The sequence below is a fragment of the Paenibacillus sp. SEL3 genome (assembly GCF_054602585.1).
Map to the genome: position 1 here is coordinate 5,777,843 of NZ_CM137725.1, position 56,489 is coordinate 5,834,331.

The 56,489-nt window shown below is 42.8% G+C and carries 64 protein-coding genes, 1 tRNA gene and 5 pseudogenes (2 of these 70 running past the window's edge); 54 read left to right on the forward strand and 16 right to left on the reverse strand.

The window, feature by feature from the left end; all coding sequences use genetic code 11:
• The 3 genes in view from ACYCS5_RS26495 to ACYCS5_RS26505 are tightly spaced (at most 33 nt apart) and all read left to right on the forward strand, a layout consistent with a single transcriptional unit that may run on beyond the window.
• Positions 1-482: the end of an ABC transporter substrate-binding protein gene (locus tag ACYCS5_RS26495; protein WP_029515092.1), read on the forward strand. 502 nt of this gene lie to the left of the window's left edge; only the last 482 of its 984 coding nucleotides appear in the window; the start codon falls outside the window, past its left edge; the stop codon is at positions 480-482.
• Between the two features lie 33 nt (positions 483-515).
• Entirely contained in the window at positions 516-1,541 is a 1,026-nt protein-coding gene (locus ACYCS5_RS26500) for a FecCD family ABC transporter permease (protein WP_165150091.1), read from the forward strand.
• On the forward strand, positions 1,538-2,545 hold the full coding sequence (locus tag ACYCS5_RS26505; RefSeq protein ID WP_459760357.1) for a FecCD family ABC transporter permease: 1,008 nt from the start codon (positions 1,538-1,540) through the stop codon (positions 2,543-2,545). The genes ACYCS5_RS26500 and ACYCS5_RS26505 overlap by 4 nt, the downstream gene beginning before the upstream one ends.
• A gap of 162 nt (positions 2,546-2,707) precedes the next feature.
• Here the strand turns inward: ACYCS5_RS26505 and ACYCS5_RS26510 are convergent, their stop codons facing one another.
• Complete coding sequence (locus tag ACYCS5_RS26510; RefSeq protein ID WP_340932123.1) at positions 2,708-3,283, reverse strand: NAD(P)H oxidoreductase; 576 nt, start codon at positions 3,281-3,283, stop codon at positions 2,708-2,710.
• 234 nt (positions 3,284-3,517) lie between these two features.
• Between ACYCS5_RS26510 and ACYCS5_RS26515 the strand changes: the two genes are divergently transcribed.
• Positions 3,518-3,889, forward strand: a complete 372-nt coding sequence (locus tag ACYCS5_RS26515) for a winged helix-turn-helix transcriptional regulator (protein ID WP_029515086.1) — start codon at positions 3,518-3,520, stop codon at positions 3,887-3,889.
• A 91-nt stretch (positions 3,890-3,980) separates the two neighbouring features.
• On the opposite strand, the gene ACYCS5_RS26520 is transcribed toward ACYCS5_RS26515, so the two are convergent.
• Entirely contained in the window at positions 3,981-4,409 is a 429-nt protein-coding gene (locus ACYCS5_RS26520) for a VOC family protein (protein WP_318628353.1), read from the reverse strand.
• A 210-nt stretch (positions 4,410-4,619) separates the two neighbouring features.
• Here ACYCS5_RS26520 and ACYCS5_RS26525 point away from each other — a divergent pair, with 210 nt between their 5' ends.
• Together ACYCS5_RS26525 and ACYCS5_RS26530 are read left to right on the forward strand one after the other, a co-directional pair.
• Positions 4,620-4,817 carry a DUF3934 family protein gene (locus ACYCS5_RS26525; RefSeq protein WP_029515083.1) on the forward strand — a complete coding sequence of 66 codons (198 nt, stop codon included), beginning with the start codon at positions 4,620-4,622 and terminating at the stop codon, positions 4,815-4,817.
• 115 nt (positions 4,818-4,932) lie between these two features.
• Positions 4,933-5,625, forward strand: coding sequence for a pseudouridine synthase (locus ACYCS5_RS26530; RefSeq protein WP_459760358.1), 693 nt, complete (start codon positions 4,933-4,935; stop codon positions 5,623-5,625).
• 72 nt (positions 5,626-5,697) lie between these two features.
• Here the strand turns inward: ACYCS5_RS26530 and ACYCS5_RS26535 are convergent, their stop codons facing one another.
• The 4 genes from ACYCS5_RS26535 to ACYCS5_RS26550 are packed head-to-tail and all read right to left on the reverse strand — an operon-like array spanning position 5,698 to position 9,680.
• Positions 5,698-6,783 carry a GerAB/ArcD/ProY family transporter gene (locus ACYCS5_RS26535; RefSeq protein WP_340932126.1) on the reverse strand — a complete coding sequence of 362 codons (1,086 nt, stop codon included), beginning with the start codon at positions 6,781-6,783 and terminating at the stop codon, positions 5,698-5,700.
• A gap of 12 nt (positions 6,784-6,795) precedes the next feature.
• The gene (locus ACYCS5_RS26540; RefSeq protein WP_029515077.1) at positions 6,796-7,023 is read right to left on the reverse strand and encodes a hypothetical protein; all 228 of its coding nucleotides are present in this window, start codon (positions 7,021-7,023) and stop codon (positions 6,796-6,798) included.
• Between the two features lie 6 nt (positions 7,024-7,029).
• Entirely contained in the window at positions 7,030-8,238 is a 1,209-nt protein-coding gene (locus ACYCS5_RS26545; protein ID WP_318628355.1) for a Ger(x)C family spore germination protein, read from the reverse strand.
• A gap of 14 nt (positions 8,239-8,252) precedes the next feature.
• A complete protein-coding gene (locus ACYCS5_RS26550) occupies positions 8,253-9,680 on the reverse strand; it encodes a spore germination protein (protein WP_459760359.1) in 1,428 nt (475 codons plus the stop codon).
• A 270-nt stretch (positions 9,681-9,950) separates the two neighbouring features.
• On the opposite strand from ACYCS5_RS26550, the pseudogene ACYCS5_RS26555 reads away from it, so the two are divergent.
• The 3 genes and pseudogenes from ACYCS5_RS26555 to mle all read left to right on the forward strand — a co-directional run.
• A pseudogene (locus ACYCS5_RS26555) lies at positions 9,951-10,079 on the forward strand (LysE family translocator); the annotation flags it as partial.
• A 163-nt stretch (positions 10,080-10,242) separates the two neighbouring features.
• Positions 10,243-10,611, forward strand: coding sequence for a hypothetical protein (locus tag ACYCS5_RS26560; protein ID WP_165150101.1), 369 nt, complete (start codon positions 10,243-10,245; stop codon positions 10,609-10,611).
• 125 nt (positions 10,612-10,736) lie between these two features.
• Positions 10,737-11,579 (forward strand): alpha/beta fold macrolide esterase, encoded by an 843-nt coding sequence (gene mle / locus ACYCS5_RS26565; RefSeq protein ID WP_342426050.1) that lies wholly within the window; start codon positions 10,737-10,739, stop codon positions 11,577-11,579.
• A gap of 160 nt (positions 11,580-11,739) precedes the next feature.
• On the opposite strand, the gene ACYCS5_RS26570 is transcribed toward mle, so the two are convergent.
• The gene (locus ACYCS5_RS26570) at positions 11,740-12,342 is read right to left on the reverse strand and encodes a TetR/AcrR family transcriptional regulator (RefSeq protein ID WP_340957754.1); all 603 of its coding nucleotides are present in this window, start codon (positions 12,340-12,342) and stop codon (positions 11,740-11,742) included.
• 188 nt (positions 12,343-12,530) lie between these two features.
• Here ACYCS5_RS26570 and ACYCS5_RS26575 point away from each other — a divergent pair, with 188 nt between their 5' ends.
• The 5 genes from ACYCS5_RS26575 to ACYCS5_RS26595 all read left to right on the forward strand — a co-directional run bounded on the left by ACYCS5_RS26575 (position 12,531) and on the right by ACYCS5_RS26595 (position 16,496).
• A complete protein-coding gene (locus tag ACYCS5_RS26575; RefSeq protein ID WP_340885291.1) occupies positions 12,531-13,736 on the forward strand; it encodes an MFS transporter in 1,206 nt (401 codons plus the stop codon).
• A gap of 378 nt (positions 13,737-14,114) precedes the next feature.
• Positions 14,115-14,387, forward strand: a complete 273-nt coding sequence (locus ACYCS5_RS26580) for a DUF6809 family protein (RefSeq protein WP_340885293.1) — start codon at positions 14,115-14,117, stop codon at positions 14,385-14,387.
• A gap of 210 nt (positions 14,388-14,597) precedes the next feature.
• Positions 14,598-15,830 (forward strand): WXG100 family type VII secretion target, encoded by a 1,233-nt coding sequence (locus ACYCS5_RS26585; RefSeq protein WP_340885295.1) that lies wholly within the window; start codon positions 14,598-14,600, stop codon positions 15,828-15,830.
• The gene (locus ACYCS5_RS26590) at positions 15,817-16,137 is read left to right on the forward strand and encodes a hypothetical protein (RefSeq protein WP_237449070.1); all 321 of its coding nucleotides are present in this window, start codon (positions 15,817-15,819) and stop codon (positions 16,135-16,137) included. The genes ACYCS5_RS26585 and ACYCS5_RS26590 overlap by 14 nt, the downstream gene beginning before the upstream one ends.
• 122 nt (positions 16,138-16,259) lie before the next feature.
• Positions 16,260-16,496, forward strand: coding sequence for a hypothetical protein (locus ACYCS5_RS26595; protein WP_340885297.1), 237 nt, complete (start codon positions 16,260-16,262; stop codon positions 16,494-16,496).
• 578 nt (positions 16,497-17,074) lie between these two features.
• On the opposite strand, the gene ACYCS5_RS26600 is transcribed toward ACYCS5_RS26595, so the two are convergent.
• The gene (locus tag ACYCS5_RS26600; protein ID WP_459760360.1) at positions 17,075-17,308 is read right to left on the reverse strand and encodes a hypothetical protein; all 234 of its coding nucleotides are present in this window, start codon (positions 17,306-17,308) and stop codon (positions 17,075-17,077) included.
• 589 nt (positions 17,309-17,897) lie between these two features.
• Between ACYCS5_RS26600 and ACYCS5_RS26605 the strand changes: the two genes are divergently transcribed.
• Positions 17,898-19,793, forward strand: coding sequence for a carbohydrate-binding protein (locus ACYCS5_RS26605; protein WP_459760361.1), 1,896 nt, complete (start codon positions 17,898-17,900; stop codon positions 19,791-19,793).
• Positions 19,794-19,860: 67 nt separating this feature from the next.
• Positions 19,861-21,888 carry a beta-xylosidase family glycoside hydrolase gene (locus ACYCS5_RS26610; RefSeq protein WP_340885303.1) on the forward strand — a complete coding sequence of 676 codons (2,028 nt, stop codon included), beginning with the start codon at positions 19,861-19,863 and terminating at the stop codon, positions 21,886-21,888.
• Between the two features lie 335 nt (positions 21,889-22,223).
• Here the strand turns inward: ACYCS5_RS26610 and ACYCS5_RS26615 are convergent, their stop codons facing one another.
• The gene (locus tag ACYCS5_RS26615) at positions 22,224-23,336 is read right to left on the reverse strand and encodes an alpha/beta fold hydrolase (protein ID WP_459760362.1); all 1,113 of its coding nucleotides are present in this window, start codon (positions 23,334-23,336) and stop codon (positions 22,224-22,226) included.
• A gap of 238 nt (positions 23,337-23,574) precedes the next feature.
• On the opposite strand from ACYCS5_RS26615, the gene ACYCS5_RS26620 reads away from it, so the two are divergent.
• Together ACYCS5_RS26620 and ACYCS5_RS26625 are read left to right on the forward strand one after the other, a co-directional pair.
• Positions 23,575-23,745, forward strand: coding sequence for a TetR/AcrR family transcriptional regulator (locus ACYCS5_RS26620; protein ID WP_459761342.1), 171 nt, complete (start codon positions 23,575-23,577; stop codon positions 23,743-23,745).
• The gene (locus ACYCS5_RS26625; RefSeq protein WP_459760363.1) at positions 23,715-24,056 is read left to right on the forward strand and encodes a hypothetical protein; all 342 of its coding nucleotides are present in this window, start codon (positions 23,715-23,717) and stop codon (positions 24,054-24,056) included. Before ACYCS5_RS26620 ends, ACYCS5_RS26625 begins: the two co-directional genes overlap by 31 nt.
• Positions 24,057-24,225: 169 nt before the next feature.
• Here ACYCS5_RS26625 and ACYCS5_RS26630 read toward each other — a convergent pair.
• Positions 24,226-24,626, reverse strand: a pseudogene (locus ACYCS5_RS26630) (MBL fold metallo-hydrolase); the annotation flags it as partial.
• Positions 24,627-25,054: 428 nt separating this feature from the next.
• Here ACYCS5_RS26630 and ACYCS5_RS26635 point away from each other — a divergent pair.
• The 3 genes and pseudogenes from ACYCS5_RS26635 to ACYCS5_RS26645 form a co-directional block, all read left to right on the forward strand.
• Positions 25,055-26,557 (forward strand): alpha/beta hydrolase family protein, encoded by a 1,503-nt coding sequence (locus tag ACYCS5_RS26635; protein ID WP_459760364.1) that lies wholly within the window; start codon positions 25,055-25,057, stop codon positions 26,555-26,557.
• An 88-nt stretch (positions 26,558-26,645) separates the two neighbouring features.
• Complete coding sequence (locus tag ACYCS5_RS26640) at positions 26,646-26,786, forward strand: hypothetical protein (protein ID WP_013371081.1); 141 nt, start codon at positions 26,646-26,648, stop codon at positions 26,784-26,786.
• A gap of 428 nt (positions 26,787-27,214) precedes the next feature.
• A pseudogene (locus ACYCS5_RS26645) lies at positions 27,215-27,994 on the forward strand (glycoside hydrolase family 16 protein); the annotation flags it as partial.
• 53 nt (positions 27,995-28,047) lie between these two features.
• Here the strand turns inward: ACYCS5_RS26645 and ACYCS5_RS26650 are convergent.
• The 3 genes and pseudogenes from ACYCS5_RS26650 to clpP all read right to left on the reverse strand — a co-directional run.
• Positions 28,048-28,590: pseudogene (locus ACYCS5_RS26650) on the reverse strand (MBL fold metallo-hydrolase); the annotation flags it as partial.
• Positions 28,591-28,678: 88 nt separating this feature from the next.
• A complete protein-coding gene (locus ACYCS5_RS26655; RefSeq protein WP_039275041.1) occupies positions 28,679-28,885 on the reverse strand; it encodes a hypothetical protein in 207 nt (68 codons plus the stop codon).
• A gap of 57 nt (positions 28,886-28,942) precedes the next feature.
• Positions 28,943-29,527, reverse strand: coding sequence for an ATP-dependent Clp endopeptidase proteolytic subunit ClpP (gene clpP / locus ACYCS5_RS26660; RefSeq protein ID WP_013310269.1), 585 nt, complete (start codon positions 29,525-29,527; stop codon positions 28,943-28,945).
• 198 nt (positions 29,528-29,725) lie between these two features.
• On the opposite strand from clpP, the gene ACYCS5_RS26665 reads away from it, so the two are divergent.
• Together ACYCS5_RS26665 and ACYCS5_RS26670 are read left to right on the forward strand one after the other, a co-directional pair.
• Positions 29,726-30,451: an RNA polymerase sigma factor gene (locus tag ACYCS5_RS26665; protein WP_459760365.1), complete on the forward strand. Its 726-nt coding sequence runs from the start codon at positions 29,726-29,728 to the stop codon at positions 30,449-30,451.
• Between the two features lie 231 nt (positions 30,452-30,682).
• Positions 30,683-30,880 (forward strand): hypothetical protein, encoded by a 198-nt coding sequence (locus ACYCS5_RS26670; protein WP_459760366.1) that lies wholly within the window; start codon positions 30,683-30,685, stop codon positions 30,878-30,880.
• Positions 30,881-31,076: 196 nt separating this feature from the next.
• Here ACYCS5_RS26670 and ACYCS5_RS26675 read toward each other — a convergent pair whose 3' ends face one another.
• Entirely contained in the window at positions 31,077-31,607 is a 531-nt protein-coding gene (locus tag ACYCS5_RS26675; RefSeq protein ID WP_459760367.1) for a DUF4303 domain-containing protein, read from the reverse strand.
• A gap of 687 nt (positions 31,608-32,294) precedes the next feature.
• Here ACYCS5_RS26675 and ACYCS5_RS26680 point away from each other — a divergent pair.
• The 3 genes and pseudogenes from ACYCS5_RS26680 to ACYCS5_RS26690 all read left to right on the forward strand — a co-directional run.
• Positions 32,295-32,564 carry a CD3324 family protein gene (locus ACYCS5_RS26680; protein ID WP_430025779.1) on the forward strand — a complete coding sequence of 90 codons (270 nt, stop codon included), beginning with the start codon at positions 32,295-32,297 and terminating at the stop codon, positions 32,562-32,564.
• Positions 32,565-32,869: 305 nt separating this feature from the next.
• Entirely contained in the window at positions 32,870-33,868 is a 999-nt protein-coding gene (locus ACYCS5_RS26685) for an alpha/beta hydrolase fold domain-containing protein (RefSeq protein WP_459760368.1), read from the forward strand.
• Between the two features lie 97 nt (positions 33,869-33,965).
• Positions 33,966-34,145: pseudogene (locus ACYCS5_RS26690) on the forward strand (DUF255 domain-containing protein); the annotation flags it as partial.
• Between the two features lie 40 nt (positions 34,146-34,185).
• On the opposite strand, the gene ACYCS5_RS26695 reads toward ACYCS5_RS26690, so the two are convergent.
• Complete coding sequence (locus tag ACYCS5_RS26695; RefSeq protein WP_459760369.1) at positions 34,186-35,700, reverse strand: recombinase family protein; 1,515 nt, start codon at positions 35,698-35,700, stop codon at positions 34,186-34,188.
• Positions 35,701-36,629: 929 nt separating this feature from the next.
• Here ACYCS5_RS26695 and ACYCS5_RS26700 point away from each other — a divergent pair.
• The 4 genes from ACYCS5_RS26700 (at position 36,630) to ACYCS5_RS26715 (ending at position 37,867) form a co-directional block, all read left to right on the forward strand.
• Positions 36,630-37,142: a hypothetical protein gene (locus tag ACYCS5_RS26700; protein WP_459760370.1), complete on the forward strand. Its 513-nt coding sequence runs from the start codon at positions 36,630-36,632 to the stop codon at positions 37,140-37,142.
• Between the two features lie 71 nt (positions 37,143-37,213).
• Positions 37,214-37,295, forward strand: a tRNA-OTHER gene (locus ACYCS5_RS26705).
• Between the two features lie 84 nt (positions 37,296-37,379).
• Positions 37,380-37,664, forward strand: coding sequence for a hypothetical protein (locus ACYCS5_RS26710; protein ID WP_459760371.1), 285 nt, complete (start codon positions 37,380-37,382; stop codon positions 37,662-37,664).
• Positions 37,664-37,867 (forward strand): Acb2/Tad1 domain-containing protein, encoded by a 204-nt coding sequence (locus tag ACYCS5_RS26715; RefSeq protein WP_459760372.1) that lies wholly within the window; start codon positions 37,664-37,666, stop codon positions 37,865-37,867. Before ACYCS5_RS26710 ends, ACYCS5_RS26715 begins: the two co-directional genes overlap by 1 nt.
• Before the next feature lie 77 nt (positions 37,868-37,944).
• Here the strand turns inward: ACYCS5_RS26715 and ACYCS5_RS26720 are convergent, their stop codons facing one another.
• Positions 37,945-38,190, reverse strand: a complete 246-nt coding sequence (locus ACYCS5_RS26720; RefSeq protein ID WP_459760373.1) for a hypothetical protein — start codon at positions 38,188-38,190, stop codon at positions 37,945-37,947.
• Positions 38,191-38,282: 92 nt separating this feature from the next.
• Here ACYCS5_RS26720 and ACYCS5_RS26725 point away from each other — a divergent pair, with 92 nt between their 5' ends.
• The 24 genes from ACYCS5_RS26725 to ACYCS5_RS26840 form a co-directional block, all read left to right on the forward strand.
• Positions 38,283-38,483 (forward strand): sporulation protein Cse60, encoded by a 201-nt coding sequence (locus ACYCS5_RS26725; RefSeq protein ID WP_459760374.1) that lies wholly within the window; start codon positions 38,283-38,285, stop codon positions 38,481-38,483.
• Positions 38,484-38,531: 48 nt separating this feature from the next.
• Positions 38,532-38,909: a hypothetical protein gene (locus tag ACYCS5_RS26730; RefSeq protein ID WP_459760375.1), complete on the forward strand. Its 378-nt coding sequence runs from the start codon at positions 38,532-38,534 to the stop codon at positions 38,907-38,909.
• A 70-nt stretch (positions 38,910-38,979) separates the two neighbouring features.
• Positions 38,980-39,765, forward strand: a complete 786-nt coding sequence (locus ACYCS5_RS26735) for a head fiber protein (RefSeq protein ID WP_459760376.1) — start codon at positions 38,980-38,982, stop codon at positions 39,763-39,765.
• Positions 39,766-39,869: 104 nt separating this feature from the next.
• Positions 39,870-40,199, forward strand: a complete 330-nt coding sequence (locus tag ACYCS5_RS26740) for a helix-turn-helix domain-containing protein (protein WP_064963689.1) — start codon at positions 39,870-39,872, stop codon at positions 40,197-40,199.
• Between the two features lie 305 nt (positions 40,200-40,504).
• Positions 40,505-40,831: a hypothetical protein gene (locus ACYCS5_RS26745; protein ID WP_459760377.1), complete on the forward strand. Its 327-nt coding sequence runs from the start codon at positions 40,505-40,507 to the stop codon at positions 40,829-40,831.
• 364 nt (positions 40,832-41,195) lie between these two features.
• Complete coding sequence (locus ACYCS5_RS26750) at positions 41,196-41,684, forward strand: hypothetical protein (protein WP_459760378.1); 489 nt, start codon at positions 41,196-41,198, stop codon at positions 41,682-41,684.
• Positions 41,681-43,543 (forward strand): phage terminase large subunit family protein, encoded by a 1,863-nt coding sequence (locus ACYCS5_RS26755; protein ID WP_459760379.1) that lies wholly within the window; start codon positions 41,681-41,683, stop codon positions 43,541-43,543. Before ACYCS5_RS26750 ends, ACYCS5_RS26755 begins: the two co-directional genes overlap by 4 nt.
• A 27-nt stretch (positions 43,544-43,570) precedes the next feature.
• Positions 43,571-43,804 carry a DUF6148 family protein gene (locus ACYCS5_RS26760; RefSeq protein WP_322175121.1) on the forward strand — a complete coding sequence of 78 codons (234 nt, stop codon included), beginning with the start codon at positions 43,571-43,573 and terminating at the stop codon, positions 43,802-43,804.
• Positions 43,801-45,498, forward strand: a complete 1,698-nt coding sequence (locus ACYCS5_RS26765) for a phage portal protein (protein ID WP_459760380.1) — start codon at positions 43,801-43,803, stop codon at positions 45,496-45,498. The genes ACYCS5_RS26760 and ACYCS5_RS26765 overlap by 4 nt, the downstream gene beginning before the upstream one ends.
• Positions 45,476-46,705, forward strand: a complete 1,230-nt coding sequence (locus ACYCS5_RS26770; RefSeq protein ID WP_459760381.1) for a head maturation protease, ClpP-related — start codon at positions 45,476-45,478, stop codon at positions 46,703-46,705. The genes ACYCS5_RS26765 and ACYCS5_RS26770 overlap by 23 nt, the downstream gene beginning before the upstream one ends.
• Complete coding sequence (locus ACYCS5_RS26775; RefSeq protein ID WP_339200458.1) at positions 46,705-47,097, forward strand: head decoration protein; 393 nt, start codon at positions 46,705-46,707, stop codon at positions 47,095-47,097. The genes ACYCS5_RS26770 and ACYCS5_RS26775 overlap by 1 nt, the downstream gene beginning before the upstream one ends.
• Positions 47,098-47,113: 16 nt before the next feature.
• On the forward strand, positions 47,114-48,148 hold the full coding sequence (locus ACYCS5_RS26780) for a major capsid protein (protein ID WP_459760382.1): 1,035 nt from the start codon (positions 47,114-47,116) through the stop codon (positions 48,146-48,148).
• 17 nt (positions 48,149-48,165) lie between these two features.
• On the forward strand, positions 48,166-48,324 hold the full coding sequence (locus tag ACYCS5_RS26785) for a hypothetical protein (RefSeq protein ID WP_459760383.1): 159 nt from the start codon (positions 48,166-48,168) through the stop codon (positions 48,322-48,324).
• 18 nt (positions 48,325-48,342) lie between these two features.
• Entirely contained in the window at positions 48,343-48,756 is a 414-nt protein-coding gene (locus ACYCS5_RS26790; RefSeq protein WP_459760384.1) for a hypothetical protein, read from the forward strand.
• A complete protein-coding gene (locus ACYCS5_RS26795) occupies positions 48,753-49,301 on the forward strand; it encodes a phage tail protein (protein ID WP_459760385.1) in 549 nt (182 codons plus the stop codon). Before ACYCS5_RS26790 ends, ACYCS5_RS26795 begins: the two co-directional genes overlap by 4 nt.
• A complete protein-coding gene (locus tag ACYCS5_RS26800; protein WP_459760386.1) occupies positions 49,298-49,768 on the forward strand; it encodes a hypothetical protein in 471 nt (156 codons plus the stop codon). The genes ACYCS5_RS26795 and ACYCS5_RS26800 overlap by 4 nt, the downstream gene beginning before the upstream one ends.
• Entirely contained in the window at positions 49,758-50,114 is a 357-nt protein-coding gene (locus tag ACYCS5_RS26805; protein ID WP_459760387.1) for a hypothetical protein, read from the forward strand. The genes ACYCS5_RS26800 and ACYCS5_RS26805 overlap by 11 nt, the downstream gene beginning before the upstream one ends.
• Entirely contained in the window at positions 50,115-51,563 is a 1,449-nt protein-coding gene (locus ACYCS5_RS26810) for a phage tail sheath family protein (protein WP_459760388.1), read from the forward strand. It begins immediately after the preceding gene.
• A 14-nt stretch (positions 51,564-51,577) separates the two neighbouring features.
• The gene (locus tag ACYCS5_RS26815; protein ID WP_341161491.1) at positions 51,578-52,102 is read left to right on the forward strand and encodes a phage major tail tube protein; all 525 of its coding nucleotides are present in this window, start codon (positions 51,578-51,580) and stop codon (positions 52,100-52,102) included.
• 44 nt (positions 52,103-52,146) lie between these two features.
• The gene (locus ACYCS5_RS26820; RefSeq protein ID WP_459760389.1) at positions 52,147-52,488 is read left to right on the forward strand and encodes a hypothetical protein; all 342 of its coding nucleotides are present in this window, start codon (positions 52,147-52,149) and stop codon (positions 52,486-52,488) included.
• Between the two features lie 201 nt (positions 52,489-52,689).
• Entirely contained in the window at positions 52,690-54,048 is a 1,359-nt protein-coding gene (locus ACYCS5_RS26825; protein WP_459760390.1) for a phage tail tape measure protein, read from the forward strand.
• 343 nt (positions 54,049-54,391) lie between these two features.
• The gene (locus tag ACYCS5_RS26830; protein ID WP_459760391.1) at positions 54,392-56,242 is read left to right on the forward strand and encodes a phage tail protein; all 1,851 of its coding nucleotides are present in this window, start codon (positions 54,392-54,394) and stop codon (positions 56,240-56,242) included.
• Positions 56,239-56,445, forward strand: coding sequence for a tail protein X (locus ACYCS5_RS26835; RefSeq protein ID WP_064963706.1), 207 nt, complete (start codon positions 56,239-56,241; stop codon positions 56,443-56,445). Before ACYCS5_RS26830 ends, ACYCS5_RS26835 begins: the two co-directional genes overlap by 4 nt.
• Before the next feature lie 2 nt (positions 56,446-56,447).
• A protein-coding gene (locus ACYCS5_RS26840; protein ID WP_459761343.1) for a phage late control D family protein crosses the window boundary here: on the forward strand, positions 56,448-56,489 show its 5' portion. 1,089 nt of this gene lie beyond the right edge of the window; only the first 42 of its 1,131 coding nucleotides appear in the window; the start codon lies at positions 56,448-56,450; its stop codon lies beyond the right edge, outside the window.

Genomic DNA, 56,489 nt, shown 5'->3' on the forward strand with positions numbered 1-56,489 from the left:
AAGCAGAAGCGGACAAAGTGATTTCACTGTTTGAAAGCAAGCTGAGTCAGGCCAAAGAAAAACTAAATTCCGACATATTCAAGGACAAAACGTTTAGCATTTTCGAGGACTGGGGCAGTGGCTCCTACGGAATTTATTATGAAACAGGCTCACGCGGAGGAACGTTGCTTTACAATTATCTTGGACTTCACAAACCGGAAAAGCTCAACACATTGGTTAAAAACTCCGGAGAGAATCGTGGTTCTTTATCCTACGAGGTAGCTGCTGAATACTTTGGAGATTATGTCCTTTGGTTTAAGCAGGAAGGCAAGGAATCCGAATATGCGAAGACAAAAATCTGGAGCAGCATTCCAGCCGTTAAAAACGGACATATCATCGAAATTCCAGCGAAATATGCAGGACTGTTCTATTATTCGGACGTTGCTAGTATGACGGGACAGCTAGATTATATGATTAGCAAATTGCTGGAACAGACGAAGTAACGATGCATAATTGACCAACTAAGGGTGTAATCGATGTCTACTCACAAAGAACCAAATAAAAAAGGAATATTTCATTTTATAGGCTGCATGATCGTGGGCGTGTTCCTGCTTCTGGTGGTTACCGCAGCATCCATTACCTTTGGTGCTGCGGAAATGAGCTTGAAGCTGGCGTGGGGGGCTATATTTCAGTTTGATCCCAACATTACGGAACATCAGATTATTCACACCTTGCGGTTTCCACGCACCGTGGCAGATATCATTGTAGGGTGTAGCTTGGCTGTGTGTGGGGCGATTATGCAGGGAACCACTCGTAATCCACTAGCGGATTCGGGACTCATTGGCATAAGCTCAGGCTCGACATTTGCTATTGCGTTATGTATGGCCTTTTTGCCTGGTCGCACCTACGGAGAAACCATGCTGTATTCTTGCCTAGGTGCAGCAATCACTACGGGCATTACGTATTACATCGCATCTATAGGCAAGCGAGGCATGACGCCTCAGCGACTGGTACTGGCAGGAATGTCCATCTCCATGCTTTTTGGTGCATTTAGTACGTTTATCGCTATTAAGTATGAGATTGGCCAAGCCCTTGATTACTGGTCTGCTGGTGGTACAGCCAGTGCCAAGTGGGGTGAATTAGCTTTCATTGCGCCACTGTTTGTAGTGGGTTTGGTCTGTGCCATCGCGCTTTCTCCCTCAATTACGATTTTGAGCTTCGGGGAGGATGTAGCATCAGGCTTGGGTATTCGTGCCAATAGGATTAAGTTGTTTTCAACCCTAATTGTATTAATTCTGACGGGGTTATCGGTTATTGTCGTCGGTCCTGTTGGCTTCGTGGGTTTGATCGTGCCACACATTATGCGCCATCTGGTCGGAACGGATTATCGGTATATTATCCCGGCCTCAGCTTTGTATGGAGCAGTCTTTCTGTTGGGGGCGGATTTACTTGGACGACTGATCAATCGCCCTCATGAAACACCCCTTGGCATTATTTTTGCCTTGGTGGGCGTACCCTATTTTCTCTACCTTGTGCGCAAGCAAAGGAGGGAGTTTAGTTGAAGCTGTCCCGCAATAGCAGGGGTATTAGCATTATTTTACTGTTAGTAGTGCTGACGCTGTTAGTGGCTATACTCAGTATGAACGTTGGGAAAATGAACCTTTCTCCACTCGAAGTTTTCAAGGTCATCATGGGCGAAGGAACGAGCAAACAGAACCTGATCGTGTTTGACTTTCGACTGCCACGTATTGTGCTTTCTATATTGGTAGGTATTGGCATGGGGATATCAGGCTGTATCATGCAAAGCTTGCTCAAAAACGACATGGCCAGTCCGGGGACACTCGGCATCAGCTCAGGCTCGGGGCTATTTGTACTTATGTATATTACGTTGTTCGCTAGTGAAGGATTGCTATCGCCGATTCTTCTTCCAGGGTTAGCTTTTGCAGGCGGCCTCACGGCAGCTTTCTTGATTTTTATGTTTGCTTTCAGGCGGGGAAGAGACATCTCGCCTACAGGTCTAATTTTAACCGGTGTCGCTATGGGGAGTGGCTACAGCGCATTATCTCTGATGTTGACACTCCGGCTAGACAAGCAACAGTATGACTTTGCTCTGAGATGGCAGGCTGGAGACCTGTGGGGGGACGACTGGAGCTATATTATGGTGCTGCTCCCGTGGGTGTTTATCATCTGTTTTTACGTTTTTTACAGGTCTAACACACTCAATACGTTGAATTTGGGGAATCAGACAGCAGCGGGCCTCGGTGTAGCAATTAAAAGGGAGTTTATCGGCTTGACGATTGCTGCCGTTGCGCTCGCTTCTGGTAGCGTGGCACTTGGAGGGAATTTCTTTTTTGTAGGCATGGTCAGTCCCCATCTAGCGCGCAAGCTAGTAGGGCCCAATCATAAGCTATTGCTACCTACGACAGCATTAGTTGGTGCACTCGTCATTTTGATTGCTGACACACTTACTCGGACGATCAGCTTTGGTGCAGATATTCCAACCGGAATTATTATCACCATACTGGTTACCCCTTATTTCCTTTACTTGCTGTCGAAAGCTAGTTAAATGCAGAATAATGAAAAGACGCTAACCCATGTCCATGCAAAATATGGCTGGGTTAACGTCTTTTTTCGCGTTACTACTTAGGTCTCCTTGCGGAAAGATAATTCTTTCTCGCATTCTGTTAGGATTTCCGGCCTTCGTGTCGGAGGGGATTGTAAATAAAGCCTAATCCTTGCCATAATTCAAACCAAAGTGATAAGCTTGGTCCAGCAGCATTACAAAATGACCGGAATTTGAACTCAGGGTCTCATCTAAGAATTCAACCTTGGAATTGGAAACTCCGCAATAATCTGCAATTCCCACATTCAGCAAATGAGTAATCATTTCATCATAGTTACGCTTTTTCAACTGTTCTTTCGAAACGCCGGCCAAGCCAAGCCACAAGATATGCTGATGATGCAGGTGATTCGAACCGTACGCAAACCCATTGTTCCATACACGGTCAATATAACCCTTCAGCATAGCTGGCAAATTCCACCACCAAAGTGGAAAAATAAATGCCAATGCATCATGCTCCTTCATCCGCCTTATTTCCATTTCTACTTCAGGGGAAAAGGACTGTTCTTCAACTGTCAAATCCGGTTCATCTACTCCTTTTAAAATAGGATCAAAACCAATCCCATGCAAATCTAATATCTCATAATCGTGGCCTGCATCGGCAAGACCCTGTACGAAACGATCAGCAACCTTAAAGGTCAAGGAATCTTTTCTCGGGTGTGAAACAACGGTTAATACTTTCATGCTTCTTCACTACCTTTCTCAATAGCTTACTTCTAGGAATGCTCAATGCTTGATGCTATTATATACAGTAGAAAAATAATCTGGAAGTACGCACTTCTAAGTTCTATAGGATGATACAGGTGCCATAGGAACATGGAAGTGCCCTAGATAGATTCCCTAGAAACTGATCTGAGTAATGAATTGAAGTGATGGGTTGTTCTGAGCAAACGAAGCCTTCTAAAGGAGGATTAAGAAATGACTGAACAGACAAAAAATAGGGTTCAAAAGAAGTATCAAGTTGGAGTGGAAGCCGCTTTAGAGGTGATGGGAGGGAAATGGAAGCCTTTAATTATCTACCATCTGATGACAGGACGGAAACGAACGTCTGAGTTTCGTCGGTTAATACCCGGCATTACACAAAAAATGCTGACCACTCAGCTCAGAGGCCTAGAAAAGGATGAGATCGTTACACGAAAGGTTTATAATGAAATCCCTCCTAAAGTAGAGTATGAGTTAACGGACTACGGCTGGGGATTAAAACCCGCGCTAGACCATTTATGCTACTGGGGAGAGGATCACCTGGATAAGATTCATGGAGACAAATTCAAGGTTTTGGAAGAATTCTAAGGCTGCTGTATAGAGTAACTTTAAGCTGATATTAAGCCCTCACAAAGTATTAGCTTGCGAGGGCTTCACTATCGCAGGGTAATATAACAGACTAACTGTCGGTCATTCCGTTGTCATAGCTCAATTGCCACTCAATTCCATACTTATCTTTAAGGCTACCGTAACATTTGCTCCAGAATGTTTCTTGAAGTTCCATGTTTACGGTTCCTCCTTCTTTTAATTTATGAAAGTACGATCGAATTTTCTCTTCGTCCTTATTGACGATGGCGAGGCTGATGTTGTTTCCGGCTACGAATGGCATACCAGGAAAAACGTCTGAAAACATGACATTACTACCATCAATTTGAAGCCGCGTGTGCATGACCAGATTTTTGGCTTCTTCTGGTAGAGGATAATCGGGATTGGGCGGTGCTTCACCGAACGTCATAATTTGTGGTTTCTCAGTCCCAAATGCCTCTGCGTAAAACTCCGCTGCTTCACGACAGTTTCCATTAAAGTTAAGATAAACATCAACAGACATGTGTTTCACTCCTTTAAGGATCATTATTTTTCCATACTATATGGCCTTATTTCATTATTAACCTGCAAACTAACAAAAATACAGTAAGATCCGTTTTGCGAAAGTATTTGCGGCTTAACATGTTCAATTTTTAAAACAAATGGGCATTATATTCAAAGTAATGGTATGATAGCTTAGTTAAATCTGAACGACTAGTAATGGAGTGATCATATGGGTGGAAAAAGCAAGGGCGGCGGGACCGGCAGAGGCACAGGTAGTAAGGGATGGACACGCTGGAACAAAACTGCGAAGCCAGTAAGGACAAAAAGCGCTTCTACAAGCGCACCGGGAAGCAAAGCGGCAGGTGGCACAAAAGGCGGCACTGCCAAACCAACAAGGAATAAAAACGGCGGTAACAGTAGCAAATAAGCCGGGAAAGTATAAGTTGTCGTAAACGGCGAACATCTGATTAAGCAAGAACAATCAGGTGTTTTTTTAATTATTTTATTTAAACTCACATATTATAATCAGAAGCAGGTGAATCGTGAGAATTAACAAGTACATCAGTGAGACAGGATTCTGCTCACGTCGGGAAACCAACAGACTGATTGCAGCAGGACGAATTACGATTAATGGCATTGTCTGTGAAGCGGGCGCGGAAGTAGAGCCACAGGATATCGTGCTGATTGATGGGGAAGTTATTCCGTATAATTCCAGTGAACCTGTATATTTGGCTCTGAATAAGCCTATAGGCATTGTTTGTACCGCAGCAGAACAGGTTGCTGGTAATATTATTAGTTATGTTAACTACCCTTCGCGGATTTTTGCCATTGGCAGGCTGGACAAAGCGTCAGAGGGACTCATTCTATTAACCAACGATGGAAGCATTGTCAATCAAATGATGCGTTCCGAGCATGGTCATGAAAAGGAATATGTAGTAACTGTAGACAAACCTGTTACAAACGAGTCTACGCAGGCTATGTCTTGTGGCGTTGAAATATTGAACGTTATTACCAAACCGTGCAAGGTTGATCGTACAAGCGAATACGAGTTCCGCATTATTTTGACGCAGGGTCTGAACTTGCAAATTCGCAGAATGTGTAAGGCCTTGGGGTACAGGGTGCTCAAGTTGGAACGTGTTCGAATTATGAATATTAGCTTAGATCATCTGGAGCGTGGGCAATGGAGACATCTTGAGAGGGAGGAACTGGAGTTGCTTCTTGCTAAATTGCAATAATGAGTAAGTACAACAAAAGTTTATTTGAAGGACAGTATGTTCATACGGCCAACGCAACTTTAGTGATACTTTTTACGAAATTTTAGCGAGCCGCCTCTTACCCACCAGCCATAGCACAATAGGAAACACGATACCGAAAATCATGGCGTAAAAAGGCCATACTGAAAAAAACTTGATTAAAAATTGCATATTTGGCCAAATAGAGTGAACCATTGCCAATGCGATTAGGATCAGAGGAACTAAGAGAGAGTTAGCGCTTCGAAGACGAAAAGCATCTGCAAGCCCTTGCGCTGAAACATATAAAAGTAGTGCGAGTCGAAAAAATATGGTGACAAACCAGAACACTGCAACAACAATTTCAAACCGTTGAAGAAACTCGCCGTTACTGATTGTTCGGCTAATAAAATAAGTGGGAAATGTCAAATTAGATACAACACCTTCACTCATCACGGCGATTATTTGTAGAACCATGAAAAAATACATGCCGCCGCTAATCAATGCAGAGGTAATCACTGTCTTTCTCCACTTTTTTGGATCGGGGATGTACTGTGCAAAAAAAAGATACAGAATTGCTTCAAGGTAGGGAAAGGCAAACAAATTGAACGAAGCGAGAACGATAGGGTTCAAACCATACTCGAAAATAGGGAGCACATTATCTATGTTGGTATCAGGAAGGAGGGTAATCCTGACCAAAAGATACAGAGCAAGAAGGAAAAAAAATAGGATTTCCGCACAACGGCCAATTACAGCAGGGCCTGATCGAACGGCGAAATAAATGACTATTAGCATGATGAAATATATCGCTTCGGAGGGAGTTTCCGGCATAATAGCTATCGTGATAAAGTCGCCCAGATTTCGAAGTGTCATAATGAACACAAGAAAGGGAAAGAAAAAAATGAAAACGATGCTGATCGCCCCGCCCAAGGGACCGAAGAGGCAACGGAGATGCTCTACAAAAGATTTCCCCTGTATTTGCCTAGCGATGGACGCATATAAAGGTATCAATAACAGATGAAAACCTAAGGAGACTGGAATGGAGAGCCAGGCATCTTGTTTAGCGACAGCGGTAATTGCCGCTGGGAGTACCAGATATGCGCTTCCTATTTGATATAATGCAAACCACATAATAGCTTGTCGAACGGTCAGGTTGGAATTCATCCCAATGCCTCCTTAAGATAATATTTCAGTAAGTAACCGGCTTATCGGTTGAAATAGGATTTGGATGCCCGTCAGTGGAGTCGGCAGTTTAATATTGGCGATCCGTAGGATAATCAATATAACGCCTATAATCAACAATATCGAGCTGAATACAATTTCACGCACATATTGTTTCGCCTTAAATTTTTTAAACTCATACAACGATGTTAAAATGGAAGTTACGAGAATCACATAAAGCATATGCATTCACTCCTGATTGTGTATTCCCATATCAATTGGACTGGTAATGTCTCCGAACCGGACTAAACGATAGTTGAGCTGAATATCCACTTTAAGCGTTTGAAATTTTTGTGGCCAATCCTCTTTCCATCTATGCCATTCACGTGGGAACTTGCGGTGAAAAGCTTCTCCAAACCCGAATATATCGGAACCGATTTGTTGTGCGTGCGAAATGCCTTTCTTCAAAGACTGTTGCAGATGCTCTTTAGCTGATTCTTGAAGATCTCTAAATGTCTCTTCATTCTTAGGGTTGGCATTGCACGAGATCGTTCCGATATTGGATTCTGTATCCACAATAAGAGAAATGTGCGGCTCATGGTCTATTATTTCTGGACGCATCTTTACTTTGGAACGGATTACTTCAACAACAAATTTCCCTTTGGAATTCGGACAATCGATGGAAGCTACGGTGCTGGAAACACGGTTGGATATATATGTAAAGGCTTTACTTTGTGAATCATCCATCCAATTGATAAGTCGGTCGCCCTTGAAAACACCAACTCCAGTAAAAAAATATTTAACATGTTGGGGCGACTTTGTCACATTATCAATAGTTAGACCTTTTTCTACGTTTGTCAGTCGAATACCGGTGAGAACCGGTTCAATGCCATCCTCTGTAAATTTCTCTAAAATATCTTTCACATTGACCGCGGAAGTTGGAGCCCATGCTTTTTCAGAAAGCCTTAATGCCTTATACATATCCATTGCAGGCAAGATCTCGGTTGGAGCTACAAAAGTAACGGCCTCCTTTGCCGAGTTTCCTCTGACAACGGCCAAATAGAAATCAGGTCGAACTTCATGATCACGGAACAGAAAGTCCAGCGGCTCCTTGATTCCTTTTTTTGCCGTTTTCTCATCAAAAATGACAAACTTTAAGTGAGACATATACATTTTTCGGGACGATTCCGTTGTTAATTTTCGAATAGCTTCAAATATGGTATCGGCGCGCTTGGAAAAAACGATCGTTGGCGTCCGTTCCATGGGGGAATTCTGCGACATTTTCGATGGGTCAACCACTTGTAAACTGACTTCATATTGGTCATCAACGGCATCAATGCCCAGAGCCATCACGACGGAAATTGCACTCAATTCCTTACTGTTCCAGCAACCCGTAAGAAACACCATTAGCCAGATGCACATAAACAGTAATAAAATGGTGGATCGATACGAGTTCATGATGGTTTACTCCTTTAGTTTTTATGATGTTTTTTAGTTCTATATGGAAAACGCAATATGGCGTCCCTCTGCTCCGACGATTTGTAATTGGCAAAGGGGCTCAAATACGGTACACCGAATGAATGAAGCCCATTCAGATGTACAAAGAGCATGAGAATACCAACAGTCAATCCGTACACACCAAACATAGCGGCTATGCCTATGAAAGCGAAACGTAATATCCGGATTGGAATAGCAAAAGTGTACGAGGGAATGACAAAGCTCGAAATGGCAGTTATTGCAACAACAATGACCATAACAGCCGAAACGATGTTTGCTTCTACAGCTGCTTGGCCGATCACTATTGACCCGACAATAGAAACGGCTTGACCGACCGTCCGTGGCATACGAAGACCTGCCTCCCTCAGAATTTCAAAAACCACTTCCATGATCATCGCCTCAATAAATGCTGGAAACGGTACTCCTTCACGTTGCGCGGATAAGCTTAATAACAAAACGGTTGGAATCATATCCTGATGGAATGTCGTTAATGCGACATAAATGGCCGGAGCCAACATACAGATTGCCAGGCAAATGTACCTTAATATTCGAATGATACTACTGTAAACAAAGGATTGATAATAGTCTTCTGCGGATTGAAGGAAATCTGCAAACACCGCAGGTGCAAGGATGGCGAAGGGAGATCCATCCACAAATATCGCTATTTTCCCCTCCATAATTCCTGCTGCAATAGAGTCTGGGCGATCAGAATTATAAAAGAGCGGAAATATCGTGAATTGTTTATCTTCATGGAGACATTCTTCCAAATATTCGCTTTCAAGCACGCCTTCCACATGCATGTTCTTTAACTTGGATATCATGTCCTGCACCTTTTTTGGGTCAGCGATCCCATGTAAATACATGACCGATATATCGGTCTTAGTTTTTTTGCCAACTTTTAGGGTAGTTAGACGTACTCTTGTATCCTTCACCCTTCGACGAACCATAGTCGTATTCGTACGTAAAGTTTCTGTAAACGCTTCTTGCGGACCTCTGACCACTGGCTGTGTCTTCGAGTCCGAAATGCTGCGTTCTTCCCATCCAGGCAAAGAAATGATCAATCCTTCATCCATATCGTTCAGGAGTAGGAGAAGACCACCGGAGAGGATCTGTTCCAAGGCATCTTCAAAGTTTTGAGTAAAGTTTGCTTCACCAATGTCCAAAATTGCGTTTTTCAATAACGGTAAAGTGATCTCGTCAGAGGAGACACGATCATGCAACGGACGGATCACGTTATCCTGTACCTTTTGCATGTCAGTCATGCCGTCCAAATAAAAAAGAGCAGCGTGTTTATGGCCAGTCGTGATCTCACGAACAACAAAATCCGAACTGTTTCCCATGAAGTCACAAATGAGATCAATATTCTGGCATAATTGTCTTGAAAATTTGGTATGTAACTTCATTTTCACCCTCCTCAGATACGTAGTATTAACAATAATCCAAAATAATACCACAATAATCCATAATTGCGTTGTTGTCGGTAAGGTCAATGACATCTTCAACGGTGGAGGATAAAGGCTATTCTCTTTCTTTGAAGGCTTGGTATGATGAGGAAAAGCAAAAATGATGGGAGAACGTGACTACGAAGGATACAATACCTGCAATAACATACTATATGCTATTTATCTTAAGATGTAATATTTCATGAGAATACGCTAAAAGGAGTTTTCCTTATGAATATTACATCAGTTTTAATTTATTGTTTTATTGCTACCTTCACACCAGGCCCTACCAATATCGTCATATTATCCACAGTGCATCATTTTGGAGCAAAAAAGGCAATGAAATATACGTTTGGAGCATTTGAGTATATGTCACATCTAAAGTGAGGAGGAGGGAGTATGTTTAAATAGGCTACAGATGACTATCCTTTTTTGGAATAGTTTACTTGTGTAGTATAATACTTTTGAAGGATATTCTTTTCTATCAATTCATTTAAACATCCAAATAGAGAGGTATTTGATCATGCTATTCATTACAAAAAAAACGATCAATAAGCTAGCAGAACCTTATAGAGAATCTGACATGCTTATCTGCTATTCAACTCCACAAAGCTTTTCGGCATATACAAGTCGAGCCATATTACTCTTAAATAATGATAGGATTATTATCCTTTTCCTCAATCTATTTTCCACAAAAGTAGTACAAAAAGTTGAATATGAAGTTGCTGATTTACAAGAACAAAAATATCATTCTGGACACCTGTCTTCTGCAATATGGTCATTTAAAATCAAAGGCCAGCATTGTAGGTTTAGGATAATCAAAAAAATTCTTACTCTTGGCTCTATGCAAAGAGATTTTCTGAATTTCTTGCAACAAAATAATTTAAACTAGCGACCGAGTAGATCGGTAATTTCTGTCTGCCTAAGGCGGGGCACCGTAAGTACTTTATGGGGATAAGTGATGAAGGTAATATTCGGTGTTTTTTTGTTATATATCATTGAGGGGAGGAATTCTACATGAACGAACAACTCATAAAAAGCGATGGAATAGAAATCTGTAGTGAGAGTTTCGGCGAGCAAGTTAACCCGGCAATATTACTGATTATGGGGGCTCAATCCTCATTGGTCTGGTGGGAGCAAGAATTTTGTCAGCGTTTAGCTGAGACAGGTCGCTTTGTCATTCGCTATGATAACCGAGATGTTGGACGTTCTACAACCTATGGACCTGGTCAACCGGACTATACCTTCGAAGACATGGCAGATGATGCGATTCGAGTATTAGATGCTTATAAGATTGAGCAAGCGCATATCGTAGGGATGTCTATGGGCGGTATGCTGACTCAGTTGATAGCTCTACGACATCCAGACAGAGTATTAACCGTGACTCTTTTAGCAACGTCAAATTTTGCTTCCGATCTTCCACCGATGGAGAAAAAGGTTATGGACTATTTCTCGAATATGGGAGCAATAGATTGGTCGAACGAACAATCGGTGGTCGATTTTGTGGTGGGTAGATCAAGAATTTTAGTCGGTTCAAAGCATCCTTTCAATGAGAAAAAGGTTTATCAATTAGCAAAAGAAGAATGGAAAAGAAGCAACAATATGGCCAGTATGAATAATCACGCTATGCTGTCAGGCGGAGAATCCTATTTGGCTAGAACAGGGGAAATAAACGTTCCTACACTGGTTATACACGGTACTGAAGATTCGATTATCCCTTATGAACACGGAATAAATCTTGCTAACGCAATTCCGCGTGCGGTTTTACTGACATTGGAAGGTGCCGGGCATGAGCTTCACTATGACGACTGGGATTTAATAATCGATTCTATCTCAAAACACACTTCGATACTCAATTAGGTCAGCTGATGTGTAGGATAGCTGAATAAAGCCGTTTACGAGAGAAGCAATCTTCCTGAATAAAAAGGCAATCTCCTTTTTTAAGGGGATTGCCTTTTGCTATTTGTATGCCCTTATTTTCATGAAGACTGGGCAAGTCTCAAGTCTCAAGTCTCAAGTCTCAGGCACAAGTATCCCAAAGCTCCATCAATTTAGTTATGGCTGTATCAATGTTGTCTAGGGACACACCATCTCTGGCTTCCGTAGATATACCTTCCAGAAAGGTAACGAATAGTGTGGTTAACATGCTAACATTTGTGGATTCTTGAAGTTCTCCATTCTTGGTAGCTCGCTCAATACGAGCATAGAACTTGTTCCTAGTCACTGCTCTTTGCCTGATCAATAGTTCTCGAATATGAGTGTTTTCTGGGGAACATGTATTTGCAGAGAATATGACTAAACAACCCAAGGGATGGGTCTGCTCAGTCTGCATGATTGCTGAACTTCTTAAGGCTAATTCAATAGCTGTGCGCGATGAAAGTGAATAGTTTGTAAGGCTTGTCGATACTTGTCCGTATGTAGCCAAATACCGGTCCAGCGCTTCTTTGAATAATGCGTCTTTTGATTCAAAAGCTGCATAAAAGCTGGCTGAGGAGATGCCGCCCATCGCCTTTTTGAGTTGAGCCAAAGAGGTTGATTCAAATCCATGCTCCCAAAACAACATCATAGCTTGGGAGATCGCTTCGTCGCGACAGAATTTACGTGGTCTTCCGGTTCTAACCATGGAGTCGCCTCCTTATATCTTGTACTTATATACTAATCGATCCAAAAGTAATTGACAAGACAGAGAGGTATCTTTAAAATGTGGATTGATCGATCCATAAGTAAAATAAAAGGAGAGCAAATCATTGGCATATATGCTTGATTTTTCGCTTGAACTTGTTTTGAAATCGATTTTAAGGAGCTGCGCTAATGTCCAGCAATAACTCTTCTACTACTGTAAAGATTGCTTCTTCCGCCTCCTCTGAGCGCTTTCCCTGGCTTGGTCTGCTTGCTTTGGCTATGACAGGATTCATCTGTATTATGACGGAAACGATTCCGGCTGGTTTGCTTCCGCAAATAAGCAAGGGACTTTATATTTCAGAGGCAATGGCGGGTCAACTGGTCACTGTCTATGCCATCGGTTCCCTAGTGGCTGCCATCCCTGTAGCTATAGTTACCCGCCAATGGCGGAGGCGTCCGCTGTTACTTCTGGCTATTTGCGGGTTCCTGGTTTTTAACAGTGTCACCGCGATTTCTTCCAGCTACATACTGACGCTGGCTGCCCGTCTACTGGCAGGAGTTTCGGCTGGAGTTCTATGGGGGATGATCGGCGGTTACGCTCTCCGCATGGTATCTGCTACATTGAAGGGGAGGGGGATGGCCGTTGCCATGGTTGGAACGCCGATCGCCTTGGCTATTGGTGTCCCAGCGGGGACGTTTCTGGGGAACCTTATGGGTTGGCGTTCTGTTTTTGGAATTATGTCACTACTGACAGTTATACTGATTGTGTGGGTGCTTTGGAAGGTGCCGGACTATCCGGGACAGTCCTCCGATAAGCAAACTTCGATCTATGCAGTCTTCCTTACACCGGGGATTCGGCCCATACTATTAGTTGTTCTGACCTGGATGACAGCCCATAATATTCTCTATACTTATATTGCTCCATTCCTTGCCTCCAATGGGATGGGTGAGAGAGTGGGTCTGGCGCTGGCTTTCTTTGGCATTGCTGCTCTCGTAGGTATATGGATAACTGGCGTATTCATCGACCGTTGGCTGCGTAAGCTTGTTTTGATTAGTCTTATTTCCTTCGTCTTAATTTCTATTGCCATGAGCTTTAGCAACTCCAATGTCCTTATGATCTATATCATTGTTACGGTATGGGGTTTAACTTTCGGTGGCGCAGCAACGCTGTTGCAAACGGCGCTTGCTCAGGCTGCAGGGGAGAGCAAAGTGGATATGGTTATGCCGATTAACACGACCGTATGGAATCTGGCTATCGCTGGCGGTGGGATGGCTGGGGGTATTTTACTTGAAACTTTTGGTGCGGGATCATTTTCATGGGCGTTATTCATACTCTTATTCCTTGCGCTTCTCGTGGCTTGGGGTGGCAAAAAGTATTCGTTCCCTCCAAACTAACCTAGTAATTAGTGAAGATTTTTTTTAAAATTTTCTTGTTATGACTTCTAACGTTAATGAGTAGAAGATATGAAGTCCAGCTTATTTTCCAAGAAAGGCTGACTTCGTCCAGCACTTGCCCATAGGTAACCGGATCGAATCTGGCGACCATACAGTGTTATCCACTATGTGTCGTGATTCTTTTTCACCGCGTTCACAATCGCTGTAAATCCTCTGGTCACATTTCAGATACTCGGCATTAGTCCTCAATTACTTTAGTGAAATATTCGCTAAAAATCAGTATTGATTTTTTACTGAGATATTCTTGTTTTTGAGGAACAAAATGCACTCTGTGTTCGAACTCAAAACCCTATCTATATCACGAAGGAGAAGATGAATATGAGTATCTTGGAGGATTTATATTACGGAAAATGGTACCCAAGCGAACGAACCAAACCTAAAAACCCTGAGCTTGAACTAGTCCATCAGAAAATATCCGCTTCTATGAAAGCATTAAAAACAAGATTGTCGGAACAAGATTACGAATTAATTGAAGAACTATCTGATTTAAATGATGTACTGATTTCTATATTATCTTCCTCAGATTATATTTCTGGATACAAAGCAGGAGCTCTGACGATGGTTGAAATATTTGATAGAAAAATCATTTAAATTAAGATAGATACTAGTACTTTAAATTTAAAAAAAGTGTATAGTTAAAAGGCTTTTTATTGTGATTAAGAGGCACCAACGTTTAATAAATATAAGTCATAGGTCATAGGGATTAAGTCTTCTAATTCATATAACAATTAGTAATAAAGATGGTTTTCCATAAATTTGAATAATGTTATTATGTCTTAATGAACTCAACCGAGGTAAATTATGACAACAATTAAAGTGACACCTGAACAACTTATAACTGTCTCTAAGAAATTTGAGCTTGCGCAGCAAACGGCGATGCAAATGAATAGTCAGTTATCGCAGCAAATTTCGTTTATGGAACGATTTTGGGAGGGGATAACAAAGGAGCAATTCTATTATAGTTTCCAAACATCTCAGAAGAATATGGCTGACTTTGTTACACTAACAGATTCGATTGCTAGAGAACTACGGCAGCATGCAAATAAATTTAGATTAGCAGATATGATGGAGGATGGGAATCTAGACCCAGGTTGCTTGCCACCTCCACCGAATACTTGCGCAGTTCCTGTTGCAGATACACGAAATGCGCTCCAGAAATCGGCGGATAGCTTAACGGAGCTTGGTCAGGATTTTGTAGCAGCTAATTCAGAACGATATGAGAAAAAATTTGATTCAGTATGGAGCTTCCTAGATTATATGTCGTACGGCATTCCGAAGGGAATGTATCAAGGGTACATGGAACGGGCAGCTAAACAAAACGATTCATGGAATGATATGCTCAATTTCGGTACATTTGGTGTAACGGGCATGATTCAGGGAGCATTTAATCCCACAAATGCATGGTCAAAAGAACACTGGGCTAATATGATCGGTACAGCAGGATTATTTGGAGGAGTTAGTTCAGTAATCAAACCTAAGATTAGTTTGAAATCATCGGTTAAGTATGAGGGCGCAGTGGACTTACGACAAATTTCTTCGGACGGTTTGCGTAATGAATTGCCATTAACAGATGTCCAGAAAACGGAGATTATTCAGTATACTAAATCGTTGGATTTTCCCGAAGATAATATAATAATGAGTAGACCTGGTTTTTATGATGAGTGGAATACAGGTATGATGTACGATAGATTTATTATAAATACAGATGTATTACCAGCAGAGCATACAGGAGTTGGAACCTTAAGTGCTAACTCACGTGTGTCAGCCAAGGCAACGATTGCACATGAAATTGTGGGACACTATGAGGCATATAAGGCAGGGAGAGCATTTGAATTATATGATGTTGCTCCAGATGCATTTAAAAGAAATTTTGCTCTAGATGAAGCCCAAGCTAGTATAAGAGCTGCAAGGTTCGCTCCCGATTTAACATCAATAGAAAGGATGACGCTACTGAGGGATGCCATAACCCGATTAAAAAGTGCTGATTTGCGTATAGGTGATGTTAAGGGAGAACTTTATATTGAAGAACGATAAAGGGGTAACGTTTAAAATGGAAAAAATAATGGATGTTAGTTTAACTTTTGAGTCAAAAGATGAAGGTACAATTATAGTAGGAACAAACAAAGGATTAGACCATTTAACCTACCCAGAAATAAAAAAAATCATAGGTGATAAAATTCTTATTAAAAATGCAAATCAAATTGAGACGGTATTAAGCGTTAGCTCTGTTCAAATTTCAACTTCAATGGCTGAAAGGAAAAATATTGGAATATGCATTGGCAAGTTAGCATCTCCTGATCTTGTTCAAGTTGGGGCGAGTATTTACAGTTTGGAACATTAATTAATATCAGTTTAAAGGTGGAATAAAATGAATATATTTAAAAAATTGAAGAAGGAAAATGTTCAATAGATGAGTTAGAAAATTTGCTAGAAGAAAAGAACCCCATAGTTTTATATCATGCAATGACACATATCGGAAAAGAAGGTATTCGTACAGAGGAAATATTTAAAAAATTAAATGGATTATCTTTAAAAAGGGAACATCAAGATAAGCTGATAGGTCATTATAAAGTAGGAGACTTAGCAATAGCTACTATGATAAAACTTGGAGAAAAAGAAGATGAGATGACTGGGTTTAAGATATTAGACGAATTTGAAAAAAAGATGGTTTTCCGTTTATGTGAAGAAATCGAATGGTAATGCCTCCTGTTCGTCTGAATGCACTTAATTCAAAACTTATTTCACCTCGAACCATGAGGAGAAATAAGTTTTTTTCATATCTAATGGAGGTGGACCAAATGAATAGAATACTTATTCAAGCTGTAGAGCGTTTGTATTCAATTCATTTTGAAAGTTTAGGTGTGTTGTTGAGGTCCAGAAGGCAAAAAGCAAACATCGTAGGTTTAGACAGGTAAAGACAATCGTTATCGATGCTAGTGCGCTTGGACTCCGTAACAATCCGTTTAATATTAAACCCAATTTCATTGAACACCTAAATATCCTTGATCTAAAAATGTTAGTGAAAACAGTTTGGCTTGGATCGTTGAATATGGTTACTGTTACGCATATCCGCGACTAAAAGAAAAGGATCGGGCATTAATGAGAGGGGATAAATGTTATTTATAGATTGAAGTTTGAATTGTAAGATAACTCATGGTTGATGGCTATTCTGGTTAGAACTAGTCGCATAAAATGGCATGAATATAAGCTTCGCAACAGCCTGGAATTATTAGCATACTCCACAAGTTGCAAAGCTGTCGCCCAATTTGAACGGTCTGTTAAAGGACAGAAGCCGACACTTCTTGTTGTCGATCTTGGCATTTCTCCCCGGCAACGATTAGAATCGCATGCTTTGCTCTCCCCGGAAGGATAAAGCCTTGGCGAACCATGCAGGAATGATGCCCAATAGTATCGATCACTTGTTCCAAAGTGGCGTTTATGGTATTATATTCCTGGGTATCGTTTTCCCGACTGTGTAGCCTAAAATTCGCTTCAACGCTTACTAACGACATAATATTCCTTTGTAATTGTGTAAAAGCTTTCAAGTTCAACTCTAAAGTTAAAGTTTTCAATCGGTACGTGTAATGAAAAAGAAGGGAGGGGAATTTGGGAATACGATCGGTAGTTCGTTAATATACAGGGTTGCCTATGAACCAGACACTATATTTGAGCACCTTGAACTTTGGGGATTGACATTTGTGCACAAACAGCTCGAAGAGCACCATCTTGCATGAAGACGACTGTTATGGCTTGCCATCGGTGAATTAAGGCGCTGATATCCAAAAGAATGCCTGGAACCCGTGCAACGCAGTTTGCTGTATGTATCGTAACCAAGGTAATTATAAAAAGCTATTAACTGAAATTTATTGGGCGAAAATAAAAATGATGAACTGGCTAATTCGGCTTGATTCGAGTCTCCACCGTAAAATGAAAGCGATTACAAATTTAGAGGGGAGGCTATAATATCTGCTGAAAATGTTACAAGTCCAAGTTTCGGAGCACCAACCTTCAAATAGGATACAAAATTACTAATTAAATCTATGTATAGGCAATTTGTAAACTTTTAATAGACATAATATATAAAAATGGAGGAATATGTTTATGATTAAAAAATTTTCGGTGTTTTTATTAGCTTTTACATTATTGCTGAGTTGTTTACCAATGGTACCTGTATATGCTGCTAACAATGCAATTGCAAAGCTTCCAGGGAATTCGAATCCTCTTATGGACCATAAATTGGGCGCTGATCCCTATGCGTTGGTCTATGATGGAAGAGTCTATATCTATATGTCCAGTGATACGTATGTGTATAACAATGACGGCTCGATTAAAGACAATGACTTCAGCGGACTGGATCGCATCCAGGTCATCTCTTCCGCTGACATGGTGAACTGGACGGATCACGGTGCCATTCCGGTTGCCGGTGCGAACAACAAGAACAACGGCAGAGGCATTGCCAAGTGGGCCGGCAACTCCTGGGCTCCGGCCATTGCGCAAAAAAAAATCAATGGCAAAGATAAATTCTTTCTCTATTTTGCCAATGGTGGAGCCGGCATTGGCGTTCTGACCGCAGACACGCCGATCGGCCCTTGGACAGACCCCCTGGGCAGAGCTCTTGTGACACATAATACGCCGGGAATGGCTGGTGTAACCTGGCTTTTTGATCCGGCTGTGCTGGTGGATGATGATGGCACAGGGTACTTGTATAGCGGCGGCGGCATTCCGAACGAATCCGATCCGGCCTCCATTGCGAATCCGAAAACTGCCAGAGTCATCAAATTGGGCGCAGATATGACCAGCGTTATTGGGAGCGCTACCACCATTGATGCCCCGTACCTGTTTGAAGATTCGGGCCTTCATAAGTATAACGGAAAGTACTACTATTCCTACTGTATCAACTTTGCCGGGACACACCCGCCACAGTACCCTGCAGGTGAAATTGGCTACATGGTCAGCGACAGCCCGATGGGTCCCTTTACTTATAAAGGGCATTTCCTGAAAAATCCGTATACGTTCTTCGGTGTGGGCGGCAACAACCATCACGCTGTATTTAACTTTAAGAATGAATGGTATGTGGTGTACCATGCCCAGACGGTCAGCAAGGCTCAAATTGGAGCTGGGAAAGGCTATCGCTCCCCGCATATTAATAAGCTGACGCATAATGGAGATGGAAGTATCGCTGAAGTGCAGGGGAATATGACAGGAATCGCTCAGTTCTCCAATCTGAATCCGTATACCAGAGTGGAAGCAGAGTCCATGGCGTGGCAAGCGGGAGTCACAACCGAGCCTACTCAAGCCAGCGGCGGTCCCATTAGTAATCTGAATGTGACAAACGTACACAATGGAGATTGGATCGCTGTAGGAAATGCCGACTTTGGTAGCGGTGGAGCCAAGACGTTTAAAGCAAACATAGCGTCCAATGCAGGCGGTAAAATAGAAATACGTCTGGACAGTGCAACGGGTCCTCTGGTTGGAACTCTTAATGTCAGTTCTACTGGAGGAACACAGACCTGGAAGGAAGTCGAAACCACTGTAAGCAATGCAACAGGAGTCCACAAGGTTTTCTTAGTGTTTACCGGAACAGGGACTGGTAACTTATTTAATATTGATTACTGGCAGTTTACACCCAATACTACTGGAACAAGGGTTGAAGCTGAGGATATGACTCTCGGTGGTACTTACGCTGGGAAGATCAGTTCTCCTTTCAATGGGGTCGCTTTATACGCCAATGATGATTATAGTGCATACACTCAGTATTTTGCCAACTCTATTCATAGTATTTCAGTCAGGGGTGCTTCGAATAACTCCAGTACCGCCAGAGTAGACTTGCAAATAGGAGGAACCACAGTTGGCTCCTTTTATTTTACGGGAACTACGCCGACGGTCCAAACCTTGTCTAATATCACCCATGTAACCGGAAATCAAGAGGTCAGACTGATCGTAACCACCGATAACGGGACTTGGGATGCCTATGTGGATTATTTACAATTTAATTAACTAAAACTAAAAGCTTTTGAACCTATCAAAGATTAGGGGCGATTCTAATATGTATAGGAGGATAAGTGTGCTTTTATTAGTTTTACCATTATTCATGAGTATGATGTCCAATACTTCTGTATTTGCAGCTACTACTTTTACAAACCCGTTTATACATGCTGATTCTCCAGACAACGATGTTATCAGGGTAGGTAATACTTTTTATATGACTAGCACGACCATGCACATGAATCCTGGAGTTCCGATCATGAAATCTTATGATCTCGTCAATTGGGAAATCGTAAATTATGTTTACGATACGTATGCCAACAATGACGCACAAAATCTTAACAACGGGCAGAACGAATATGGAAAAGGCTCGTGGGCAAGCAGCCTTAGATATTATAACGGCATCTACTATGTGTCCTTTGGCTCCAATTCTACCGGCAAAACATACATCTATCAAACCAGCAATATAGAAACTGGTCCATGGACATCATCAGTGCTTGACAATTATTATCATGACGCATCGCTGCTGTTTGATAATGGACGTGTATTCTTGGTTTATGGCAGTGATAATATCAGCATTATTGAGCTTACTGCAGATGCAAAGGCTATCAAGCCAGGGGGACTTAATCAGGTGATTATTTCCGCTGCCAGTAATATTGCCGGTTCCAGCTTCATAGTCAAGGCTGAAGGCGCGCACATACAAAAGATCAAGGGAATGTACTATATATTTCTTATATGCTGGCCATCGGGAGGCAACCGCACACAATTAACCTATCGTGCAAGTAGCTTGACAGGACCCTATACAGGTCAGGTGTCATTGAATGATTCAGGTATTGCACAGGGGGGAATTGTTGATACTCCTTCTGGCTCCTGGTATGCTATGCTGTTTAAAGACAGCGGAGCAATTGGACGTATGCCGTATCTTGTTCCGGTTACATGGTTAAATAATTGGCCGGTATTCGGTGTTAACGGTAAGGTTCCTCTTACGATGGATGTTCCTGTTGAAGGTTATCCCGAAAAGAAGGTCTATGCGTCTGATGAGTTTTCATCTTCTCAAGCCTCCAGTCAGCTTATTGCAAACGGTGGATTTGAAAATGCCACCATAAGCCCGTGGACGAATAATAACACTGCATTTGTTGCAGCAACCACTACAGACTATTACATCGGCTCAAAAAGCTTGTTTGTCAGCGGTAGACAACAAACAGCTGCTGGTCCAAGACAAGTAATTACCGGAAAAGTAACAGCCGGCGGAATGTATAATTTTTCTGCAAAGGTTAAATACACTGAAGGTCCTGCCACTAAGCAATTTAATTTTGGTATTCAGAATGGTCCAAGTTACACAGGTATATCGATTCTTGGGTCCACCACGCTAACCAAGGGCCAATGGGGCACAATTCAAGGAACATATACACTTCCGGCAGATGCCGACCTCTCACAAACGTTTATTTTCATTGAGACACCCTACAGTTCAACCCCAGACCCAACAAGTGATTTGATGAATTTCTATGTGGACGATGTTTCGTTTACAGGAACCTCGTCTTCTGAAGCGACTCTTAAAAAGGAGTGGCAATGGAACCACAATCCTGACAATACTCATTGGTCCCTTACACAGCGTCCTGGATTTATGAGAATGACTACAGGGAAAGTGAGTAAAAGTATTCTGGATGCCAGAAATACGCTTACCCAAAGGACATTTGGACCGAAAAGTACAGGAATCATTGCAATGGAAACAAGCGGGATGAAGGACGGAGACTATTCCGGTCTTGCAGCTTTTCAGGCTAATTATGGATTTGTAGGCATAAAGATGAACGGGACCTCCAAATCCATTGTTATGGTGAATGCCAGCTCTGGAGCAATGACTGAAGTGGCAAGTGTCCCTTTCACCCAGAACAGAGTATATCTTAAGCTTATATGTGATTTTACAAATCAGATGGATAAAGCATATTTCTACTACAGTCTTAACGGCACAAATTGGACGGCTATAGGCAACACACTTCCGATGTCATATACAATCCCTCACTTTATGGGATACCGTTTTGCTTTGTTCAATTATGCTACTAAATCAACGGGTGGTTTTGTTGATTTTGATTATTTAAACTTGCAGTGACAAACAAGAGGGTTTGAAGCTGTGGACTTAACTCCCTGGATCTATCAGATGTTAAATAATGGAAATTAAGGGCCGATAGACATCTAAGTTCGTTTCTTGCGCTCCTTCAAGGTTCTTCGGTTCGAAAATCTAACCATGCTAGGCCGCATGAATTGAAAAGCTCAGAGGAAATTACGGACTTCTCCATTGAGATAACAGGGGGAAATGAATGGACTAAACCGACTCCATAATTGGAGTCGGTTTTTACTTGCCAATGGGATAACAACGATTGAAGCTATGGAACTACGATTTTTTGATGGGCATGTTGCGTATAAAAAAATATATATTTACAGTTGTTATAGGAACTTCTTCATTTCATTAAATGCTAACTCCCTGTGACCTGCTTGGCAGTGTTGCTCGCCACCTGTTTCTTTAGTAAATACTTTGGTTGTAATGGACGCAGCATTGATTAATTCTTGTTGGATTTGTGCGAGTCGGCTAATAGGTACGTATTGATCATCTTCTCCAGCTAGTAAAAGAACATCTTGATTAATGAATGCCCCAATGCCGTGCATCGTGTGCTTTTCGAAATTTTTAATGAGATCAAAAGGCGTTGCTTCACCGGTGTTTTCCATCCCTTTGGTAATCTTCCAATGCAAATCAATATTGTGAGTCATCATCTGTTCGAATAATGAATTCACTTGATCTACTTCATTACGTTCGACTAGCTGCACTATGCTTTGGTAAGTTTCTTCTGGCATTCCCATTTTTAAGGCATCTAAACCACAATAGAAAATGTTAAAAGCAACTACTTTATCGATTCTCTTTTCGAAGGCTGCCGCACGCATAGCTAAATATCCTCCCCAAGAAGCACCTACGAGACTTGCACGATCTAGTTTGAAATAATCAATCACCGTTGATATGGGCTTTTCCCAGTTGTGAATGAATTTTAGGCCGTTTTTTAATGCAGTTCCTTGGCCTGGACCATCAAATACAATAATATTGTAATTAATTCCCTTCATGAATTTCATCATTTTAAGCATCTCTTCCATGTAAGAATCATACCCACCAAAGACAAGTAATGTTTTCGTAGCTCCAGGCGTCAACAATTTTACAGCAGGAAGATAGGAATCTTCATATGGAATTTGGTAGGATTCATAATCAAAATCATGAAAGCCTTTAAAGAATGTTTCTCTATATTTTTGATACAATTTTTCTTTATTGGGGTCTGTGGTTGCAAGATAAAATTCTGCTGCTTGATAGTAGACTGAGGCTAAGTCATAGTCCTTGCTGTCTTCGCGTTTCTTTGCAAAATTGAGCCAAGCTTTATACCAGCTATGGGTGTCTTTTAATTTCGGAATCATTTTTTCCAAGTCAGCTTGTGCTCGATCATCTTCTTGATAATAATCATTGATAAAACGATTAATTTGAAGATTGAACTGTTCGTTATTGACATAGGATTTAAACATATATTTTCCTCCTTCAATTTGGGTATGTGCTTACTATAGAGTATAGTTACTACATAAAAAATAATTAGTATCGCATAATCTGTAGGATATCTTACACGGTATATATGAAGTGTTCGAAAACTTACACATAAGGAGCAAGTGGTTAAATGAATGAAGTATCAGAATTTATAAAACAAAAATAGCTATTGAGCGAGCTTTCATTGAATTACTCCAACAACATGATTTTAAAGATATTACGATCAAAAAAGTTTGTGATCAAGCTCTTATTGGACGTTCTACCTTTTATAGTCATTATTTGGATAAGTACGACTTGCTAGAAAAGATAGTTAAACAGTATGCTTCTGATTTTAAAGTTGAAATTGAAAGCGTTTTGATTCCATGGAAGATGGCAAGGTGGCAAACGCCATAGAACTTGTAACCGATCAAATGATTAAAAATAAGATGGAAATTTCAACATTGTTAACCGTTCATGAAATATCCGCCGATTTACGTAAAGAATTTGAACAAATTTTGTTTCGGACTTGTTTAGATTATTTAAAGCAACAGAATTCTTCAACTTCGATCGCATTGGAGTATTTAGCTGAACTATATGCTGCTAACTCAATGACGTCTATTCAGTGGGTTTTGAAAAATGGCAAAGATACTAACATCATTCTTCTTTTAGATAAAATGCAAGAATACATTTTTAATCAGTTAAAGTCTGATCTATATACAAGTTAGCACGCGTGGAGTGATGTTTTTATGACTGATAAATCATCAATGGGTTGCAGAAATAAACTTTAAAGAAGGGGTTGAAGGGAGGAAACAGTAGGAGAATTGAAGCACTGGTTCAATTCTTCTACGCTAACAACATCGTTTCACGAAAAGGTAGCTTGCTGGAACTTTAACTTTATAATCCTTGGGTAAGTCCTAATATCTGATCATTCACATGTACATTACTTAATCCCCCGTGATAACAAACTACGGATGTAATGTCGAGATCTAAATACTTTTTCAATGAGAGACGAGCTGCACCCACATCCGGTGTGGTCGGGACATGAATCCCCCCCCAGAATCCCGTTTACACTGTACATCGAATCCCCGGCAATAAGAGTCTTACTTTGCCTTTCGAGGGATCTCAAGGTGACTATCTTTTAAAAGGGGGATATCCCCCTGAATATACGGCTTATCTAGTTCGTGTGCATAGACTTTGATATGATTGCCACACTCCTGCAAAATCTCAGGAAGACAACCTATATGATCGACATCCTGATGCGTCAAAATCACAGCTTTTAGTTGGCCGAACGACACGTCTTAGCTGAAGCATTTTCTACTCCCTGTGAAATTTCCATAATATCGGACTTCACGAACACGAATTTTTGTCACATTGCCGTGAACTGCATCACGTACATATTCCGTATATTGTGTTTGAGTCACAGAAATTGGTTTCGAGACACCAACAAGTAAATGCAACGTTGCATCATAGGTGTACGTTGTTGGTACACCCAACACGTCAACAGCGCTTGTGATACTACCATAGTCGTTATAAGTCTGTGATGTATTAACCACATACTTATTGGTATTTCCTGATTCATCCTTGGTTTTACGAGTCTTCCAATACCGCAAGATCGAATTACAAAATTGTTAGGTTGATGTAAGGCAAATCGATAGCTTAGGCCAGCCTGGCAGGATAAGATTAGAACAAACGAAAATAGAAATTTTTTGAAAGGAGAATCGAGATGAGGCTGTTTGAACTGTTGCTTTTATTGTCAAACATCGGCTTATTTGCATTAACCGTACTATTAAAAAAAGGACGGCGTAGAATTCCAGTATTCGTTGCAAGCGGGATTGCCACACTTTTACTGGTCATTCATTGGACGGTGGAAGGATACAGAGTTCAGCTATTTTTCCCATATTTCATAACGATCATTTTTTTAGCCATTTCAGGTTATAGCTCTTTTAAAAAAACCGGCCCCAAAAAAATCCCACGATTCATGTTGGGTTCAGCTTATACCGCTATAGCAATAATGCTGGTCGCAACAGCGGGTCTCATGTATGCTTTTCCTGTATTTAAACTACCTGAACCGACAGGCGAATTTAAGGTAGGAACGCAAACTTTTCATTTCGTGGATACAAATAGGGAAGAGATTTTCGACGAAGCCAGAGAGGGTAAGAGAGAATTGATGGTTCAGGTCTGGTATCCGGCTCAAGCTAGCACCGGCAAGTACGCTCCCTTTATTCCCGATACCCAGATTTTACGTTATATGGCCGCGAACTATGGCCTTCCCGAGTTTACGTTTCAACACCTGAAGTACGTATCCAGTCATGCTTATTCGGGGGCCGAAGTCTCTTCGGCACAGACTTCATACCCGCTGATCCTTGCGAATCCCGGCAACGGCTCTTCCAGGTTTCTTCACACGTCGCAAGCCGAAAATCTTGCGAGTCATGGATATATCGTGGCAGTGATCGACCATACCTACAATACATTTGCAACCGAGTTTCCGGACGGGCGAATCACGACCAGCACAACCAACAACTTATTCTCGCCCGACCATGATTACCAGACGAGTAGAGGAAATCGCAACAAGTTGGGAAAAGTTTTAACCGGCGATGTGGCGTTTGCGTTGGACCAATTCGAGCTCATCCAATCGGGGTTGATTCCAAGTCATCTAAAAGGGAGGATTGATCTCGGTCATGTCGGGACGTTCGGTCATTCCATCGGCGGAGCGACGGCCTATGACGCTTCTTATGATCCGCGAATCACGGCTGGAATAGACCTTGATGGAGGGCTTTATCGACTGCGTGACAGAGAGGGTCTACGAAAGCCGTTTTTGTTCATCAACTCGGAAAGCTATTTCGAAAAATTGAAAATGGTGATGGATAACCGGGTCTACACGGATGCAGAGCTTAACCGTATGGGATCAACAAGAGAGTGGGAGGATCAAGTAACGGAAGATAAAAAGTTGGAGCTTGAACGGATGCGCGAAACGGTCGACGAAGGAGGACAAGTCCTCTATATCGAAAATACGGAGCATTTGAATTTTACCGACGTACAGTTCATTTCTCCGATTTTCAAAATGCTGGGCATTACAGGAAAGATTGCGCCCGAAAGAGCGAACTCCGTTATCAATGCCTATATGCTGGATTTCTTCGATAGGTATCTGAAAAATCAAGGCGGAATCTTAATGAAAGGACCGGATAACCGCTTTCCGGAGGTGAAGTTCGTAACCTCGCTATTATAAATTACGGAACAGAGTACCGATTTTGATATGCTCCCCTTCAAGTAGACAGGTTTAATAAATAAACCGCTACTTGAAGGGGAGTTTTCCTTTGTCTAAGAAGAACGAATACAATGCGATTGAGAAACTAGCCATCATACAGGAGTTAAAAGCAGGGCAGAGCAGCCGTGTGGGAGTAGCAAAAAACATAACACAGCGTTACCACCTTAGTGAAGTGGCGACATCGCTATGAGTTGTACGGAATTGAGGGCTAAGGTTTCCTCCGGATAAGAAGATTTGTGGATGCTCACCACCACGTGTCTTCTGGTAATCGTAGATGACCGACGGGGCTACACCGCGTCCGGTGCGATACGTGCTACTACGTTTGTTTTAATGGCAGTTAAATTTCTTATTGATTTATAAAGACCGGCTTTATCTATATGAGAAAGTTATTTTTAAGAAAAAACCTTAAATATAGGTTGAATATGGATTTTGTTTCCATTATACTCCTGCTTGAGCGGTATACCTTTTCAATCGTCTATCTACGATTCTAATTTATGAGCTGTCCAAGAAGAAAAATATAAAGAGAGGTGATCCCCGTTTCAATCGTCAATACCGCTTGAAGGCTTATTTTCCTGAAGTGTCTAAGAACTTGGATTATTATTATTGAGGAGGGAACTAATGCTAAGAAAAGGATTATGTGCGGTTGCGCTGCTCAGTCTCCTAACCGTTCTGCTTCCAGCAATGCATACAAGCGCAGCACCGAACTCGAATCTTGTGTGGAGCGACGAATTTAATGGAACTTCGTTAAATCGGTCCAATTGGACCCCTGAAATCGGTACCGGAAGCGGCGGATGGGGAAACAATGAACTGCAGTACTATACCAACCGTGCGCAGAATTTGCAGGTTACTGGAGGCAATCTGGTGATTACGGCACAAAAAGAAGCTTACGGCGGAATGAATTACACCTCTGCCCGGATCAAAACTCAAGACTTGAAAAAATTCACTTATGGGAAAGTGGAAGCGCGCATCAAGTTACCATCCGGTCAAGGGATATGGCCGGCTTTCTGGATGTTAGGCAGAAACATCAGCTCGGTAGGTTGGCCGAAATGCGGAGAAATCGACATTATGGAACGTGTAAACAACAATCCTTCTGTGAACGGTACTGTGCATTGGGATGCGGGAGGACACGCTGACTTCGGGCGAGTATCGGGCAATCTGGATTTTTCCCAATACCATGTGTACAGCATCGAGTGGGACTCCAAGTATATCCGCTGGTTTGTCGACGGGCAGCAGTTCAATGAATTTTATATAGAGAACGGAACCGGGAACACCGAAGAATTTCAGCAGCCGTTCTTTATTCTCCTGAACCTAGCGGTCGGCGGAAACTGGCCTGGTGCTCCCAATAACTCGACGCAGTTCCCGTCCCAAATGCTAGTCGATTACGTGCGTGTCTATCAATAAAGTGTGGGCATTAGATACAATTCATATGAACATTATAAAAGCAACCCCGGTCATTTACGGGGTTGCTTCAATTCGCTATAAATTAACTCGCCACTAAGTCCTAATATCTGATCATTCACATGTACATTACTTAGTCCCCCGTGATAACAAACTACGGATGCAATATCGAGATCTAAATACTTTTTCAATGAGAGACGAGCTGCATCCATATCCGGTGTGGTCGGAACATGAATTCCCCCGAGAACCCCGCTACACTGTACATCGAATCCCCGGCTATAAGAGTCTTACTTTGCCTTAAATAAAGACTGATATGACCAGGTGTATGCCCAGGCGTATGGATGACGCTAATCCTGCCGCAAAACGGCAGTTCCTGACCATCTATAAGGTATCGTCCACTTTGCCCTTCGGGCGATGCACAAGGTGACTATCTTTAAAAAGTGGGAGTTCTCCCTGAATATACGGCTTATCCAGTTCGTGTGCATAGACTAGACTTTAATATGATCGCCACACTCCTGCAAAATCTCAGGAAGACAACCTATATGATCGACATCATGATGCATCAAAATCACAGCTTTTAGTTTGTCGAACGATACGTCTTAGCTGAAGCATTTCTACTCCATGTAAAATTTACATAATATAGGGCCTCCGTACAATGTAATTGACACCCATACTAAAATAGGTTCAAGGGGCGAATCCAACTCTATGGCGTTGCCGTTCCTTAATGTCAATGGATACAGTGCGAATAGATGTGATAGGAATAACAAGCGTTTGATATTGCGTAAGATATTTAACGAACTTGTCGTCAATCTGATCCAATATCCCGTCGCATACATTTGCCCCATCTATAAAATGAATAGTTACTTCCTTACCTTGTAAACTTGCTAACATGATATCACCTCATATTTTCTTAAAGTTTCTTGCGGATCATTAGGGTTTGAGCATACTCTATAAAGAAGTGATCACCTGATCAATAACACCATATTCCAGTGCCTCCTGAGCGGACATGTAAAAATCCCGGTCCATATCTTTTTCGACTTTTTCAAAAGATTGTCCGGTCCGTTCAGCTGTGATACGGGTTGCCTTTTCACGAGTCCATAAAATTCGTTTTGCGCTGATCGCAATATCGCTGGCCTGACCTTGTGCGCCGCCGTGCGGCTGATGGATCATGATTTCACTGTTCGGCAACGCCGAACGTTTCCCTTTGGCGCCCGCTAGCAACAGGATCGCGCCAAACGAAGCAGCGAATCCCGTACATATCGTGTGTACATCAGGTTTGATGTACTGCATCGTATCATAGATGGCAAATCCTGCGGAAGTAGAGCCACCCGGGCTGTTGATATACATGTAAATTTCTTTTTCCGGATCTTCTGCCGCCAGGAACAATAATTGAGCAATAATACTGTTAGCCAAATGATCATCGATGGCTGCCCCGACAAACACAATACGATCCTTTAATAGTCTGGAATAGATATCGTACGATCTTTCACCTTGAGCAGTTTGCTCAACAACATAAGGAACATAAACACTCATTTTGATACCCCCAATTTCCTGTTTTCAGTTGATTTCTCCTTGTAAACGAACCGAGGCCGTAAAAAGATACGGAGGTTTCAATGGGAAAACGATTTGCGTAAATGGTGTAACTTTTACAACCACTTGTTCGTTTACATTGGAGGTAACAAAGGCTTTGCTCTAGGAAAGGGCAGAATAAGACCGTGGAGGAGAGGACCTATGCGCATAGATGATTCTATACAAATGACAGATAATACAATAAACATCGAGAACTTGGAGGAATTACAGGCAGTCCTGAAGCGTTACTGTCTGTCGCTTACGAAATCAAATTGGGATGCGGAAGAATTGGCTCAGGATACTTGGGTAAAAGCATTAGGAAAGTTAAACAATTTCGAACATACAAACCCCAAAGCGCTTTTGCTGCGGATTGCGAAGAACACCTGGATTGATGAGATACGGAGAAAAGCAGTCTACAGTCGGGTATTGAATAGAGAACAAGCGAAAGTAACTGTGCCGGATCATGGAACTTTTGAAATTGAGATAGCGTTGCAGTCCTTAATGAATCATCTATCACCGCTTCAGAGAACTGTCTTTTTGCTGCGAGATGTGTTCGCATTTTCGATTCGTGAGACATCCGACATGCTCAAAACAACGGAGGGAGCGGTAAAAGTTGCACTCCACCGGGCACGAAAATCGCTTGAAGCAGTCAAGGAGGATCTCCTCAAAGGAGAGTTATCCTTACCGGAAAGTGAAAACTCGAAAACTTTTCTGAGAGCGTTGACAGCGGCATATCATAGGGGGGATATTGCAACATTGGTTATGCTCTCCCATCAGGATGTAATGGAGCCGGACGTGGTAATCGGAATCGTTAATCATAAGCTGCACCGGAGTCTCGCTTCAGTAAAACAAACGGATTCCCATACCATGAGTATGATAGCGGCGTAGTTTGCGAAGAGAAATGTGGAACTCATCATAGTGGTTATTTCTGATAAAACATGTTCCCGGTCATTCCAATTTATAGCTCTTATCTGGGATTAAAATGAAGTATATTAAAGAAGATAGCGGAAGGGGAAGGTTCAAATAGGTGAATTAGAAAATTTGTTAGAAGATAATAACCCCATAGTCTTATATCATGCAATGACACAGATAGGAAAAGAAGGCTTCCGTACAGAATAAATGATAAAAAAATTAAGTGAATTATCATTAAAAAGGGAACCTCAAGATAAACTATTAGGTTATTATAAGGTGGGAGACCTAGCAATAGCGACTTTGATAAAACTTGGAGAAAAGAAAGAAGAAATATCTGGATTTAGAACTTTAGATGAATTTGAAAAAAAGATGGTTTTCCGATTATTTGAAGAAGTTGAATGGTGAGAATTCCTGTTCATCTGGATGAAAGCTTTAAATAAACTTATTTCAACTCGAACCATGAGGAGAAATAGGTTTATTCGTATCTAATGGGGATACACCAAATGAAAAGGATACGTAATCAATCGATGCATGGGACAAGCACATTGCGAATTAAAGCAACTACCTGAACGAAATGAGTGTAATATTTCAAACTGTATTTCTATTGATAACGATGCAAGAAGCCATCAACTAGTTTGGCGTTTGTCATCTGAATTACAGACTGATCTTCGAGTTCCTCGGCCATATCATCATCCGTCATGGACACGAAAAAAATAATATCTTCTTTGGCTTGACCAAATTGATTGAAAAGCACGTCGTCTGTTTCCTTAACTACCTTGGCCATAATTTTTATCATTTCATCTTTATAATCAAGCACATTGTCAGTTGCATATAGAAATTTGCTAATATGATTCAAGTGTGTTGCATCGCCATATTGATATTCGCAAAATCCCCATCTATAATAATTTTCATCTTCCTTGCTGTCGCACAGGCCTTCGGCTTTCATGTTTGTGATATGTCTAACAAGGGATTCTTCTGTATTAACAGCTAGAAACAAGGTGACAAAATCGCTGTCTGTGCCAAAAGCACAGGCGTAAACCTTCTCATTCTTCACTTCTTTCAGTATGCTTTTAAGATCATCCAAAAATCCTGCCCTAAATCTTTCCTCAAATTCATTCAAAAAATTGTTCATCTGGTTCATATGCTCCTTTATGAGTCTTATGCTTGATTATACATTATCATTCTTGGCACGACTCGTGTAGCCTACCATGCTCAGCCAATAGCAAGATTTGCAATGAAAAAAATAAACGCAAGACAGGCTAGCTAAGCAGAAAGTGTAAATCCGTAACATCTAGAAGCCGCTCTTAGGATAACGGGGACTCCTGTTCAGCTGGATAAATGCACTTAATTTCAAATTTTTATTCGGAAGCTAAGTTAGAAAGTGTGTCTCACACTCTGGAAAAAGTATTGGGGAGTCGGTTATGGATGGTAAAAAATTTGTTCTTATGCTTTTACTTTTCTGCTTGTTGGGCATTGTAGGGCTAGTGGCATTAATCTACGGATTTATGTGGTTCGTATTCATGATTAGTATTTAAAATCAGCTATCTAACAGCTCAATTTTTAATCGCTTGCTTTTTGCTGATATCATTTAGCTGGTCCCAGGTGAGCAGAAGTTATGCTATACTTGCGAGGTAAAAGGGGGTGCCTACTGATGGAGAATCTGTTAGGATTGTCTGTGACTTCTTACACTCATGCAAAGCCAATTATTAAGAAAGCGTTACTTTGTATGGGGCGAAACAATTTTTAACGCTGAATAAGCTTTTTAATATTTTTGGCTTTGCACCTTATTTTAAAAAATCAAAATAAGGGGCGAGTAAAATTGAGATATACGAATGCTTCCAAAGTTTTACCTCAAGAATTAATTATAGAAATCCAAAAATATGTTCAAGGAGAGAATCTGTATATTCCTAAGCCAAAAACGGAATATATGGATTGGGGAAGCTTGAGTGGCGGGAGATGGTTGCTAGAACAGCGAAATGCCGCAATCAGAAATGCTTTTCAAAATAGAAGCAGTATCGAGCAATTAGCTAATGAGTTTTTCCTCTCTACCGAAACCATTAAGAAAATTGTTTATTCACATAAAAAGTAGATGGACATAACGTGATAGCTTAAGACGCGACCGGATAATCGCTATGAACGACCAATCCGGTCGCGTCTTTTTGTTTGGTAAAAGGTTTGATGTGCCTTCGCATTCCCACAGCCAGATTCCGAAATACTTTTTTGGCATTTTATTTTTTTTTCATAATTTTTATGTCAAAAATGATTCTAACTCGTTGTTTTCATTTATAAAGCTGATTTTAAACTTAAAATATAAATATAAACGACAACAACAATTGAAGGGAAATATGTATTGATTCATTGTCTTTAAAACAAGAAAGTGAGGAAAAGATTACTATGAGGGAACAAAAAAGTAGAAGTAGACATTTGATTGATCCAGAAATTATCAGTGCAGTTGATTTAATACCAACAACCGATCTTACCGAATCTACACTAAGGGAAGCACGTAAAAATCAATCTCAAATGATGCAACAAATAGATGTAACGCAGATGTTCCCCATTACATTAGAAAAAAAGATTGTGCCAAGTTATTTTAATGGTCCAGATATTCAAATCGAAATCATTAAGCCCAAACAATCAAAGCATCATAAGATGCCTCTATATTATTCGATACACGGAGGCGGGATGGTCTTAGGAAGTCCAGTCGTGGATCGTCCTGCTAATGCATCTCTTGCGGCACAACATGGTTTCTGTTGCGTATCCGTGTACTATCGCCTAGCACCAGAGCATGTACAGCCAAGTCAGTTACAGGATTGTTATTCGGGCCTAAAATGGTGCATTGAACATGCGGAAGAGTTAGGGATAGATACTCAGAAAGTTGCCGTAGGGGGCAGCAGCGCTGGCGGCGGTTTGGCGGCTGGCCTAGCCTTGTACATTCGTGATCAGAAGGAATTCGAAATCCATCATCTAAGATTAATGAGGCCAATGCTAGATGATCGCACAAGTACCGCACCAGAGCACCCATACGCAGGAGAGTTTATTTGGACAAAACAAAGTAATTATTTTGGCTGGAAATCTGTATTGGGGGATGAACCGGGTCAGGAGGAGGTAAGTGAGTATTATGTGCCGGCTCGTGCTAAGTCATTGGCCGGATTACCACCGACTTATATAAATATAGGTACCATTGATTTATTCATTGATGAATCCTTGTTTTTTGCAAAACAATTGGCCTTTGATGGAGTCTTAGTGGAATTACATGTCTATCCCGGGTACCATCATATGTCGCCCGCGTTTCCGGATGCACATTTTTCAAAAGAAGGGGCCAGAACAAGTGAATACGCCTTACTGAAAGCTCTCGAGATCTTTGATATAAATTCTAATGAGTATAATGCTTGAGAGTCATTATCTTTTTTCATCTCTTCCGACTTTTACCACCCATTTAGGGTAAAATAGTACCAAGTATAAAATTCAACTACGGAAGTGGTGATGTCCCATGACAACGAGCAGCAAACCGAATAGACTATCCAAGGAAAAATCACCGTATTTGCTACAGCATGCTCACAATCCGGTAAATTGGTTCCCTTGGTCAGATGAGGCTTTTGAAATGGCTAAACGTGATAACAAGCCTATTTTCCTATCTGTTGGCTATTCCACTTGCCATTGGTGCCATGTTTTCTTAAGCCTCAAAATAAAAACCCTTACTCAGTAAGGGTTTAGTTAAATTGAACAGATATATTCAGATTGTTTGTATCTTTATCATGGATATACTCTATTCTGGAGATGATCATTTTTGCAATCATATTCTTCTCATGTTCAGTTGCAGATTCAGAAGACCAAATATCTTTAAATGACTTTATTAATTTCCTCCGTTCTTTATTCTTTTCTCTGTTGTCATAGTTTATCTCATAACGATGGACCGCTAATTCAGATTCGAGAGCAGATATTTCTTGTTGCCGTTTAACTTTACGCTCCTCATACTCTTCTCGTGTATACTCCTCCATTTCATACATTTCCTTTATCTTAGATAGCGCTCTATTGAGCTTGGTCAACTGAGCTTCTTTTTCACAAATGATCCGCTCTAATTTTTCAATTACATCAGTGTTGATGTAATTATCACTATCAATAATTCTCTGTTCGTAATCAGCTATCTCCTGATCTATAAAGTCAGTAAGGATATTAACCTTCACGCCACTGTTGGTACAATAGTTACCGAAATGGTCATATTTATTACAGGACTTAATTGTTTTAGTACTATAACCATCAGAACGAACATTATACCGCATCATTTTCTTGCATTTCCCACAAAACACTAGGCCAGACAGGGCATATGTTCCTGCCTTTGCACGATTCGGTATAATTTGATTTTTCTCTAGCATGGCTAATAATTTCATATGTTCTTCCTCAGTTTTTACAGCGACATGACAGTTTTCTACAATGACCCATTCTTCTCGTGGGTTAATAATCAGTGGTTGAGTTTTCTTTTTTTTGTGACCAGATCCTTTGGTTTTGTTCGAAATTATTTTCCCTAAATGAACTTCGCTAGTTAGTATTCTTCCTATCGTATTTGAGTGCCATACTCCATTTTTAGGTCCGGGACCAGGAATGCCACGTCTATTAAAATCCCAGCCAATTGCTTCTAAGCTTTCTCCTCCAAAAACCCGGGATTTCATTTCTTGGTAGATAACATTCTTTTCAGGAACGACCTCAAGCCCTTTTATTGCTGCTGTATAAACATAAGGGAAAGGAGCTGGTCCATTTGTCCATTTGCCTAGCCTAGCTCCAATTTTCTTTCCGCGTTGCAAATTTTTCGTAGTTGTCTTATATTCCTGACGGGCGAGCAGTCCCCTTACATCCACAAGCAAATCGTCAGTATCATCAACAAGGTTATATATTTTTTCAGGTGTGACTATGTATGTTTCACTATCACGGAAGATACGCTTTATCTTTCCTTGATCCTCCAGTTCCCCTCTGCCGAGACGCTGGTAATCCACCACAAGCACCGCATCATAAATACCTTCTTCAACGTCAGATAGCAAACTCTTAAATTTTGGTCTGTACTCTATTGTTTCAGAACTCGCTATTTCAACGTATTCAACATACTTCCATCCGTGTTTTACACATATCTCTCTCAAGATAAAGCGGTGCTTTTCAAGATCGGTATCCTCTTCCCCTCGGCTTTTTCGAAGATAAAGAGCGACATATTTTATTATGTATGAAGTATTATCCATAACAAGACACCTTTCAAAATGTAATGACACAAATATACAGCGTTTTGAAAAATAATCAATAATTTTTTGTTAATTATTCGAAATAACTATAAATCATTAGGTTTTCTATAGTGTATTCTTATAACATGGAAAACAAAGAGAGAGCAGCACCCGACACAAACACATGCCTGTTTGACGGTGGTAGGCGTAAGACGAGCGGCACCAGTTAGCCCCTTGCTATAAGACCTACAGAGAGCCGCAAGGGTAGGACAAGCGGGCATGTTGCTCTTTCTGTTTCCACGTGGGGCAATGCATAAGGCAGGAGGGAGCCGAAAGGCGCTAAGCGTGCTATACATCCCTTGACCACATAAACATTACTCCATTCTTGCTAATGTGCGTCTGACGAACGCATTCCTCATGCATGGTGATCCTAGCCGCTAAAGAGTGGATCAGGAGCGCAACTGGTCGCGTAAGCAAGTACCGGATTCCAACAAAGCTTTATATCATGATGTGGTGGCGGAATATAGACGCAGATAATCCCATTACGCAGTCAAAGGGAGTAAATAGCAAAGGCTGCATGCAAGGGTGAAAGTCCCTTGTCCACATCTATTATCATAACCGCAATGGGGTATATCCACGAAGGTTCGATTCCTTCTCGCGAAAAAGAATGGGTGGGTGTGTCGGTGGTTCGAATCCACCAGCGGTTTCATGCAGAATGCGAGGTGCGCTGCGGGGGTCAGTTCCCCACAGTCCTGGTTCAAACCCGGGCTTCTGCTAACATGGAATCAAAATCCATTTTTTTGTTGAATAATTACAATAAAAGACTTATAATGTAAATGTTCATAAATACCTGTAAAAACTTTATCAATCATGAATGCTCTAATGGTTTCTATACATACTGTGCTGGTTGATAGAGTTGACAGGATAAAAAAATCAAAGAAAGTAGGCTTATGAGTATGAAAAACCTTAAAAAAGCTTCTGCAGTATCTGTTTTATCACTAGCTCTTGCAATTCCTTTATCTGCTTCTGCAGCAGCTACGGATGTTGCACCAGCTACAACTAACTCAACATCAGTTTCCCAATCTGCAAACACATCGACCGATGTGAATACACCAAAGGCGGGAGATCATGTTATTACTCCTCAAGACACAAATAAGGTGCTAGCCAAGTCTCTTGCGAATACTGACATGTCAGAGCGTTTCTACATTGATCCTCATTATGGGTATGCTAGAGTGTTTGTATCTAACCAAGGGAGTGCCCCAATTAACATAACAGTAACTCAGGGATCTGCTAGTGGTCCAGTTAAGATGAGTGGAAGAATAAAGAAAGGTGAAGTATTTGATGAAATTAACGGAAGTGCTTGGACTACTGGTAATTTCTATCTTAACCTTACTTCCCCCGGAGGTGTTATGGAGGGCGGTCTTTCAGTACGCTTAGGCAACACAAGAGGAGAATTGCAATAATAATTTAAATACAGCAAGGAGGTCGGCTATCGTGCCGACCTTTTTAGTTTCTTCAATATCACTATTATTATGCACGGTTAGCTTAATGGTAGAGTACAGGCGGGCCCGAGTAAAACAGACCTAAAGGCGTGGGTTCGATTCCCACACCGTGCACCTAATTAAAAGACCTAATGAGAGTGGCGTACATACGCTGCTCTTTTTTGTGCGCAAAAATAATAGAAAAGGAAGTGTTTTGTAATGAGTACAGAGGCAAGCGCAGTACGTAATGGTGGGTATGGGTATCTTGGTTCGGATAATATCTTTAAGGTGGTTAATACTGAGGCTGAGGCTCGTAAGTATAGCCCTACTGGTAGAGTAGTAAGCTTTGCTGGTCCACACGCATACGGCAACCCTGTTGTCCCTACAGGCACGGGTGAATACGACCAATTGGCTATCAAGCTGCATGCAGATGGTTCATTGACTGAAAGCGAAGGTTTTACGATTCCTGCTCACATTGCCAAGGTAGTATTGGAGTTGAAATGATGAACCAGCAAATCGAGAACAACTTCAAGTATCACAAGGCCGACGAAGCTAAGGGAGCACAGCATGACAAGGTGCGTAGCGCATGTAAGGAACTAGCTTATGTCCTTGATGAGTTATTGCCAGCTAGTCGGGAGAAAGCTCTAGCGGCAACTAAGCTTGAGGAAGTTATGATGTGGGCTAATGCAGCGGTAGCGAGGAATTAACGTTAGTCCCCGGATCAGCTCCGGGGAATTTACAGCGCCTAAAGGTAAATGTGCGGTTCGATTCCGCATGGTGCTATTTATTTGTTGCCAGGGAAACCGAACTTCTTGAGTTTCTCTTCAAGTATTTGATTATTGGCTACTATCATTGCAGCAACTGCTTTTATGCTAGCATATTGCTCGAGCTCTCCCTCTTTTAAAGGATCCTGCAGAGAACCAGCATCAATAGAATCAGTAACTGACGAAACATAATCAGTTACAGCATCGAGTTGAGCAGCGACACCAATTTTAAATAATTCTCTTTCGGATAATCCGAGCTTGTTCAATCCTAACACCTCCTTTCGAACTAATACTTTCGACGCAGAAAAAGGAATATCCTTCCTTAGTGTCGAATTGTTGTGTTGAAAGGAGGGGAACTATGACACAGGTGTTAGTTTTGTCTGAGTATTCAAAAAATGTGTTGCAACAAGATATCAATGAGTTTCTTAGTGGTTTCCATAAATCTAGGCTAATTGATATAAAATTCAGTACATCAATGATCCCGGATGACGGTGATTTGTCTATCACAGGTTATACCATAATTTATTCTGCACTAATTATTTATGAAGAAAGCCCCTAACCGCTCACTTTTACCGACATGATGATAATCAGAGAGGATGTATGGATATTGGAATATGTAAGAATCGAGACTTGCAGTGAAAAAAATGTTCAGAGACACCTTGATGGTGGTTGGAAGATCATTGACACTTCCAAGAACAAGTATCCTGGAGAGGGTTCGCAAATCATTTACCATGTAGGATATCCAGCAGCTAAACGAATTGAGGACTTGCTGAATATCATCAAGGATTATGAAAAACACGGTTTTAAAGAAAAACTGTTTGAAAACATCGCTACTGAAAACGAGGACGATTATAAACAGTATGATTGTGATGGGGGAGTACCAATAAGCGAAACCGCTAAGTACATGTCACGTTATGATAGCGCCGTACAGAATAAAAATATTACTTATTCTAAAAGACGTCCCCCTCAAGAGTATGATTTTTAAAGATGATAATGTTAACTTTAGTCGCTCATACGAGCGGCTTTTTCTTTGCCCTAATTCCACCAGGAAGGAGGTGTTAACAATAGAAGAGAGCATTTTAATTTACATTGGCCCGCCGATCCCATCGCGCGGGTTATTTCAGTTTGGCAGTTTTGTCGGAGACATACCGGAGTTTCTTGAACCACTTATGCAAGTGGAAGAGATCCGGGAGTTGGTGGTTGATGTGAATAACTTGGTTGAAGCCAAGAAGGAAATGAGCACTATCGGTACTGAGAAGAACAAAGCATTTCAGTATCTATCAAATCCAAACAATATAGAAGCGGAGTTGAGCAAATTGGATTATAAAAGCTTTTTAGGCAAGGGCATTTACATTGAAGGAGAGAACGGAGAGCTGTCGCTTGTGGGCAAGAATAACCCATTGCCTGTGGCTGGACTGTCAGGTGGTGGCGGTGGTTCTGTTACAGTTGACAGCATTACTGACGCGAGTGAAATTGGTAAGACTGTCCTCAAAGCTGCCGATGCCTCAGTGGCCCGTACAGCCATCGGTGCGGGTACGTCAAACCTAAAGGTCGGTACTGGAGCCGGTGACGCTAAGGCAGGCAACTATGCTCCAGCAGTTGCGGATATCTCAGGAGCGACCGCCCTAGGTAAGCAGCTCATGGCAGTAGCAGATGCGGCAGCAGCTCGCACAGCTATCGGAGCAGGTACGCCAGTCAGTGCAGCTACAACAGCGGCAAACGGTACAGTGAAGCAGGCAGTTGCACAGGCCAATAGCGCGGCTACGGATGTGACTGGTCTAGTCGCGGACTTTAATTCCTTGCTTGGTAAGCTACGAACTGCAGGTATTATCGCACCTTAATACAGCCATTTGGGGAAGCTTGTTTTCCTAATTCACATTGAACTTTATGGTGGATTATAATACACTAATAGTAGTGGAGATATATACATCATGGAGGCGTGTTTATGGAGAACATTCGTATTACCTATGAGTGGTTAAAGAGTGGCAGGAAAAAGGATGTTGTTCGCTATCCTGCTGGTATTGAAAGGCTCGGCTTGTCCGGCAGTGAATTCCGCGTGTATCTGTACTTATTGCAGAAGGTTGGACCTGCTGACACTGCTGAGGCAAGCTACAATGAAATGGCTGATTATCTTAACCTTGATCGTAAGTCAGTGATGAACGGTATCAAAGGGCTTGAAAAAAGGAATCTTCTTCAGCGATTTAAGAGAGAAACCGAAGGCGGTTTTAAAGAAGCTAATGCTTATGCTCTATTCCAAGCAGTAATATCTGAATGAATGTTTATACATTAAATACACGAATAATGAATGCTAGAGGGGTGCAATCGTCCCCCTCTATTTTATTTCTAGCGGTGTATGATTGTCCCCCGCTAAACGCACTCTTTATATTCTAGGGGGGTATGATTGTCCCCCGCTAGAGGGGTGTAATTGTCCCCCCAAGAAAGAAAGAAAGAAATATAAATAATAATATATATAATATATAGCTCATTTAGAGTAACTAGATACATACATCGTTCTATGCATTATGCATACACAAGGACGGTGTATTTGTTGTTCATACATAAACAGATAGGAGGAAGATCATGACCACACATCCAAACATATTTAGATGGCATATCAAAGGAGTAAGGATAACAGATAATACCACAGCAGTCATTGATATCTACATACCAGGAGTGAATCAACAAGATAGAGTGGATATCCGTTTAAACCTGATTGATAGATTACGTGGTATTGATATCGAGAAGAAGACATTACGAACATTGGATGAATGGGAACAGATATGTCAGGAACAGAATGCAGAGTTGGATAGAGCAGAGGAAAGGAGCAGACGTTTACGTGAAGCAGGAGTGTATGCCAGCATAGTTCCATATAGCAGGATTGTCGCTAAGGATATAGAGCACGGATAGCAGCTCACCCTTTATACCAAATGATTTAAAGATTAAAGAATAAAAGAAGGAGGCGCGCGCGTGTGAAATGATTCTGAAAAGTAATCTTAAAAGCTTCTTTTTCTCTAAAAAAATAAATTTGGGTCCTTCTGGAGCTTAAAAATGGGTACGGGTGCGCATGAGCCCGAAAAACGCGTAGATTTTGAATTCGAAAAACACTTTCCTTTTTTAGCCACACAGGCTTCATACAAGCCCTGCTGAGGGCTTTTTATGTTGAGTATGCATAATTTATCCCTTCTATTAATGCACCTCTAAAAAGGGGCTTAAAATGCGTCTAATAGCGTGTACAGATTTTGATGAATAAATGGAAAGTAGGTGGTCAGATATGGGGAAAGGAGAGAACAGGCCGGAGGGCATCGTCGGAACCAGTGAATTTGCAGCTATTGTGGGCAAAACCAAGCAATGGATCGGGCAATTAACCCGTGACGGTGTGCTTACACAGGTAAGTCGGGGGAAATATGACCTTGCTGCAACCGTCCAGGCATACATCCGGCATGTGACTGGGGCAACCGAGGAGGGCAAGATTAGTTTTGCGGACGAAAAGGCACAGCATGAGCAGATTAAAAAGGAAATTGCGATGCTGGAGCTGGAGGAAAAGCGAAAGAATCTTCATACCACTGCTGATGTACAGGATGCATGGGGGACGCTGCTTGTAAATTTCCGGGAAAGATTAACCGGTTTGCCTCCGAAATTGGCAAATCAACTGGCGTATCTAAGCGACGAAAAGGCAATTCGGGTTTTGTTGGAGGATCGTATTAACGAGGCTCTAAACCTGCTGTCTAAATATGACCCAATGGCAGATGATGAGTCATGAATGCTCAACGTAAAAGGACGTTACGCCTGCTTGCTGACACCGTAAGTCTTGTCGCGCCTCCTGAGCCGATCAGTGTAGCAGAATGGTCAGATAGACACCGGGTGTTGTCTCCAGAAGCTTCGGCGGAGCCGGGTCCTTGGAAAACAGAGCGGGCGCCGTACCAAAAAGTTCCCATGGAAGCCATATCAGACAGAAATATCGAATCAGTTGTGCTCATGTGGGCCTCACAGCTTGGCAAAACGGACCTGCAGCTTAACACGATTGGGTATTTTACTGGGCATGACCCAGCTCCAATCATGGTGATACAGCCGGATTTGATGGTTGCACGTGACTTTTCTAATGACCGTTTGACCCCGATGTACCGTGACTCACCACAATTATCACCGTTGGTGGTCAAGGATAAGAGCCGCGACAGCCGGAATACCATCTTGTATAAGACATTTCCCGGTGGACGAATCAACATTGCAGGCGCGAATTCGCCTGCTTCTTTGGCTTCCAAACCTATTCGGGTAGTCATAGGAGACGAAATTGACCGCTTTCCAGTATCAGCGGGTAAAGAGGGTGACCCTGTATCGCTTGTCACAGCTCGTACAAAGACGTTTTACAACAAAAAAATGGTGTGGGTATCCACTCCGACTATTAAGGGAGCGTCCCGTATTGAGGCTCTTTACGAGGACAGCACACAGGAAGAGTTACATTTCCCTTGTCCATCCTGTGACGAATTGCAGCCATTGGTTTGGCGGCAAATTGATTTTGATTACGACGAAGAAACGCGGGCTTGTACACGGGTCGATCATGTGTGCAAGCATTGTGGTGCGCTGCACGCCGAACATGAATGGAAAAAAGATTATGCCAAACGAGCGCTTTGGATTGCAGGAAAGGAACACTCGAAAACCCGCGGCTTCAAGCTGAGTAGCCTTGCAGCGACGATTAATTACACCTGGAAAGATGCTGTCAACGACTTCAAGGCTGCCAAACGTGGCGGACCTGCGTTGCTCAAGACCTTTTTCAACACCGTTATGGCGGAGTCTTGGGAGGAAGAAGGGGAGAAAGTCGAACATGAATTGCTCCTTAATCGCCGTGAAATGTACATGCATCGGGTTCCAGAGGGGGTAAAGTTCCTCACTGCGGCGGTTGATACGCAAGATAATCGCTTTGAAATTGACGTCATCGGCTGGGGAAAAGACTATTCAAGCTGGAGAATACAGTATCACCGGGTATATGGTGATCTGAAATTACAGGACGTTTGGGATGATCTGGACGAATTTCTGTCCCGGACATGGCAGGATGCAGCGGGCAGGAAGTTTCGCATACGTCGAACATTGATGGATTCAGGCGGACACTTCACACGTGAGGTTTATAAGTGGTGCAAACCTCGTGCCTCACGCGGTATATACGCGATTAAAGGTGAGGACAGCGGTGATGGTACGCACACACCGCTTTTAAACGGCACCACAGACAACAACGTCCATCGTGCTACGGTTATTCGGCTTGGGGTAGCCGAAGGTAAGGCTAAGGTGTTTTCGTCGCTTACAATCGAACCTGGAAAGCCCGGGTCATGTCGTTTCCCTCTACCGAACCCGGATAACCCGGACCCGTTCGTATATGACGAAGAATATTTCAAACAATTGACGGCAGAGCAGCTTGTCACCCGCTACAAAAACGGGATTCCTTATACCGTTTGGGTTCAGACCAGGGCGCGGAATGAAGCCCTTGACCTTGCTGTTTATAACCGTGCAGCAATTGAAATGATGAATCCGAACTTTGACCTGCCGTTACCTGAGCCGGGAAGCGTGGTTACTGGTCCGGTAAGGCCACAACAGCGGAAGAAGAAAAGGAATGTTTCTAGCAGCTTGTAAATTATGTGAAGGAGGTGAACAGGGGATATGCCAAAAATGACTTTAGCCGAGGCTCAAATGATGTACAAGCTTTGGTGTGACGCTGAGGCGGCACTCGCTACAGGAAAATCATACACCATCGCTGGTCGGTCTATGACACGGACAGACATGAACGTGGTATTGGAACGCAAGAGATATTATGGTCGCATCGTTGACGATTTGGAGAATCCGGGAGTGAAGCGGAGAAGCAAGGTGAGAGGGATCACCCCGTTTGACCGATGAACTGGCTGGACAAGACTCTAAACTTTGTGGCTCCGGGAATTGCAGCTAAAAGAGAGGCGTCCCGCCTGGATATTGCAAGGCATGAAGCAGCTCAGGCAGTTATTAATAGCTACAAAGAATCGTATGGCGGTCGAGGGTATGGCAGACATGGAGCCAGCCGCACAAAATCGTCTATGGTCATGTGGCAAACGCCAGTTGGTGACGCTGATGCAGATATTCATGAGAATATTAACGAGCTTAGGGCACGGGCAAGAGATTTGCACATGGGATCTGACGTTGTTGCAGCAGCTCACAAGGGTTTGCGAACGAACATCGTGGGTACTGGCTTACGCCTCAACCCAGCCTTTGATTCCAAATTCCTAAACCTCAGCGATCAGGAAAGCGAAGACTTGAGGGCGAGCATACACAGGGAATGGGCATTATGGGCTGAAACAAGCAAATGCGATGCGGCAGGGCTCAATGATTTTTACGAGTTACAAGCCTTAGCTTTCTTGTCAACCCTCATGAGCGGGGACGTATTCGCTTTGTTGCCAATGATGCCGAGAGATCATGCGGTCTATGACTTACGTATCAATCTTGTGGAGGCTGACCGTTGTGATACGCCCTTTAATGTGCAACTGGAAAATATGGATCTGGTCCAATCTGGAGTCGAGGTTGATGCAGACGGTATGGTGGTTGCGTACCATTTCAGCAACCGACATCCGGGCAGTAGTAAGTTTGATCTGACTGGGGAGAGAGATTGGGTCCGGGTTGAGAAGTACGGCAAGCAGACGGGGCGATTGAATGTAATCCATCTTTTTGAAGCAGAGCGACCGGGACAACGCAGGGGCATACCGATTATTGCGCCTATTATTGAATCTTTAAAACTCCTCAATCAGTATACAGAGGCGGAATTGATGGCTGCTGTTATAACGTCAATGTACACCGTGTTTGTAAAAACTCCAGGAGACGATGGGCAAGATCCGTATGGTATGAATGAACCGGAAACTGACAATCAGTATCAAGAACCTATACCGGGAACAGGCGGCGACAATATAAAAATGGGTCGCGGTGCAATTGTTTATCTGGACCCTGGTGAGGACGTTCAGTTCGCTGACCCATCAAGGCCGAATCCGAACTACGAGGCTTTCGTCAGGGCGCTGCTGAAACAGATTGCAGCAGCTCTTGAACTGCCATATGAAATACTGACCAAGCAATTCACATCTTCATACTCAGCGAGCCGTGGAGCACTATTGGAAGCTTGGAAAATGTACCGCATGCGCCGTTCCTGGCTGGCTAAAACGCTCTGCCAGCCTATTTATGAAGAATGGTTTGTTGAGGCTGTAACCAAAGGTAGAATAAACGCGCCTGGCATCTTTGATGACCCGGCTATTTTTGCTGCCTACACACGGGCTGAATGGCATGGACCAAGTCAGGGTTTACTTGATCCAACCAAGGAAGTAGGCGCGGCTGTTACCCGAATTGAGAACAATTTAAGTACAGCCACAAAGGAAACGGTCGAGCTAAACGGCGGATCATGGGAACAAAACATTCAACAGCGTGCGTATGAGAAAGCACGACTCAAGGAACTGGGACTGACCGAAGGAACTGCACCAGCTCCGGTTACGCCTTCTGAACCGTCTGATGAGGGCGATGAAGACAACGACGATGAGGAAGGGGGTGAAAACACAAATGCCAAAGAAGATCAAGGCTAACGGGCCAATAATCGGGGATGCAAACGCATGGGTTTATCAATGGTTTGGTATTCCGGCTGTGAGTCCAGGGATGATATCCAAGGAACTTGATGCAGCAAACGGAGACGAGATCGAATTGTACGTAAATTCTCTTGGCGGTTCCGCCTTTGATGGTGCTGAGATTTACACTTTACTCAAAGATTACCCCGGGAAAATCACGGCGAAAGTAACGGGTGTAGCGGCTTCTGCTGCCTCGGTAATGCTCATGGGCGCTGACGTTATCAAGATATCGCCGCCGGGGCAGATCATGATTCACAACGCTGCAACGGGTACGGATGGCGACAAGAATGCGCATGACCGCTCTTCTGCCCTGCTGAAAAGCACGGACGAGGCAATCACCAATGCTTATTCACTCCGAACAGGCAAGACAAGGGACGAACTACTGGATCTCATGAACGTTACAACTTGGATGAATGCTCAGAAGGCTGTCGAACTTGGATTTGCGGACGAAATAATGTTCAGTGAAGGCGCCACAGAAGTTACCAACAGCGCTTTTGATATGCTCGGCAGTGACGGAGTTTTGCCTGAGGCGGTCATAAACAAGGTTCGCAACGAGCTTCTTAAAAGCGGCGGATTCACAAACCAGCCTCCAGCGCTTGGCGACGGCGGACTGGAAAGGATAACCCCCTTGCAAAGCATCCCAAATCTGCAATTTGCTTCGACAGCCAAGCAGCCTGTAGCTGCTGTTAACACAAATAAAGGCGGTACTCCGCAAGTCGGAGACACATTCGAAGAACTAAAAAATCAGATCAACTCTATGAAAGGGGAAAACAAACCAATGGATTTAAACCAACTGAAAAACGAACACCCAGACTTGTACAACGAGGTGGTCAATCTGGCTACTACAGCCGAACGCAGCCGTATTAACGCACTGACAAATATGGAGGATGCCCCAGGTGCAAAGCCGTTTATTAAAGATGCCATCGCAAATGGTGAAACCGCTGGTGATGTAGCTATGAAAATTGTTCAAGCGTCGATTACCCGTGTGAACCAAGAGGGTTCTCAACGTCAACAAGATTCGGACGACAGCGGTGTGAAAAATGTATCCCCAGAAGCGCCTGTAATCACTGTCGGTGCATCAAATGATGACGCTGAAAACGAACAAGCCGTCAACAACATGATTGAGTATGCAAAGCAGCTCCAAAACAAAAAGGGAGGTCGTAAATAATGCCAGCTTATGAAAGCCAGCCGTATGACAATCTGTACGCAGGTGGAGTCGAACCGAAAACGGTCATTGCAATTATCGTCAAAGCGGGGTCTGGAGTGGTTAAACGTGGTACTGTCTTGGGCAGAGAAAGCCAACTCGCTGAAACAGATCCGTACGCAGGAACACCCATCACTGTGCCAGTAGATTCGAGTAAGACGGGCGGTATTGAGAATCCATACTGCATCTTGGCAGACGAAGAGGTCGACGCTACAACCAAGGATGCTCGGGCCGTGGCTTACACATCTGGTGAGTTTAATCGTGATGCTCTCAAGTTCGGCGGCACTGATACAGTTGCAAAACACGAAGTCGCCATGCGCAACATCGGTCTTATCACAAAACGAGTAGTTAAATAGGGAGGATTAATACATTATGGCAAAAGATATTTACGCATTTCCGCAGTTATTCCGTGTAGTCGAATCATTTCCACAGGATTCTTATTACCTACTGGACACATACGCATCCGAAGGGGAAACGTTCGACTCCGATGAAATTGAAATCCAGACTAAAAAAGGTCACCGTCCGCTGGCTCCTTATGTCAATGAATTGATGCCAGGTAAGGTTGTACTGCGTACTGGATTTACAGCCAAACAGTACAAGCCTGCGCTAGTTAAACCTATGCGTGTCATCACTCGGAACGATCTTAAAGTAAGACGTGCTGGAGAGACTTTGTATAACCCGGATTCTCCGGATGTTCGGGCGCAGAAACTCCTGATCGAAGACACGGCTGAATTGTTAAGCACAATCGACCGCCGAAAGATTCAACAGTTGTCCGAAACCATGTTTACGGGCAAGACAACGCAAATCGGTGAAGGTGTGAATCAGGAATTGGATTGGGATTTTACCAACAAGGAAGTTCTTTCAGGAAAAGACTTCTCGGACCCAACTTTTGATGTTGTTGCTTATCTCACAGAGAAGAAAATGAAGGTCATGCGAAAAAGTGGCTTGACCATGCGTAGGGTGTTGACCACTTTTGAAGTTGGATCTGCAATTACTAGTCATCCTACTTTGCTTGCAATGATCAAAGCAGAAAAAGAAACCCTTGATGTCGGTAATTTGAACCAAGACATTCTGCCAGAGGGCGTTGTATATCATGGTTATTTGCGTCAGGCTGCTATTCATATCTGGTCCTACACCAATTCATACACCGACGAAGAAGGTAAAGAGCAGGATTACATTCCTGCTGGAACACTTGCGTTACTGCCAGAAGGAAAACCGTTTGAGTTTAACTATGGAGCTAACTTGATCATGGGGGATGACGGTCAGTTCCAGTATGTCAAGGCAAAGGTAACGCCGCAATCATGGACTACTAAAGAACCTGCAGCTCGTTACTTGCAAATGTTGGCCCGTCCTATCGTCGTTCCGCAAAATGTGGACGGATGGTATGTAGCTAAGGTTCTTAACTAAAAAGGAGGAAAACAGAGATGGCATGTATAGCAACGTGGAATATCCGTCACAACGATAAGAATTACAAAATTGGTGAAGAGGTCCCTGTTAGTATTGGCAAAGAGGCGATTCAACGACTGATTGATCTTGGAATGGTAGAGGATGACAAGAAGAATACCGCCAAGCCTGCGGAATAAGGGGTTAGGAGGCGCGTCATGAGCGATATTCAAACTGAATTGATAAAACCGTTCAGCTTTAAGGATCAGATCGAGCGGGATGTGAAGTCCGTTTTCTTGAATGAACGTGAGTTTGCCGACTGGCATGAAATCGCCTTTATGAGTCCGCCGAAAAACGGACTGCCTGCCACACCTGAACCGCCTGTCAAAATGTTGGTTATTGTTGATGATGATGAACTGAGAGATCGGAAAAGTAGCGCCTCGAATCCAACAGATGGCGTTTACGATGCCGATCTTTTGTTTTATGCACAGCGTGCCGACTTCCTGCTGAACTTCGGCAGGTTGCCTGTGCTGCAGAGCAAAATCAGATTCGACGAACGTACTTATACGGTGACAGATATCCAAGATGATGAAAATATGGTTACTATCACGTTGGGGCGTAAAGGATCATGATTCGCGTCGATGCCAAAGAGCTTGCAGGGATGAAGAAACGTTATGAGAAGGTCAAAACTCAAGCTAAAGCGGCTGTGTCCCGAGCGATGAACCGTGTTTCATCTAATGCACGGACTAATGTAAAAAAAGAAATCGCAAAGGAATATGTGATCAAGTCAGGCGATGTAAACAAAACATTGTCAACCAGAAAGGCCAGCGCTTCATCTACTTCAAGCGTGGTGCGTTCGACCAGCCGGGGAACTGGACTGGATAAATATAAGTTCAATCCGAAAAGAGCAACGGGAAAGCGGCCTAAAGTTTTGAAGGCGGCTGTTAAAAAAGGGGGAGCGGTAAAGGGGATCAAGGGCGCTTTTGTGGCGGATAAAAACGGAGTTAAGATATTCGTCCGTGAAGGAAAAAAGAGGCTGCCTATTCGTCGTCTGTACGGTCCTCCAGCTCCAGAAATGTTCAATCAACAAAAGGTGCGTACTCCTGTTGAACAGAAAGCCCGAGAGACATTCGAAGAACGTATTATGCACGAACTGGATAGGGAGTTGAAACCATGACCCCATTTATGCTTAGAGACGCTTTGGTCAAAGAACTGGAGCGTCTTTTTGCTGACTCCACATATCTGAATGCACGTAGTGAGTTGTCCAAATTAAACATTTATGCGCAAAACCTGCCTGCAAAAAGCCAAGAAGATGATGACGATCATTACCCGTTCATCCTTGTACGTATTGGCAATATTGTCGATGTTTCGGACACCGAAAACTCAACGTGCGCCATTATGTTGAGCGTTGGAATCATTGATGAAGGGCTGGACATGCGAGGCGAGGACACGATTTTGAATATCACGCAGCGTATCAGACAGCACTTTCTTACCAACCGAACGCTGGATAGGCAATTTATTTTGGAACCCCAATTGACGTGTTCCTTATTCGAGGAAGAGGATATGTATCCTTACTTTTTCGGCTATGTGGACATGAGTTGGATCATTCCTGCAATAAGAGAGGGTGTTCAGATTGACTACTGAAAAAATAGAAACACAAGACGTTAAACAGGCCGAAAAGCCGCCTGTGAAAGATAAGAAAGACGTTTCGCCTGTAATTCCTGTTCAGCCGGTTCAAACAACCGAACGGGAACAGCTTATTTACATTGGCCCTAATCTTCCGGGCGGAAGACTGGCGAAGTATTTCATTTCACTGGGCGGGTTTCCAGCATATCTGAGCGATATTTCAGATAAAGTCCCTGCAATCACTGAACTGTTTGTCCCGGTTGCTGATCTGTCAGCCGCCAAAGTGGCGATGGACCAGCCGGGAACTACTCATAACATCGCTTATGCCGCTGTGGTTGAAGCGGTCCAAAAAGGAGGAATTTAAGTGGCTGAACGTCATGGTGTATTTATCACTGAGCAGCCCGCATCTGTCATAACCCCTGTGCGGCTCAACGTCACGTTACCTGTTGTATTCGGTACGGCCCCGATCAATCTTAGTACGCTTGATGCTGCACCAGTAAATAAGCCGATTCTGTGCGAATCGTGGGCTGAGGCGGTCGCCGCATTTGGATATTCGGACAATTGGGATGATTTTACCCTTTCTGAATTCATGCATTTCCATTTTAAAATTTCGAAACAATCGCCAGTCGTTTTCATTAACGTTCTGGACCCGGTTAAGCATGCGACCGCAGTTCCGGCGGCGTCCTATACATTGGTAAACGGCACGCTTACGGTTGCGGTGCAGGGGATCATTAAAACTTCTGTGCTGGTCACATCTGATGATGGGGCGACCACATATATACTAGGCACCGATTATGCTCTTTCCTTTAACGATGCTGGTCATTTGGTGGTATCTCGCATCGCTTCCAGCGCGTTGGCATCTGGTGCAAAGGTCAAAGTTGGTTACAGCAAACTGGACCAAAGCAAAGTTACACCTGCGGATATTATCGGCGGTATGGATGTAGATACTGGCATTGCTACAGGATTGGAATTGCTGGATCAAATTTTCCCACTGTTCCGAATTGTGCCGGGTCTAATTGCTGCGCCGGGATTTTCACAAAATCCTGTTATTGGTGCGATTATGGTTGCAAAAGCAAATTCCTTGAATGGTGGTCATTTCAAAGCAACTGCGCTGACTGACATGCCATCCAACGTTGTATATACCGAGATTGCAAAGTGGAAGAAGGATAAAGCTTATACGGACCCGCAGCAGATTAATACTTATCCGCTAGCTACTAAGGACGGTTTGAAATACCACATGTCTACGATCGTAGCAGCGGCGACTGTTAAATCTGATGTTGATAATGGTGGTATCCCTTCGACTTCTCCGTCAAATACAACCGCGAATATTGACGGTACCGCATTGACAGATCGTGACTTTTTACTAGGCCCACAACAGGCGCAATACCTGAACGCTCAGGGCATAGTGACGGCACTTAATTTTGTTGAAGGGTTTGTTGTGTGGGGCAACCGGACAGGGGTTTACCCGGATGCTAAAGATCCGCAATCTAGCTTTATCCCGGTACGTCGGATGTTCAACTGGATTGGTAATACGTTGACTCTGACCTATTGGAAGTATCTTGACGACCCAACCAATAAAAAGATGATCGAGGCCATAACAGATTCGGTCAACGTCTGGATCAATGGTCTGGTAGCTGCTGGTTACTTGCTGGGTGGACGTGTTGAATTTAACGCTTCGGAAAACCCGATAGAAAATCTGATTGACGGCAAAATGAAATTTCATGTGTACATCACACCGCCGTCTCCGGGTCAGGATATTGATTTTGTACTGGAATACGATGCTTCTTACTTTGCATCGTTATTCGCAGCTTAAAGGAGGTTTGAACATTGGCTAAAGAGCAGATCAGTCAACGGACGATACAATATGAGGCTTACCGTAATGGTTCGGAGTATTTGGGGACTACAACCGTAGACCTTCCCGAAATCACATTACTAGCTGAGGACGTCACGGGCGGGGGTATTAACGGTACTGTCAATACTCCGACTATGGCCCAATTCGATGCCATGTCTACTACCCTGAATTTCAGGACTCACGAAGAAAGTTATTATTCCCTTTTTGCTCAAGAGATCCACGCTATAGATTTGCGGGCAGCCATCCAGATTCAGAACCGTTTAACTGGGCAGTTGGATGTTGTGCCGTACAAGGTATCATTTCGCGGTAATCCCAAAACAATGTCTTTGGGCAGCTTGGAACCAGGAGCGACGTCCGACAATTCTGTTGAATTTGAAGTGACCTATATCAAGATCACGCTTAATGGAGCGGTCAAGGTGGAAATTGATAAATACAACTCTGTTTGTGTTATCAATGGTGTCGATTACTACGCAAAAATCCGTCAGGCGCTTGGGAATTAATCATTCCGGGCGTTTGCCCGGATTTAAATATGGAGGGTTCTAACATGACAACTAATATCACAAAAGAAGCAGAATTGAAACCAGTGAAGAAGGTAGAAGATACTTCACAATATACGCTTAAATTCGATAAACCTTGGGATTTTGAAGGCGAAAAATATACGGAATTGAAATTTGATTTTAACAAAATCAATGGTCGTAAGTTGATTGCACTTACTAAAAGACTGGATCTTAATGATATGAAAACCCCCGTCAAGGCAATTAGTATGGAATTGCAAGCTGCTGTATGTGCTGAGGCTGCAGGTGTTCCGATGGAGTTGATTCTCGAACTTCCGGGCAACTATTTTTCTAAAGTGACTGTTATGGCTCAGAATTTTTTGCTGCTATAGATGCAAGTGAAGATGTTGCATCTGATATCCGGGAAATTGTACTGACTTTATCAATAGAAACCAGAAACAGCATTGATTTTTGGCTGGATCAACCGATAAGCGACCTGTCTAAATGGCAGGACGCTTTTTCTGCTTATGCAGTAAAAAAAGAAAAGGCACTAGAGGAAGCTGAAAAGGCACGAAAGAAAGGGCGGTGATGTAGTGGGACGCGAATATGATGTAGCGATGAAGCTCGCGGCTAATTTGGACCAGAGCTTCTTTGGTGCGTTTGATAAGGCGATTCAGAAAGTTAACGGTCTTGAGAACAGCTTTAAGGAACTGAAAAACATCCAGGTGCCTACCGGAGCGATAAACAATCTACAGCAAGAGATTGGACAGCTGAATACTAAGCTGCAAAGCGTTAATGCCAACCGGGTGGGGGAAAACGTCTTTAAGCCCTTAAAGGACGACATTAGGGACGTGAAGACAGAGCTTACCCGGCTCCAATCCATGCGCTTGTCGGGAGACATAACCCGTGCGCTGGAGGTTAATGTTCAGGGGCTTGAACACAAGCTTAAAGCCCTTGGACATTTGAGGATCGGCGCTAAAGTATTCGAACCGATGATGGCAGACGCAAGAGCAGTTGAGGCGCAAATACGTGTCATTCAGTCCATGCGCATCACGGGTGATATCGTCAAAGATATCCGTGAAGATTTGAAGAAGCTGGAGAATGAATTTAAAGATATCAAGCGAATAAACGGCCCCAAAGACGTTTTCCAGAACATGATTAGCGAATTGAAAATTGTTATTCCGGATCTGCGAGAAATGAAGAAGCTTCTGGCAGACATAGCCCGCATTCGCATGCCTTCAAATCAGTTCGGTAATGATATCGAAGCGTATGTAAGGCAGATTAAAGAATTAGAGAAACGCATGCGAGATATCCAACGCATTAACGGTCCTTCGGGCGGTGGTGGCGGTGGATCTGGCGGAGATGATTCAGGAGGCGGCGGTACATTACTTGCCGCTGGTGGAGCTGGGATGATGGCGGGAGCTGCCGTGGCTGCGGGCGGCTTTTTTGCGTTTAAATATGCGGATGAATACCAGAAGGCCATGCTTCAAATCCAAGCCAGCACAGGGCAGACAGAGGCGCAGATGAAGGGCATGAAAGACATTGCCAAGAATCTGTACAATCAGAAGCTAGGCGAGGATTGGAACGATCTGGCGCTTGTCGTCGGTAAGGCGAAAAACGTCTTGAAGCAAACCGGGCCAGAACTCGAAAAATCAGCACGAGGCGCGATTGTCCTTCGAGACACCTTCGAAAATCTGGATGTTGATGAATCTATCAAAACCGTCGATACCATGATGAAAAACTTTGGTATCACATCTGAGCAGGCTTACAATTTGCTTGCACAGGGTGCACAGAAGGGGCTGGATAAGTCTGGAGAATTACTGGACAGTGCCAATGAATATTCAGCCTACTTTGCAAAATTGGGATTCAGCGCAGAGGGTATGTTCGATATTTTTTCTGCAGGCTTGGATGCAGGGGCCTTTAACCTTTTTATTGGGGCTTTATGGCGGTGACGCCATATCGAAACCTCTCTAATTCATGGGAAACCCTAACGGTATGAGACGAGGGAAATCATGAGCGAAGCCTGTCTAAGCAGGAACGTGCAACGACTATCGGTGAGAAACCGAGTACACGCAAGCGCGTGGAAATGGGAGGGGACTCTTAGGAGTTCTTGATATAGTCTGATCTGCATGGAAACATGTAGCTGCCTTTAGTGGCGGGTAAGGGAGTAGCGAACCTTGCTGAACATAATGTGATAAGGTCGGGGATGGAATTAAGGAATTTGGTATCCGTACTAAAGATGGTTCAAAAAGCTCACTAGAAGCCTATAAATCCATCGGGCTCGGCGGTAAAGAGATGACAGCAGCATTCGCCAAAGGCGGAAAGACAGCACAGCAAGCATTCCTGAAAACCGCGAAGGCTATAGAAGCTGTGAAGGACCCGGTTTTGAAGAATGCTGTTTCTGTGCAATTGTTTGGTACGCAAGCCGAAGATTTGGAAGCTCGCGTAATCAAGTCCTACGGGAACGTCAAAAAGCAGTTCGATAAGACCAAAAACACGATTGATGAGATGGCGAAAATAAAATACAGCAGCATGGGGGATGCCTTCAAAGGGATCGGTCGCCAGTTGCTTACAAGCATCATAATTCCCGTTTCTAATATGTTGCTTCCAGCCTTCAATAAATTTAGTAACTGGTTTAATCAAACAGGACCGATGATTAACAAATTCTTTTCAAGCGTAGGAACCAGTTTGAGTTGGGTTAGTAAAATCATTATGAAGACTGGACAGTTACTTCAAAATACATGGGATAGTACAGGATATTATACTGCTGCGGTCGGAATAAGCACTATCGGTAGGGAAATAGGACTGAGTGAGGAGAATGCCTACAAGCTATCCGGTGCTATTACCGATATAACTGATCGACTTTCCGAGTTAAAGCCCTATGTTGATATTCTTAAAGGATTAGGCGATGTAGCTTACAACGTCACAATTGGTACTGGTGATATATCAGGAGTACAACAAATCAATAAAGGTTTGCAGTCCATTGGATTCAGCCCAGATCAGGCTATTCAAATATCAAATAGTGCGGTTGATATATTCGATAATATACGAGGCAAGGCGGAAGTATTTGTTGCAAGTCTCAAGCCAATCATGGGCGATATTAAAGGATATTTTAAAGAGGCTTTCACATTTGGGGCTGATTTGGATTTTAGAGAGATTGTAGACAGTGTGAGTGATCTTCGCAAATCTATCACGCCTGTAATAGAATCTATCGCCACCGGGATCGGCCCAGCATTGCATTCTGTTGCTTCTCTGCTTGTTCCACTTATGAAGGTTGGTAAGCAAGCGTTCAATGCGATAATCCCTTTGGTTATGAAACTATCATCTTCTATTTCTTCCAAGCTTGGACCTGTGTTTACGTCAGTTTTTGGATATTTGACGAAAACTTTGTTGCCTCAGGTCAGTTCTGTACTGGCTGCATGGTTGCCTAAAATAGGAGCTCTGTTTAGCAAGGTCGGCGGGCTAATTATGGCAATATACAACACAGGTATTGCGCCTGTAATTGATAGTTTAGTCGGTATATTCAAATGGGCATGGCCTGTTATCACTGCGGCTGTGACAGGTGCAATTAATATACTCAAGCCTGTTATCGGTGGAATTATTGATGTACTGGGCGGTGTAATTGACTTTTTGACAGGGGTTTTCACAGGTAATTGGGATCTGGCATGGCAGGGTATAAAAGAGGTCGCTGTCGGTATATGGGATAGTATCACAGGTGCTGTGAAAGCGGCATTTAACAATGTCATCGCAATTATCAATTCAGCCATCCAGAAAGTAAACAGCTTTAGTTTCACTATGCCCGATTTACTCGGAGGCGAGACAATAGGAAGTTTAGGAATACCTGAAATTCCAATGCTTGCAGATGGAGATATCACCAACCGTCCGTCGATCATGGGGGAGGCAGGCTGGGAAGCTGCGATTCCGATCAACAACAAGCCGCGTTCTATGAATCTATTGGAAAAGACAAATAGACTTATGGGCTACAATCCAGGCGGTAATGGCGATAATCTCAATCTTAACTTTAATATTGTTATCCAAGGAAATGCGGATAAAGAGGTAGTGACGCAGGCGGTTAAAGCTGCAGAACCTTCTTTCCGTCAGCAGTATAAGCAAATGAAACGGCAAGATGCGAGGACAAGCCTATGACGAAATATACCACGATCCAGGGCGATACCTGGGACATGATTGCCTATAAAGTGTTTGGTGATGAAACGTTGATGATCCAGATTATGAACCTTAATTTGGACTACATCGACGTTTCTGTTTTTTCTGCCGGGACAGTTCTGCAACTGCCGGACGTTTCTGTGGTTGAAGAAACCGCCTCTGACTTGCCTCCGTGGAAGGTGTGAGCATGGACGATATCATTAACGCAAGACGTGCCCAGGTTGTTGTT

Excerpts from the sequence above, each read along its gene's own strand:
- ACYCS5_RS26500 (WP_165150091.1), top strand. The coding sequence starts at position 516 with ATGTCTACTCACAAAGAACCAAATAAAAAAGGAATATTTCATTTTATA.
- ACYCS5_RS26510 (WP_340932123.1), bottom strand. The coding sequence starts at position 3,283 with ATGAAAGTATTAACCGTTGTTTCACACCCGAGAAAAGATTCCTTGACC.
- ACYCS5_RS26515 (WP_029515086.1), top strand. The coding sequence starts at position 3,518 with ATGACTGAACAGACAAAAAATAGGGTTCAAAAGAAGTATCAAGTTGGA.
- ACYCS5_RS26520 (WP_318628353.1), bottom strand. The coding sequence starts at position 4,409 with ATGTCTGTTGATGTTTATCTTAACTTTAATGGAAACTGTCGTGAAGCA.
- ACYCS5_RS26525 (WP_029515083.1), top strand. The coding sequence starts at position 4,620 with ATGGGTGGAAAAAGCAAGGGCGGCGGGACCGGCAGAGGCACAGGTAGT.
- ACYCS5_RS26535 (WP_340932126.1), bottom strand. The coding sequence starts at position 6,783 with ATGAATTCCAACCTGACCGTTCGACAAGCTATTATGTGGTTTGCATTA.
- ACYCS5_RS26540 (WP_029515077.1), bottom strand. The coding sequence starts at position 7,023 with ATGCTTTATGTGATTCTCGTAACTTCCATTTTAACATCGTTGTATGAG.
- ACYCS5_RS26545 (WP_318628355.1), bottom strand. The coding sequence starts at position 8,238 with ATGAACTCGTATCGATCCACCATTTTATTACTGTTTATGTGCATCTGG.
- ACYCS5_RS26550 (WP_459760359.1), bottom strand. The coding sequence starts at position 9,680 with ATGAAGTTACATACCAAATTTTCAAGACAATTATGCCAGAATATTGAT.
- ACYCS5_RS26560 (WP_165150101.1), top strand. The coding sequence starts at position 10,243 with ATGCTATTCATTACAAAAAAAACGATCAATAAGCTAGCAGAACCTTAT.
- mle (WP_342426050.1), top strand. The coding sequence starts at position 10,737 with ATGAACGAACAACTCATAAAAAGCGATGGAATAGAAATCTGTAGTGAG.
- ACYCS5_RS26570 (WP_340957754.1), bottom strand. The coding sequence starts at position 12,342 with ATGGTTAGAACCGGAAGACCACGTAAATTCTGTCGCGACGAAGCGATC.
- ACYCS5_RS26575 (WP_340885291.1), top strand. The coding sequence starts at position 12,531 with ATGTCCAGCAATAACTCTTCTACTACTGTAAAGATTGCTTCTTCCGCC.
- ACYCS5_RS26580 (WP_340885293.1), top strand. The coding sequence starts at position 14,115 with ATGAGTATCTTGGAGGATTTATATTACGGAAAATGGTACCCAAGCGAA.
- ACYCS5_RS26585 (WP_340885295.1), top strand. The coding sequence starts at position 14,598 with ATGACAACAATTAAAGTGACACCTGAACAACTTATAACTGTCTCTAAG.
- ACYCS5_RS26595 (WP_340885297.1), top strand. The coding sequence starts at position 16,260 with ATGACACATATCGGAAAAGAAGGTATTCGTACAGAGGAAATATTTAAA.
- ACYCS5_RS26600 (WP_459760360.1), bottom strand. The coding sequence starts at position 17,308 with ATGTCGTTAGTAAGCGTTGAAGCGAATTTTAGGCTACACAGTCGGGAA.
- ACYCS5_RS26605 (WP_459760361.1), top strand. The coding sequence starts at position 17,898 with ATGATTAAAAAATTTTCGGTGTTTTTATTAGCTTTTACATTATTGCTG.
- ACYCS5_RS26615 (WP_459760362.1), bottom strand. The coding sequence starts at position 23,336 with ATGTTTAAATCCTATGTCAATAACGAACAGTTCAATCTTCAAATTAAT.
- ACYCS5_RS26625 (WP_459760363.1), top strand. The coding sequence starts at position 23,715 with ATGGAAGATGGCAAGGTGGCAAACGCCATAGAACTTGTAACCGATCAA.
- ACYCS5_RS26635 (WP_459760364.1), top strand. The coding sequence starts at position 25,055 with ATGAGGCTGTTTGAACTGTTGCTTTTATTGTCAAACATCGGCTTATTT.
- ACYCS5_RS26655 (WP_039275041.1), bottom strand. The coding sequence starts at position 28,885 with ATGTTAGCAAGTTTACAAGGTAAGGAAGTAACTATTCATTTTATAGAT.
- clpP (WP_013310269.1), bottom strand. The coding sequence starts at position 29,527 with ATGAGTGTTTATGTTCCTTATGTTGTTGAGCAAACTGCTCAAGGTGAA.
- ACYCS5_RS26665 (WP_459760365.1), top strand. The coding sequence starts at position 29,726 with ATGCGCATAGATGATTCTATACAAATGACAGATAATACAATAAACATC.
- ACYCS5_RS26670 (WP_459760366.1), top strand. The coding sequence starts at position 30,683 with ATGATAAAAAAATTAAGTGAATTATCATTAAAAAGGGAACCTCAAGAT.
- ACYCS5_RS26675 (WP_459760367.1), bottom strand. The coding sequence starts at position 31,607 with ATGAACAATTTTTTGAATGAATTTGAGGAAAGATTTAGGGCAGGATTT.
- ACYCS5_RS26685 (WP_459760368.1), top strand. The coding sequence starts at position 32,870 with ATGAGGGAACAAAAAAGTAGAAGTAGACATTTGATTGATCCAGAAATT.
- ACYCS5_RS26695 (WP_459760369.1), bottom strand. The coding sequence starts at position 35,700 with ATGGATAATACTTCATACATAATAAAATATGTCGCTCTTTATCTTCGA.
- ACYCS5_RS26700 (WP_459760370.1), top strand. The coding sequence starts at position 36,630 with ATGAGTATGAAAAACCTTAAAAAAGCTTCTGCAGTATCTGTTTTATCA.
- ACYCS5_RS26710 (WP_459760371.1), top strand. The coding sequence starts at position 37,380 with ATGAGTACAGAGGCAAGCGCAGTACGTAATGGTGGGTATGGGTATCTT.
- ACYCS5_RS26715 (WP_459760372.1), top strand. The coding sequence starts at position 37,664 with ATGAACCAGCAAATCGAGAACAACTTCAAGTATCACAAGGCCGACGAA.
- ACYCS5_RS26725 (WP_459760374.1), top strand. The coding sequence starts at position 38,283 with ATGACACAGGTGTTAGTTTTGTCTGAGTATTCAAAAAATGTGTTGCAA.
- ACYCS5_RS26740 (WP_064963689.1), top strand. The coding sequence starts at position 39,870 with ATGGAGAACATTCGTATTACCTATGAGTGGTTAAAGAGTGGCAGGAAA.
- ACYCS5_RS26745 (WP_459760377.1), top strand. The coding sequence starts at position 40,505 with ATGACCACACATCCAAACATATTTAGATGGCATATCAAAGGAGTAAGG.
- ACYCS5_RS26750 (WP_459760378.1), top strand. The coding sequence starts at position 41,196 with ATGGGGAAAGGAGAGAACAGGCCGGAGGGCATCGTCGGAACCAGTGAA.
- ACYCS5_RS26755 (WP_459760379.1), top strand. The coding sequence starts at position 41,681 with ATGAATGCTCAACGTAAAAGGACGTTACGCCTGCTTGCTGACACCGTA.
- ACYCS5_RS26760 (WP_322175121.1), top strand. The coding sequence starts at position 43,571 with ATGCCAAAAATGACTTTAGCCGAGGCTCAAATGATGTACAAGCTTTGG.
- ACYCS5_RS26765 (WP_459760380.1), top strand. The coding sequence starts at position 43,801 with ATGAACTGGCTGGACAAGACTCTAAACTTTGTGGCTCCGGGAATTGCA.
- ACYCS5_RS26770 (WP_459760381.1), top strand. The coding sequence starts at position 45,476 with ATGCCAAAGAAGATCAAGGCTAACGGGCCAATAATCGGGGATGCAAAC.
- ACYCS5_RS26775 (WP_339200458.1), top strand. The coding sequence starts at position 46,705 with ATGCCAGCTTATGAAAGCCAGCCGTATGACAATCTGTACGCAGGTGGA.
- ACYCS5_RS26780 (WP_459760382.1), top strand. The coding sequence starts at position 47,114 with ATGGCAAAAGATATTTACGCATTTCCGCAGTTATTCCGTGTAGTCGAA.
- ACYCS5_RS26785 (WP_459760383.1), top strand. The coding sequence starts at position 48,166 with ATGGCATGTATAGCAACGTGGAATATCCGTCACAACGATAAGAATTAC.
- ACYCS5_RS26790 (WP_459760384.1), top strand. The coding sequence starts at position 48,343 with ATGAGCGATATTCAAACTGAATTGATAAAACCGTTCAGCTTTAAGGAT.
- ACYCS5_RS26795 (WP_459760385.1), top strand. The coding sequence starts at position 48,753 with ATGATTCGCGTCGATGCCAAAGAGCTTGCAGGGATGAAGAAACGTTAT.
- ACYCS5_RS26800 (WP_459760386.1), top strand. The coding sequence starts at position 49,298 with ATGACCCCATTTATGCTTAGAGACGCTTTGGTCAAAGAACTGGAGCGT.
- ACYCS5_RS26820 (WP_459760389.1), top strand. The coding sequence starts at position 52,147 with ATGACAACTAATATCACAAAAGAAGCAGAATTGAAACCAGTGAAGAAG.
- ACYCS5_RS26830 (WP_459760391.1), top strand. The coding sequence starts at position 54,392 with ATGACAGCAGCATTCGCCAAAGGCGGAAAGACAGCACAGCAAGCATTC.
- ACYCS5_RS26835 (WP_064963706.1), top strand. The coding sequence starts at position 56,239 with ATGACGAAATATACCACGATCCAGGGCGATACCTGGGACATGATTGCC.